At 66.6% G+C, this 57,186-nt stretch carries 48 protein-coding genes and 2 riboswitches (1 of these 50 running past the window's edge); of the genes, 25 read left to right on the forward strand and 23 right to left on the reverse strand.

Features of this window, described 5'->3' with window-relative positions; genetic code table 11:
* Positions 1-26: 26 nt before the first annotated feature.
* The 3 genes from ACTOWJ_RS19320 to ACTOWJ_RS19330 are packed head-to-tail and all read left to right on the forward strand — an operon-like array spanning position 27 to position 1,921.
* The gene (locus ACTOWJ_RS19320) at positions 27-533 is read left to right on the forward strand and encodes a hypothetical protein (RefSeq protein ID WP_441336245.1); all 507 of its coding nucleotides are present in this window, start codon (positions 27-29) and stop codon (positions 531-533) included.
* 6 nt (positions 534-539) lie between these two features.
* Positions 540-1,592 (forward strand): hypothetical protein, encoded by a 1,053-nt coding sequence (locus ACTOWJ_RS19325; protein ID WP_441336246.1) that lies wholly within the window; start codon positions 540-542, stop codon positions 1,590-1,592.
* The gene (locus ACTOWJ_RS19330) at positions 1,535-1,921 is read left to right on the forward strand and encodes an XVIPCD domain-containing protein (RefSeq protein ID WP_441336247.1); all 387 of its coding nucleotides are present in this window, start codon (positions 1,535-1,537) and stop codon (positions 1,919-1,921) included. The genes ACTOWJ_RS19325 and ACTOWJ_RS19330 overlap by 58 nt, the downstream gene beginning before the upstream one ends.
* A gap of 66 nt (positions 1,922-1,987) precedes the next feature.
* Here ACTOWJ_RS19330 and ACTOWJ_RS19335 read toward each other — a convergent pair whose 3' ends face one another.
* The 4 genes from ACTOWJ_RS19335 to ACTOWJ_RS19350 all read right to left on the reverse strand — a co-directional run bounded on the left by ACTOWJ_RS19335 (position 1,988) and on the right by ACTOWJ_RS19350 (position 6,979).
* The gene (locus ACTOWJ_RS19335; RefSeq protein WP_441336248.1) at positions 1,988-2,314 is read right to left on the reverse strand and encodes a hypothetical protein; all 327 of its coding nucleotides are present in this window, start codon (positions 2,312-2,314) and stop codon (positions 1,988-1,990) included.
* Complete coding sequence (locus ACTOWJ_RS19340) at positions 2,277-2,567, reverse strand: hypothetical protein (protein WP_441336249.1); 291 nt, start codon at positions 2,565-2,567, stop codon at positions 2,277-2,279. Before ACTOWJ_RS19340 ends, ACTOWJ_RS19335 begins: the two co-directional genes overlap by 38 nt.
* Before the next feature lie 282 nt (positions 2,568-2,849).
* Positions 2,850-4,232 (reverse strand): DUF3999 domain-containing protein, encoded by a 1,383-nt coding sequence (locus ACTOWJ_RS19345; RefSeq protein WP_441336250.1) that lies wholly within the window; start codon positions 4,230-4,232, stop codon positions 2,850-2,852.
* Positions 4,229-6,979, reverse strand: a complete 2,751-nt coding sequence (locus ACTOWJ_RS19350) for a DUF2339 domain-containing protein (protein WP_441336251.1) — start codon at positions 6,977-6,979, stop codon at positions 4,229-4,231. Before ACTOWJ_RS19350 ends, ACTOWJ_RS19345 begins: the two co-directional genes overlap by 4 nt.
* Positions 6,980-7,102: 123 nt before the next feature.
* Positions 7,103-7,396, forward strand: a riboswitch (cobalamin riboswitch).
* Positions 7,397-7,810: 414 nt separating this feature from the next.
* On the opposite strand from ACTOWJ_RS19350, the gene ACTOWJ_RS19355 reads away from it, so the two are divergent.
* The 3 genes from ACTOWJ_RS19355 to ACTOWJ_RS19365 all read left to right on the forward strand — a co-directional run bounded on the left by ACTOWJ_RS19355 (position 7,811) and on the right by ACTOWJ_RS19365 (position 11,832).
* Positions 7,811-10,162 carry a ribonucleoside-diphosphate reductase subunit alpha gene (locus tag ACTOWJ_RS19355; protein ID WP_441336337.1) on the forward strand — a complete coding sequence of 784 codons (2,352 nt, stop codon included), beginning with the start codon at positions 7,811-7,813 and terminating at the stop codon, positions 10,160-10,162.
* Positions 10,163-10,320: 158 nt separating this feature from the next.
* Positions 10,321-11,340: a ribonucleotide-diphosphate reductase subunit beta gene (locus ACTOWJ_RS19360; protein WP_441336252.1), complete on the forward strand. Its 1,020-nt coding sequence runs from the start codon at positions 10,321-10,323 to the stop codon at positions 11,338-11,340.
* Between the two features lie 120 nt (positions 11,341-11,460).
* On the forward strand, positions 11,461-11,832 hold the full coding sequence (locus ACTOWJ_RS19365; RefSeq protein ID WP_441336253.1) for an acyl-CoA thioesterase: 372 nt from the start codon (positions 11,461-11,463) through the stop codon (positions 11,830-11,832).
* 214 nt (positions 11,833-12,046) lie between these two features.
* On the opposite strand, the gene ACTOWJ_RS19370 is transcribed toward ACTOWJ_RS19365, so the two are convergent.
* Positions 12,047-12,679, reverse strand: a complete 633-nt coding sequence (locus ACTOWJ_RS19370; protein ID WP_441336254.1) for a hypothetical protein — start codon at positions 12,677-12,679, stop codon at positions 12,047-12,049.
* Between the two features lie 122 nt (positions 12,680-12,801).
* Between ACTOWJ_RS19370 and ACTOWJ_RS19375 the strand changes: the two genes are divergently transcribed.
* On the forward strand, positions 12,802-13,848 hold the full coding sequence (locus ACTOWJ_RS19375) for an aldo/keto reductase (RefSeq protein ID WP_441336255.1): 1,047 nt from the start codon (positions 12,802-12,804) through the stop codon (positions 13,846-13,848).
* A 54-nt stretch (positions 13,849-13,902) separates the two neighbouring features.
* On the opposite strand, the gene ACTOWJ_RS19380 is transcribed toward ACTOWJ_RS19375, so the two are convergent.
* Complete coding sequence (locus tag ACTOWJ_RS19380; RefSeq protein WP_441336256.1) at positions 13,903-16,023, reverse strand: TonB-dependent receptor; 2,121 nt, start codon at positions 16,021-16,023, stop codon at positions 13,903-13,905.
* A 218-nt stretch (positions 16,024-16,241) separates the two neighbouring features.
* Entirely contained in the window at positions 16,242-17,417 is a 1,176-nt protein-coding gene (locus ACTOWJ_RS19385) for a hypothetical protein (RefSeq protein WP_441336257.1), read from the reverse strand.
* A gap of 676 nt (positions 17,418-18,093) precedes the next feature.
* Here ACTOWJ_RS19385 and mdcA point away from each other — a divergent pair.
* The 10 genes from mdcA (at position 18,094) to metE (ending at position 29,653) form a co-directional block, all read left to right on the forward strand.
* The gene (mdcA, locus tag ACTOWJ_RS19390) at positions 18,094-19,737 is read left to right on the forward strand and encodes a malonate decarboxylase subunit alpha (RefSeq protein WP_441336258.1); all 1,644 of its coding nucleotides are present in this window, start codon (positions 18,094-18,096) and stop codon (positions 19,735-19,737) included.
* Between the two features lie 9 nt (positions 19,738-19,746).
* Entirely contained in the window at positions 19,747-20,064 is a 318-nt protein-coding gene (gene mdcC, locus ACTOWJ_RS19395) for a malonate decarboxylase acyl carrier protein (RefSeq protein ID WP_441336259.1), read from the forward strand.
* Entirely contained in the window at positions 20,061-20,978 is a 918-nt protein-coding gene (locus tag ACTOWJ_RS19400) for a biotin-independent malonate decarboxylase subunit beta (protein ID WP_441336260.1), read from the forward strand. The genes mdcC and ACTOWJ_RS19400 overlap by 4 nt, the downstream gene beginning before the upstream one ends.
* Positions 20,969-21,673 carry a biotin-independent malonate decarboxylase subunit gamma gene (gene mdcE, locus ACTOWJ_RS19405; protein ID WP_441336261.1) on the forward strand — a complete coding sequence of 235 codons (705 nt, stop codon included), beginning with the start codon at positions 20,969-20,971 and terminating at the stop codon, positions 21,671-21,673. The genes ACTOWJ_RS19400 and mdcE overlap by 10 nt, the downstream gene beginning before the upstream one ends.
* Position 21,674: 1 nt before the next feature.
* Positions 21,675-22,316, forward strand: a complete 642-nt coding sequence (mdcG, locus tag ACTOWJ_RS19410; RefSeq protein WP_441336262.1) for a malonate decarboxylase holo-[acyl-carrier-protein] synthase — start codon at positions 21,675-21,677, stop codon at positions 22,314-22,316.
* The gene (gene mdcB / locus ACTOWJ_RS19415) at positions 22,313-23,239 is read left to right on the forward strand and encodes a triphosphoribosyl-dephospho-CoA synthase MdcB (protein WP_441336263.1); all 927 of its coding nucleotides are present in this window, start codon (positions 22,313-22,315) and stop codon (positions 23,237-23,239) included. Before mdcG ends, mdcB begins: the two co-directional genes overlap by 4 nt.
* Positions 23,236-24,156: a malonate decarboxylase subunit epsilon gene (gene mdcH, locus ACTOWJ_RS19420; protein WP_441336264.1), complete on the forward strand. Its 921-nt coding sequence runs from the start codon at positions 23,236-23,238 to the stop codon at positions 24,154-24,156. Before mdcB ends, mdcH begins: the two co-directional genes overlap by 4 nt.
* Positions 24,157-24,272: 116 nt before the next feature.
* The gene (locus ACTOWJ_RS19425; RefSeq protein ID WP_441336265.1) at positions 24,273-25,625 is read left to right on the forward strand and encodes an SLC13 family permease; all 1,353 of its coding nucleotides are present in this window, start codon (positions 24,273-24,275) and stop codon (positions 25,623-25,625) included.
* Between the two features lie 177 nt (positions 25,626-25,802).
* Positions 25,803-26,516: a GntR family transcriptional regulator gene (locus ACTOWJ_RS19430; RefSeq protein ID WP_441336266.1), complete on the forward strand. Its 714-nt coding sequence runs from the start codon at positions 25,803-25,805 to the stop codon at positions 26,514-26,516.
* Positions 26,517-26,958: 442 nt separating this feature from the next.
* A riboswitch (cobalamin riboswitch) is annotated at positions 26,959-27,158 on the forward strand.
* Positions 27,159-27,373: 215 nt separating this feature from the next.
* Positions 27,374-29,653, forward strand: coding sequence for a 5-methyltetrahydropteroyltriglutamate--homocysteine S-methyltransferase (metE, locus tag ACTOWJ_RS19435; RefSeq protein ID WP_441336267.1), 2,280 nt, complete (start codon positions 27,374-27,376; stop codon positions 29,651-29,653).
* Positions 29,654-30,028: 375 nt separating this feature from the next.
* Here metE and gap read toward each other — a convergent pair whose 3' ends face one another.
* Entirely contained in the window at positions 30,029-31,033 is a 1,005-nt protein-coding gene (gap, locus tag ACTOWJ_RS19440) for a type I glyceraldehyde-3-phosphate dehydrogenase (protein WP_441336268.1), read from the reverse strand.
* A 248-nt stretch (positions 31,034-31,281) separates the two neighbouring features.
* Between gap and ACTOWJ_RS19445 the strand changes: the two genes are divergently transcribed.
* The 7 genes from ACTOWJ_RS19445 to ACTOWJ_RS19475 all read left to right on the forward strand — a co-directional run bounded on the left by ACTOWJ_RS19445 (position 31,282) and on the right by ACTOWJ_RS19475 (position 37,121).
* Positions 31,282-31,905 carry an OmpW/AlkL family protein gene (locus ACTOWJ_RS19445; protein WP_441336269.1) on the forward strand — a complete coding sequence of 208 codons (624 nt, stop codon included), beginning with the start codon at positions 31,282-31,284 and terminating at the stop codon, positions 31,903-31,905.
* 358 nt (positions 31,906-32,263) lie between these two features.
* Positions 32,264-33,115, forward strand: a complete 852-nt coding sequence (locus ACTOWJ_RS19450) for a S1/P1 nuclease (protein ID WP_441336270.1) — start codon at positions 32,264-32,266, stop codon at positions 33,113-33,115.
* Between the two features lie 61 nt (positions 33,116-33,176).
* On the forward strand, positions 33,177-34,106 hold the full coding sequence (locus ACTOWJ_RS19455) for an MBL fold metallo-hydrolase (RefSeq protein ID WP_441336271.1): 930 nt from the start codon (positions 33,177-33,179) through the stop codon (positions 34,104-34,106).
* 38 nt (positions 34,107-34,144) lie between these two features.
* A complete protein-coding gene (locus ACTOWJ_RS19460) occupies positions 34,145-34,645 on the forward strand; it encodes a molybdopterin-dependent oxidoreductase (RefSeq protein ID WP_441336272.1) in 501 nt (166 codons plus the stop codon).
* 304 nt (positions 34,646-34,949) lie between these two features.
* Positions 34,950-35,750, forward strand: coding sequence for a molybdate ABC transporter substrate-binding protein (gene modA, locus ACTOWJ_RS19465; protein ID WP_441336273.1), 801 nt, complete (start codon positions 34,950-34,952; stop codon positions 35,748-35,750).
* A 34-nt stretch (positions 35,751-35,784) separates the two neighbouring features.
* Positions 35,785-36,477, forward strand: a complete 693-nt coding sequence (gene modB / locus ACTOWJ_RS19470) for a molybdate ABC transporter permease subunit (RefSeq protein WP_441336274.1) — start codon at positions 35,785-35,787, stop codon at positions 36,475-36,477.
* On the forward strand, positions 36,474-37,121 hold the full coding sequence (locus tag ACTOWJ_RS19475; RefSeq protein ID WP_441336275.1) for an ATP-binding cassette domain-containing protein: 648 nt from the start codon (positions 36,474-36,476) through the stop codon (positions 37,119-37,121). Before modB ends, ACTOWJ_RS19475 begins: the two co-directional genes overlap by 4 nt.
* 37 nt (positions 37,122-37,158) lie before the next feature.
* Here the strand turns inward: ACTOWJ_RS19475 and ACTOWJ_RS19480 are convergent, their stop codons facing one another.
* Positions 37,159-38,448 carry a M56 family metallopeptidase gene (locus tag ACTOWJ_RS19480; RefSeq protein ID WP_441336276.1) on the reverse strand — a complete coding sequence of 430 codons (1,290 nt, stop codon included), beginning with the start codon at positions 38,446-38,448 and terminating at the stop codon, positions 37,159-37,161.
* Positions 38,435-38,806 carry a BlaI/MecI/CopY family transcriptional regulator gene (locus ACTOWJ_RS19485; protein ID WP_441336277.1) on the reverse strand — a complete coding sequence of 124 codons (372 nt, stop codon included), beginning with the start codon at positions 38,804-38,806 and terminating at the stop codon, positions 38,435-38,437. Before ACTOWJ_RS19485 ends, ACTOWJ_RS19480 begins: the two co-directional genes overlap by 14 nt.
* Positions 38,807-38,891: 85 nt before the next feature.
* Here ACTOWJ_RS19485 and ACTOWJ_RS19490 point away from each other — a divergent pair, with 85 nt between their 5' ends.
* A complete protein-coding gene (locus ACTOWJ_RS19490) occupies positions 38,892-40,883 on the forward strand; it encodes an acetyl-CoA hydrolase/transferase C-terminal domain-containing protein (protein ID WP_441336278.1) in 1,992 nt (663 codons plus the stop codon).
* 186 nt (positions 40,884-41,069) lie between these two features.
* Here ACTOWJ_RS19490 and ACTOWJ_RS19495 read toward each other — a convergent pair whose 3' ends face one another.
* The 13 genes from ACTOWJ_RS19495 to ACTOWJ_RS19555 all read right to left on the reverse strand — a co-directional run.
* A complete protein-coding gene (locus ACTOWJ_RS19495; RefSeq protein WP_441336279.1) occupies positions 41,070-41,558 on the reverse strand; it encodes an REP-associated tyrosine transposase in 489 nt (162 codons plus the stop codon).
* Between the two features lie 310 nt (positions 41,559-41,868).
* Positions 41,869-43,866 (reverse strand): transketolase, encoded by a 1,998-nt coding sequence (tkt, locus tag ACTOWJ_RS19500; protein WP_441336280.1) that lies wholly within the window; start codon positions 43,864-43,866, stop codon positions 41,869-41,871.
* 350 nt (positions 43,867-44,216) lie between these two features.
* Positions 44,217-45,596: a dicarboxylate/amino acid:cation symporter gene (locus tag ACTOWJ_RS19505; RefSeq protein WP_441336281.1), complete on the reverse strand. Its 1,380-nt coding sequence runs from the start codon at positions 45,594-45,596 to the stop codon at positions 44,217-44,219.
* 222 nt (positions 45,597-45,818) lie between these two features.
* Positions 45,819-47,534 (reverse strand): BatD family protein, encoded by a 1,716-nt coding sequence (locus tag ACTOWJ_RS19510; protein WP_441336282.1) that lies wholly within the window; start codon positions 47,532-47,534, stop codon positions 45,819-45,821.
* Between the two features lie 5 nt (positions 47,535-47,539).
* Complete coding sequence (locus ACTOWJ_RS19515) at positions 47,540-49,309, reverse strand: VWA domain-containing protein (protein ID WP_441336283.1); 1,770 nt, start codon at positions 49,307-49,309, stop codon at positions 47,540-47,542.
* Complete coding sequence (locus ACTOWJ_RS19520; protein WP_441336284.1) at positions 49,306-50,313, reverse strand: vWA domain-containing protein; 1,008 nt, start codon at positions 50,311-50,313, stop codon at positions 49,306-49,308. The genes ACTOWJ_RS19515 and ACTOWJ_RS19520 overlap by 4 nt, the downstream gene beginning before the upstream one ends.
* Positions 50,313-50,765: a DUF4381 domain-containing protein gene (locus ACTOWJ_RS19525; protein ID WP_441336285.1), complete on the reverse strand. Its 453-nt coding sequence runs from the start codon at positions 50,763-50,765 to the stop codon at positions 50,313-50,315. The genes ACTOWJ_RS19520 and ACTOWJ_RS19525 overlap by 1 nt, the downstream gene beginning before the upstream one ends.
* Positions 50,765-51,661 (reverse strand): DUF58 domain-containing protein, encoded by an 897-nt coding sequence (locus ACTOWJ_RS19530; RefSeq protein WP_441336286.1) that lies wholly within the window; start codon positions 51,659-51,661, stop codon positions 50,765-50,767. The genes ACTOWJ_RS19525 and ACTOWJ_RS19530 overlap by 1 nt, the downstream gene beginning before the upstream one ends.
* A gap of 127 nt (positions 51,662-51,788) precedes the next feature.
* Positions 51,789-52,811, reverse strand: a complete 1,023-nt coding sequence (locus tag ACTOWJ_RS19535; protein ID WP_441336287.1) for an AAA family ATPase — start codon at positions 52,809-52,811, stop codon at positions 51,789-51,791.
* A gap of 361 nt (positions 52,812-53,172) precedes the next feature.
* Positions 53,173-55,260: a type IV pilus secretin PilQ gene (locus ACTOWJ_RS19540; protein ID WP_441336288.1), complete on the reverse strand. Its 2,088-nt coding sequence runs from the start codon at positions 55,258-55,260 to the stop codon at positions 53,173-53,175.
* A gap of 60 nt (positions 55,261-55,320) precedes the next feature.
* Positions 55,321-55,872, reverse strand: a complete 552-nt coding sequence (locus ACTOWJ_RS19545; RefSeq protein ID WP_441336289.1) for a pilus assembly protein PilP — start codon at positions 55,870-55,872, stop codon at positions 55,321-55,323.
* Between the two features lies 1 nt (position 55,873).
* Positions 55,874-56,572, reverse strand: a complete 699-nt coding sequence (locus ACTOWJ_RS19550; RefSeq protein WP_441336290.1) for a type 4a pilus biogenesis protein PilO — start codon at positions 56,570-56,572, stop codon at positions 55,874-55,876.
* On the reverse strand, positions 56,569-57,186 hold the 3' portion of the coding sequence (locus ACTOWJ_RS19555; RefSeq protein WP_441336291.1) for a PilN domain-containing protein. The gene runs 186 nt beyond the window's last position; only the last 618 of its 804 coding nucleotides appear in the window; the start codon falls outside the window, past its right edge; the stop codon is at positions 56,569-56,571. Before ACTOWJ_RS19555 ends, ACTOWJ_RS19550 begins: the two co-directional genes overlap by 4 nt.

The raw sequence follows: 57,186 nt of genomic DNA on the forward strand, positions 1-57,186 counted from the left end.
CACTATCGGCAAAGGAGAACACCGCCATGACGGAATCGGCCGCTTCAAAACCCGCCCTCAGTGCCCAGCAGCTACACGACAAGGTTCTGGGATTAATTCTGAGCATGAGAGGTCCTCAGGACCTGTCCGCGCAGAACATCGAAGGGCGTACAGGCCTGCAAATGAAGCCCTATCCTGACGACCCCCTCAAGTTCTACAGCGTCGGGACATTGCCTGGGGATTGGTATTTCTCCCTAGTCACGCAGAAGCCCATTCCCGGCACGCCGCATAACGCGCTTTTACTGAACACGGGACACAAAGGCGACGGATACACCGACCGAACCCCGGCCTGCATCGGCCTGGAACACTATCGATCTGCGCTCAGCGCGGCGGGGTTCAAAGAATCGCAACGGGCGCCGAGGCTCGGAACGGAGTACAGGTTCTTCCGCTCGGAAAAGGTCTCGGTGCGCGTTGAACTGCAGGGCAGGACGAAGCTCTACGACGAAGACCTGTGTGTTACTCGGGTCTTCATTAGCGGCAAACCTCAGGGATGATCGAGCATGGCAACACTTCAGGAAGAGCTAGAAGCACGGCGCAAGCTGGACACAATGCTCGCCGACTTTGAGCGACAGACGAGCACCGAGACCACAAACCCCGGCGAGATTTTTCGAGGCGTCATCAATAGCACCCCGGGGCTACGCGAGCAGTACGAGCGCGCCATCAAGGACGGGCATCTGGTTGGCATTGAGGCCGAGACGGACCCCCGGTTCAACGGAAGTTATGACGGTGATAGCCGCAAAATGCGCCTATCAGTGGGACAGTTGAACGAAGCAGACCCTTCCAACGACCCGCACGATGTTCGCGACGCGGTCAACTTCATTCGCTACACCGCCGGTCACGAGATTGACCACGCACTCCACCGCGAGGAGAACGCTCGACTGACGGAACATTTCCGCACTCAGGTCGCAGCAATCGCGGCCGGTCCCTCACCTCACGACTTCACCGGCCCCGTCAAGGAGTTCAACGAGGGCGCGCGCGTAAGTGAAGCACGGGCGGAAATCGCGGGGTTCAATACTGTTGCCGCTCAACTGAAGCACGATAACCCCAAAGCAACAGTGGCTGAGCTGTACGAAGTTGACGGCGGCGTCTCCAATTACATGGATAGCGACGATAAAACGCCGCCCCATGTCACAGTGGACCCCGGTCTCCACATCAAGCCTGATTTGCAACTAGACGCGGCTAAGAGTCTAGAGGCAATGGCAAAGACGTTTTACGACGACCACAAGGGTATCCCGCGCGCAACATCGATTGGGCATTCGGGCAGATATACCGTCAAGAGGCCATTGCGCAGGCCGCAAATCCAGGTCGCGCTGTCCCGGAGATCAGGATCAACGTGGCCGCTCTCGGCGCTGAGGTCACGTTGCCGCCAGACTTCAAGGACACCAGCCCAGCGCAGCCAGATAAACCCACGCCGCCGATTGAGCGGTCAACTGCACCCGGCCCCGACGACCCTAGTCACCAAGATCACAAGCTGCTGGAAAAGATCAGAGATAGCGTGCGAGGTCTTGAGCAAGGCGTGGGCAAGCCGTGGGACGACCAGAGCGAACGCATGAGTGCTAGCGCGCTATCTATGGCGGTAGCGGGAAAGTTCGGCCCTGGCGATGACGTTAAAGTCGCGCTGAACCGTCCCACCGAGCAAAACGCAGCCGGCGAACTTCTGTTCGTGTATCGAGAGGGGCGCGGCGCCTCGCCAGACCCGGCGGCCAATTATGCGCACATGCCAGTGTCGCAAGCCCTTTTAACGCCTGCGCCGGAGCGATACGAGCAAGCACAGGCAATGCGCGAGACCCAGGCGGTCGAACAGCGGTTGGCCCAGGAGACGGCACAACAGACTCAAGGGATGGACGGCCAGTCCCAGGGCGGACCGCGAATGCAGCACTAACTTTCGCACTGAGAACACGGTTCCAACGCTGGATTGGTGTTGCTGCACCAATCCAGCGCCTTGTCTCTATAGCTCGGCGTCTGCCGTCCAATCGACGACGAACGCGCAGTTCCCGGTGGCGGTCGCGAACACGCCTACGCACAGGCTATCGACCGTGGGATTGTCTGCCGCACCATTGTTCGTGTTGAGCGTGTAGGAGAACGCGGCGGCCAAGGTGGGCGCTGCTCTCATGACGCCGCCGAACGGTATGCGCGCCGCTTGGTACGAACCGCTGCTGGTGTAGAAGTCGTCAGCGTAGCGGCCCATTGCGAAGCAGCGCCGCGCGAGCAGCATTTCGAGGAACTGCGGCCGCCACTCAAAAGCCGTCGCCGCCTTGCCCGTCTCGACTTGCACTGGCCCGATATCGAACGTGCCGGACTACCAACTGCAGGTCGGCGGGCGTGCTGTCGAGCTGCCACAGTTGGCAAGCGCGGGTAATGCCGTCGGTCAGGCTGCCGAAAGCGGCCATGTGGCGGTTCTTCCACGCGTCCGGATTCGTCAGCGCGAGGAACGTCTCGGCGTTGTCGGTCTTCCACTTTTTCAGCCAGCGCTGCCCCGACTGCCTATTGAGCAAACCATGTGACGCCGCCGGCTGACCCGGCGGCAAACCTGCTCAAATCATGTGACGGTGTGAACACGCCACCCGAGCAGGCCAGGACGCTCGCAAAGCCTTATTTCATCGGCTTTTCGTCCCATTTGTTCCGCTTCGTCTCGCTCTATTCCGGTAAAGCAATCCAGGTGTCGGGGAACAAAGTTTTAAAGCTTTAAAACCTTACGATCTGTGCGTCGTCCTCAAGTGTCCTTTGCTATCGCGAGTCAGTTGCACCGCCAAGCCGAGACTCAGAATCAAAAAACGATGCAGCGATGCTCAACCCGTGAGTTCAAGACCTCAAGGCGCAGCAGGCTTGTTCGAACGCAACAAACTGAAAGCGAACCCCGCCACGATCAACGCCCCCACCACCAACACCGCCCACAGCATCCACGTCGACCAATCGCGCTTGGGCTCGGGCGGAACCAGTGCGCTCGCGCCGGCCAATGCGCCGGGCTTGGCGAGCGTCGCCTCCGCCGGCTGCCAATCCTTGCCGCGGCTCTTGCGCAAGGCCTCGACCAGATGCGCCAACGGCGAATCGCCGCGGGCCGCGCGCGCACTGCCCGCCACCACGGCGTACGGCGGCTGGCCCTGCGCCAGAAACACCACCACTTCGGGCCGATAACCCAAACGCAACACCGGTTCGCCCGGCACCGCGCCGTTGGCGCGCAAACGCCAGCGGCGATCGCGCACGGTGTCCGACAGTTGCCGCGCCGCGGAGCGGTCGCCCTCGCCCTGCCCGGCAACCTGGTACGCCATCCATGGGCCCGCCTGCGCGCGCCAGCCCTGTTCTTCGTTGTCGCGACTTTCCAGGCGCCATTCCAGGGCGTGATTGCCCGGCAAGGCCACATCCGCCTGTTGGATCGGGAAACGCCCGTCCAGCACGTATTCGAACGCGACGCTGCCGTCGCGCTGTTCGACGCGCTGTCCCTTGAGTTCGCGCCACTGCAACGGCGCGCTGGCCGCGCCACCGGCCAATTCGGCGGACACCACGCTGATCTGCGCGGCGGATTTGGGATCCTGCGGAGTCAGGCGCAGATAACGCGCTTGCTCGCCAACTGTGTCGAACACGATCCGCCGCTGCACCAGGCGCTGGCCGCCGCGCTGCAGATCGACCAGACGGCCGCTGCCGGCGACGCTGCGCCAATCGTCCAGATCGTCGCTGGCTTCCACGTTGTACGCCGCATCCAGCGCCGCGCCGGGCTCCCACTCGAGCTCCAACGCGAGGATCGGCGAACGCAGCCGGCTGGCATCGATCAGCAGCGAGGTCTGCGGCAGCTTGGCGGTGTCGGCGGCGGTGCTGCGCGCTTCGACCCGGCGCAGGCGCCCGTCGGTTTCGACCTCGCTGATCAGTTCCCAGCCTTGCGTGGCCGAGCCCGAGGGCGAAGACGGCAAGGCGAACCACGGCAACTTCACCCGCTGCGGCGCGCGCGCCAGCGGTTGCTCAGGCGCGAACACCGAGGCGGGCACGGCCGCGCCGCTGCGATCGATCACGTCCACATCGCGCAACTGCGCGCTTTGCGCCTGCCGGTACACCGCCTCATCCAGCACCACGCGGTACGCGCCGCCGTCGTCGCGGCTGAGCTGCAGCGGCCACTGCTGCGCGTAGTCCTCGCGCGGCCCGGCCAGGGCCGACAACGGCAAGGCGACGGCCGCCACGACCCACATCGGATAACGCTTCATGCCTGAGCCTCCTGCTGATTCTGATCGGCCGGGTCGGGGCGGCTCGGCGGCGCCGGCGCGAAGAATCCGACCAAGGTGCACAACAGCCCGTAAGCGATGAACGAGGCGATACCGAGCAAATTGCCCAGATGGCCGCGATCGACCAACACCAGCTTGGCCAGCACCACCGCCATCAGCACCGCGCCGACCAACCACAGCCCACGCTGTCCGCGGCGCGAGCCGGCGATCCAGCCGGCCACGCCGAGCACGCTCCACGCCACGGTCAGACTGGCCTGCACCAGGCTGGTGGAGAACATCGTCGTATTCCAGTCGACCTGACCCCAGAAGTGCGCGCTGCGCAATACCTCGAAGGTGATCAGCGCGAAACCGGCCGCGGCCAGCGCCGGCACGCGACGCTGGCGCAAAACCGGATGGGCCAACGGCGAGGCCAGCCAGAATCCGAGCAGCAACAAGGTCGCCCATTGCAGCAGCGACATGGGATTGAGCAGCGGTATCCACATCAGCGGATGCGGATTGGCCGGCGTGAACAAGCTCAGCGCCAGCACTCCGACCAGCACCACCATGAAGCTGGTCATCGCCACCGCGCTCCATTGCGCGAAGCGTTGCTGCAGCGGCCGGCCGACGATCGACGGACGCCACAAGGTCAACGCCGCCATCGCCAGCACCGGCAGCAACAGCGCCGCGGTGCTCCAACCCGAACCGAACGCGGCGATGCCATCGTGCTTCGACAGGCGCAGCAGACGGAACAGGGTCACCCCCAGCACCAGCGCCCACGACCACAACCAGGCCAGATGGGCGAGCGCGAGTTCCGGCCCGGCGCGTTCGCGCAGATTGGCCAGGCTGCGCCAGCCCAGGCCGGCGTACAGCGCCCAGGCCACCCAGCCCCAGTGCGCGAACGGGTAGCGATGCGCATCGGCCTGCAGCACCGCCAGCGGCAGCGCGACCGCGAAGCCGACCATCGCGGTCAACGACAGCGCCTTCCAGTCGTGGCGGCGGAACACTTCCGCCGCGGCCCAGCCGGTGAACGCGGCCAGCATCAGCACCGCGTCGGCAGTGTTGCGGTCGGCCACGAAGTCGGCGATCTCGCTGCCGGTCGCCGCCAACCACCAGGCCAATCCCCACAGGTAATAGAACAGGGCCGGACTGCGTTCGTCACTGCGACGATAGCTCCAGGCGCTGGCGAAACCCGCCACCGCGATCAACACCGCGCCGACGAAGTTGGCGTTGAGCACCGCCGTCTGACCCACCCAGACCTCGTCGCTGGCGCCGACGATGAAGGCGAACGCCGCGGCCAGTTGCAGCCCCGCGCCGGTGATCTGCGGTAGCCGCCGTTGTTGACGCAGCCCCAGCCACACCAGCGCCGCGCCTTCCAGCGCGAACACGCACGCGGTGGCTTCCGCGGCCAGCGCCAGCGGCACGGCCAGGGTCGCGAAACCGACCCCGAGCAGCGCGTACGGCGTGGCCAGCTCGATAAAGCGTCGGTCGCGGCGCAACCACCACGCCAGCGCCGCATACAACGCGCCCAGGCCCAGCGCGCAGAACGCCAGCGGCATGCGATCGCCTTCCAGCAGACCGGCCTGCAGCGAGAACGCGATCAACGGCGTGCCGAACACCAGGCAGCCGTCGATGAGATCGCGGCGGCCGGCGGCGCGGCGGCGCGCGTACAACACCGGGATCAACAGATAGAAGGCGAAGAACAGCAACAGGAACGGTTCGGTGGTCGAGAAATGCTCGGGCCGGTACCTGAGCACGCCCCACACGCCGCCGATGCCCCAGGTGAAAGCGAAACCGATCAGGTTGAGCACCCGCCACGGGCGGAACCAGGCGATCGCGAAGATGCCGGCGTTGAGCACGGCGTAGTAGCCGAACAACGCGACATGGTTGCCCGAGCCGGTCGACAGCCAGATCGGCGCGAGGAAGCCGGCCAGGATCGCGAACACCGCCAAGGCCAGCGCGTTCTGCTTCACCGACAGCACGCCGACGCCGGCCACCAACACCACGCTGATCGCGAACGCCGCGCCGGCCGGGATCATGCCGTAGAGCTTGAACGCGGCGAACACCACCAGCAGCAACACGCCGATCGCGCCGCCCTGCAGGCTCAGGGCGAAGATCCGCTTGCGCTCGCGCTGGTGCCAGCCGAACACCAGACCCGCCATCGCCGCCACGGCGATACCGGCCAGGCGGAACTCCATCGGCACCTTCATCCAACCCTGGTCGCTGGCGTACTTCAGCAACGCGGCCACGCCGGCCAGCAGCACCAGCATGCCGACCTTGACCGGGACGTTGCCCTCGGTGAACCAACGCCGCACCCAGCGCGCGCCGACGGTGAAGATATCCGGCGGCGGCGGCGCGGCCGGCACGCGCGGCGGCGACGGCGTGGCCGGACGCGGTGGCGGTGGCGGTTGCGACGGCAAGGGCGGAGGCGTCGCGGCCGCGGCGGCGGGCGTCGCCGGCAGCGGTGGCGGCGACGCGACCGACGGGGGCGTCGCGGCGGCCGGTACCGCGCCGGCCTGCGGCCGCGCGGGAGCCGCCGGAGCCGGCGGCGCTTCGCGCGCGATCCGCTCAGCCAGGGTCTCCTCGGAGCGGTCATGTGCCACGGGGATGGTCGCGGCCACACGCAGTTGGGCCAGGGTGCGTTCCAGCCCGCTCACCCGGGATTTCAATCCGGAGATCTGGACCAGGGCGACGATGAGCAACACCGGCACCAGCAGCAAACCCAGTACCAGCAAGACAATCAGTGCTTCCATCACAGTTCCCCGTTCCTTATGAGCGGCACGTTACACCAAGGCGCGGCGGATGGAGGGCCCGTCTTCACCCGCTATATACATCATTCATTCACCACATATCGCGTTGACGAAATCGAACAACCCCACTATGTTGTGTGCGTCGGTGCCGATTTTGCGATCGGCTGAAAAGGGAAGCCGGTAGGGACGCGCCCGCGAGCATTCGCGGCGGGGTCCGAAGCCGGCGCTGCCCCGCAGCGGTGTGGGAAACGAACGGGTCATGGCACTGGGCGTTAAGCCTGGGAAGCGACCCCGGTAGGAGGAACGAGCAAGCGGGCAAAGAAAAGTGAGATTCGGGTCGCCACTCGTCGCTCACTTCTCTTTGCCCGTTTCTCGCTCCGAGTCCCGAGCCCGAAGACCTGCCGACAGCCGCGCGTCGCACAACCGCGCGGTACCGGCCCAAAGGAGTCTTCGGAGGAAGACGGCCGGTGTCGCAGCACGACGGAGCACCCGTCGCGCCCGTACGTTCCGGCGCCATGCGCGGAGCGGACCGTCCCGGACCTCGCGTCTCGGGCCGTGCGACACCCAGCCAGCACGCTTCCAAGCTCTGCGCCCGCGGGGGCACGGCCGTGCCATCGGTGACACCGCGCGTGCGGTTCGTCGTCGCTGGCGCGTCCGCGTTCTCCGCACCGTGCACCCACGTCCCGGAGTAATGCCATGACCACACTCGCATCCGATCCGTCCGTCGCCCCCGCCACGGACGCCGCCCCCTCTTCCGCCGCCAAGCCGGCCGCAGCCCGTACCGCGCAAGACGCGCCCGGCTTCGCCCTGACTCCGCCCGCGGCCAACCTGACCATGAGCGTGACCAAGCGCAACGGTCGCCGCGAGCCGGTCGATCTGAACAAGATCGTGCGCGCGGTGACCCGCAGCGGCGAGAACTTGTACGCGATCGATCCCATGCGAGTGGCCACCCGCACCATCTCCGGCCTGTACGACGGCGCGACCACGCAGGAACTCGACGAACTGTCGATCCGCACCGCCGCCCTGCTGACCGCGGAAGAACCCGAATACGGCCGCCTCGCCGCGCGCCTGCTCGCCGGGGTGATCGAGAAGGAAGTCGCCGGCATCGAGATCCACGCGTTCTCGCAATCGATCCAGCGCGGCCATGAGCTGGGCCTGATCAACGAGCGCCTGGTGACCTTCGTCCAGGCCAACGCGCGCAAGCTCAACGACGCCATCGACCGCAGCCTCGACGCCAAGTTCGATTACTTCGGCCTGCGCACGCTCTATGACCGCTACCTGCTGCGCCATCCGACCGCGCGCACCGTCATCGAGACCCCGCAGCAGTTCTTCCTGCGCATCGCCTGCGCGCTCAGCGAAGATGTCAGCGACGCGCTGGCGCTGTACCGGCGCATGGCCCAGCTCGACTACATCCCGTCCTCGCCGACTCTCTTCAATGCCGGCACGACGCATGAGCAGCTGTCGAGCTGCTTCCTGCTCGATTCGCCCGACGATTCGCTGGAAGCGATCTACAAGCGCTACATGGACGTGGCCAAGCTCAGCAAGTTCAGCGGCGGCATCGGCCTGAGCTATACGCGCATCCGTTCGCGCGGCTCGCTGATCCGTTCCACCAACGGCCTGAGCAACGGCATCGTGCCGTGGCTGAAGACCCTCGATGCCTCGGTCGCCGCGGTCAACCAGGGCGGCAAGCGCAAGGGCGCGGCCTGCGTGTACCTGGAGCCGTGGCACGCCGACGTCGAAGAATTCCTGGAACTGCGCGACAACACCGGCGACGAAGCGCGCCGCACCCACAACCTCAACCTGGCCAACTGGATTCCCGACGAATTCATGCGCCGGGTCGAGGCCGACGCAGACTGGTCGCTGTTCGATCCGTCCAAGGTGCCGCAGCTCACCGACCTGTGGGGCGAGGCCTTCGATCGCGCCTACCACGCCGCCGAGGCCGCGGGCCTGGCGACCAAGAAGGTCAAGGCGCGCGACATCTACGGCCGGATGATGCGCACCCTGGCGCAGACCGGCAACGGCTGGATGAACTTCAAGGACAAGTCCAACCGCGCCTCCAACCAGACCCTGCGCGAAGGCAACGTCATCCACCTGTCCAACCTGTGCACCGAGATCCTGGAAGTCACCTCGCAGGACGAGACCGCGGTGTGCAACCTGGGCTCGATCAACCTCTCGCATCACGTGGAGATGTTCGAGGATGGCAAGGGTGCGTTCGATTTCGAAAAGCTCGCCGAGACCGTGCGCCTGGCCGTGCGCCAGCTCGACCGCGTGATCGATCTGAATTTCTATCCGATCGAGACCGCGCGCCGCGCCAACCTCAAGTGGCGTCCGGTCGGCCTGGGCTCGATGGGCCTGCAGGACGTGTTCTTCAAGCTGCGCCTGCCGTTCGATTCCGAACCGGCGCGCAAGCTGGCCCAGGACATCGCCGAAGCGATCTACTTCCACGCCCTGTCGGCGTCCAACGAACTGGCGATGGAGCACGGCAAGCATCCGTCCTTCGCCGACACCCGCGCCTCGGTCGGCGAACTGCAGTTCGAAGCCTGGGGCGTGACGCCGTCGCAGCCCGAGCGTTGGGACTCGCTGCGCAAGCGCATCGCCGAACACGGCCTGCGCAATTCGCTGCTGATCGCGATCGCGCCGACCGCGACCATCGCCTCGATCGCCGGTTGCTATGAGTGCATCGAGCCGCAGATTTCCAATCTGTTCAAGCGCGAGACGCTGTCGGGCGACTTCCTCGTCGTCAATAAGTATCTGGTCGAAGAACTCAAGAAGCTCGGCCTGTGGACCGCCGAGATGCGCGACCGGATCAAGATGGCCGAAGGCTCGATCCAGTCGGTGACCGAAGTGCCCGATGCATTGCGCCAGGTCTATCGCACCGCGTGGGAACTGCCGATGCGTTCGCTGATCGACATGGCCGCCGAGCGCGGCGCGTATATCGATCAGAGCCAGTCGCTGAACCTGTTCATCGAAAGCCCGAACATCGGCCAGCTCAGCTCGATGTACATGTACGCGTGGAAGAAGGGTCTGAAGACCACGTATTACCTGCGTTCGCGTCCTGCGACCAAGATCGCCAAGAGCACGGTCAGCGCACCGGTCGCGGCGCCGGCGCCGAAGCCGGAGTACACCACCGACGAAGCCATCGCTTGCTCGCTGGAAAATCCCGAGTCCTGCGAAGCCTGTCAGTAATCCGCTTAAGTCCCTCTCCCGCAAAGCGGGAGAGGGGTTGGGGTGAGGGCACATGCACTGCCCAGCTCGCGCCGTCATCGACCATCGCGCGCCCTCATCCGCCCTCCGGGCACCTTCTCCCGCAAGCGGGAGAAGGGAAAGTCAGTCAAGGAACTCCCATGTCCACCGATTCAACCCGCCTCCTCCTCGATCCCGGTTTCGACCTCACTCTGCGGCCGATGCGCTACCCGCATTTCTACGAGATGTACCGCGACGCGATCCGCAACACCTGGACCGTGGAGGAAGTGGACTTCTCGCAGGACGTCAACGACCTCAAGCACAAGTTCGGCCCGGCCGAGCGGCACCTGGTCGAACGCCTGGTCGCGTTCTTCGCCACCGGCGACAGCATCGTGTCGAACAATCTGGTGCTGAACCTGTACCAGCACATCAACGCGCCCGAAGCGCGCATGTACCTGTCGCGGCAGCTGTACGAGGAAGCGCTGCATGTGCAGTTCTACCTCACCCTGCTCGACACCTACCTGCCCGACCCGAACGAGCGCGCCAAGGCCTTCGACGCGGTCGAGAACATCGCATCGATCCGCGCCAAGGCCGAATTCTGCTTCCGCTGGATCGATTCGATCCAGGGTCTCAAGCGCATCGAAACCCGCGATCAGCGCCGCCAGTTCCTGCTCAACCTGATCTGCTTCGCCGGCTGCATCGAAGGCCTGTTCTTCTTCGCCGCCTTCGCCTACGTGTACTACCTGCGTTCGCGCGGCCTGCTCAACGGCCTGGCCTCGGGCACCAACTGGGTGTTCCGCGACGAGAGCTGCCACATGGCGTTCGCGTTCGAAGTGATCCGCACCGCGCGCGAGGAAGAACCCGACCTGTTCGACGCCGATCTGCGCGCGCAGGTGGTGAAGATGTTCGAGGACGCGGTGGATTGCGAATTCCAATTCGCCCAGGACGTGCTGTCCGGCGGCGTGGTCGGCCTGTCGCTCAAGGACATGCGCCAGTACCTGGAGTACTGCGCCGATCAGCGCATGGCCCAGCTCGGCATGCCCAAGCATTTCGGCTCGACCAACCCGTTCGCGTTCATGGACCTGCAGGACGTGCAGGAAGTGACCAACTTCTTCGAGCGCCGCGTGTCGGCGTATCAAGTCGGCGTGCAGGGCGAAGTGGCGTTCGACGAGGCGTTTTGAGTTTCGCGGTTTCGCTGGCGCTCCCCTCTTCCAATGCTCATCAGAGCCCTGTCCCGCAAGCGGGAGAGGGAACTGTCCACCGCGACCTGAAAAATCGCATCGCCCTATTTCGAGCGTCCCATGACCGAAGCCCGCATGACCGAAATCGTGTTTCCGGATCACACCAATCACCTGGGTACGCTGTTCGGCGGCCAGGCGCTGGCGTGGATGGACAAGGCCGCTTTCATCGCCGCGTCGCGCTACGCGCGCACCGTGGTCGTCACTGCGCGCTCGGAACAGATCGATTTCCACACCGCGGTGCCCAAGGGTTCGCTGGTGGAGTTGGTCGCGCGCGTGGTCGAAACCGGCCGCACCTCGATGCAGGTCGAGGTGGAAATGCACAAGGAAGACCTGCTCTCGGGCGAATCGCAACTGGCCACGCGCGGGCGTTTCACCATGATCGCGCTCGGCGCGGACGGCAAGCCGACGCCGGTACCGTCGCTGCCGCGGTGAGCGGGCCTGACGAGGCCGCGTCAGGCTCGCGCCGCCGATTGAATGTCCGGGTCGGGGCTGAAGCCCCTCCCACAAAAGACTTCGCGCTGTCGAGCACGCCCACGACTTCGGGATCGATCGCGACTGCATCCGAGCGCTCACCGCGGATGCACGAGGTCTTTTGTGGGAGGGGCTTCAGCCCCGACGCTTTTCACGATCGCGGGAGCCCCCTGCCTCACCGAACCGCGCCACCTGCCACCGCATCGCAATCGCTCCCCGCTTGCGCGCACGGCCGCAAAGCCTCGAACGAAACGCCGGCCCAGCTGCGGCGCAGATCGGCTCGTACGCGCCGCTGTTCGGCCAGCACCGAGGCGAACGGTTGGCGGGTTTCGATACGCAACGGCGCGCGCTCGGCGCCGTTGCCGGGTGTCAAAGTGAAACGCAGGGTGATGGTCACCGCACCATCGCGGCCGCGACGCTGGCGTTGCAGCAGATCGCCCGCCTCGCCGACAACGCTCATCGCCTGTCCCCAATGCGCGTTGTAGCGCGTCATGCCCAGACCCAACGCACTCCAGGTCACCATCAGCAACACCACCGCCAACACCGCCATCGGAATGCGCCAAGCGCGTAATCGCGGCCGCGAGGTCGCGGCGTAACCGAGCGCAGCCAGCACGCCGATCACGCCGAAACTGCAGGCCCGCCAGGCCAGGCTCGGCTGCGGTATCGCCGCCTGCTCTCCCGCGAGCGAAGGCAGCCACAGCGCGATCGCGATGACCGCGGTGGTCGCTGCCAGCAACACGGCGATCAGCTTCCACACCGCGCCCTTGGACAGATCGATGCTGTAGCCGGTGGGTCCGTCGGCGGACATGCGCGAGTTCCATGAAGGGTTGCGCAGCGATCTTAGCCCCAACACGCACCAGCACAAGCTGCGGATATCCCTGGCCGAATGCACTGCCTAGACTCGCTGCAACTTCAGCACAGGCGATTGTTATGAAACTCGATCATTACCGCATGCTCGGCCGCTCCGGCCTGCGCGTCAGCCCCGTCTGTCTGGGCACGATGACCTTCGGCAACGATTGGGGCTGGGGCAGCGACGCGGACGAAGCGCGCGCCGTGTTCGACGCCTATGTCGAACAGGGCGGCAGTTACATCGACACTGCCAACTTCTACACCGGCGGCAGCTCGGAAACCCTGATCGGCCAATTCGCGCGCGGCCGCCGCGACTCGCTCGTCGTGGCCACCAAATATTCGCTATGCACCACGCCGGGCGATCCCAATGCCGGCGGCAACCACCGCAAGAATCTGCGTCAGTCGGTCGAAGCGAGCCTGCGCCGGCTCGATACCGATTACATCGACCTGCTTTATCTGCACGCCTGGGACGACACCACCCCGGGCGATGAAGTCATGCGTGGTTTCGACGATCTGATCCGCGCCGGCAAAGTGCTCTACGCCGGCGTGTCCGATATTCCCGCATGGCAGGCCGCGCGATTGCAGACGCTGGCCGAAATGCGCGGTTGGTCGCCGCTGGTGGCATTGCAGATCGAATTCAGCCTGGCCCAGCGCGAAGGCGAACGCGAGCTGCTGCCGATGGCGCGCGAGTTGGGCATGGGCGTGAGCGCCTGGTCGCCGCTGGCTTCGGGCGTGCTCAGCGGCAAGTATTCGCGCGCCGATCTGGACCCGACCACGGCGCAGGGCCGGCGCGCGGTCGCGATCGGCAACGGGGCCTTGACCGAACGCGCGCTGGACATCGCCGATACCGTCAAGGAAGTCGCGACAGAACTGCAACGGCCGGCCGCGCAAGTCGCGCTGGCGTGGCTGTTGCAGCAGCCTTACCAGATCGCGCCGGTGATCGGCGCGCGCACCGTCGCGCAGTTGCACGAAAACCTCGGCGCGCTCGAGGTCGAATTCAGCGATACGCAGCGCCGCCGCTTGGACGAAGCCAGCGCGACCGCACTGGGTTTCCCACACGACTTCCTCGCTCTGCCCGGAATTCAACAAGCGATGTTCGGCGGCGCGCATATCCAGCGCGGCGGGTAAGGCGCCGTCGTTTCGAAGCGGGCGCGACTTCGGGCGCGCCCGCTTCGGCGCCGGTCAGAAGCGGTAATCCATCGTCAGACTCAGCGTGCGCGGCGCGCCGGGCGCGTTGAATCCGTCGACCGAACCGTGCGCAGAGGCGAAATAGCGCTTGTCGAAGGCGTTTTCCAAACGCAGGCGCCAATCCCAGGGCCCGGTCTGATAGCGCACATTGAAATCGAAACGCGTGAACGCCGGCAGTGCGCTCAGATTGGTCGGCGCGGCGTATTGCATCGCCACGTGCTGAGCCAGCGCGCCGACGCTGATGCCTCGGCCCAGATCGTACTCGGCGTAAACCGACGCGCTGTGGCGCGGCGTCAACGGCGAAGTGCGGCCCTGGAACGACACACCGCTGGCGCTGTTGTTGGACTTGGTGATTTCACCGTCGAGATAGGCATAGCCGGCATACAGATCCAGGCGCTGGTCGAGCAGCGACGCCGCGAATCCGACCTCGGCGCCGCGGGTGCGCTGGGTGCCCACGCCGATCTGCTTGCGCGGGTCGACCGGATCGGTGGTCTTGATGTGTTCGCGCTCGGTCTCGAACACCGCCACATCGAAACTGAGCAGACCGTCGGCGCGCGCGAACTTGTAGCCGATTTCGCGATTGCGGGTGGTTTCCGGGCTCAGGTCGACATTGACCGTGCTCAGCGGCAGGCTCTCGGCCGACGGTTGGAACGACTCGCCCCAGCTCGCGTACAGCGATTGCTGCGCGCTCGGCATCCAGATCAGTCCAAGGCGCGGACTGAACTCGCGATCGGTGCGGTCCAGCGCGGGCGCGTTGGCATTGAGCAGATCGCGGGTCTGCTGGCGGTAATCGTCGTAACGCGCGCCGATCACCGCCTTCCATTGCGCAGCCAGCGTGATCTGGTCCTGCACGTACAAGGCGGCATTGCGCAGACGACTGCGCGCGGCGGCCTCGGCGCGCGGGTTGAAGGTCGGACGGTCGAGCACCGGGGCGAGCAGATCGATCGGCGTGGCGATGCCGCCGTAACTGGCCTGATCCTTGCGCTCGTAACTCAGTTCGTTGCCGATCAGCAAACGGTGGCGCTCGCCCTCGTAGACCAGATCGGTCTGGGCGAACCAGGCCTGCTGATCGCGCGTATTGGCGGCGTGGCGGCGGTTGGACATCCAGCGGCCGTTGCGCAGGAACGGGTTGCCGGTAATCAGGGTGTTGCGGCGTTCCAACTCGTAGTCGGTACCGCGCAAGGTCACCCGCAGATCCCATTGCGGCGTCAGCGACTTGCTGTAGGTCGCGTTGAGAATATTGACCCGGGCGATGCTGTAGTCGTCGCGACGCGCGTCGCTGGAGCCGTAGTAGGTATCGATCGGAACCTCGACCGGGCGACCGAACAGACTGGGCATTCCGAAATCGGTGACGCGTTCGTCGCGCTGCGCGCTGGCCTGCAGCAACAACTGGCCGCCGCCGAGTTCGAAGCGATACGACGGCGCGATCAGCCAGCGCTCGATGAAGCCCTGATCGCGGAAGGTGTCGGAATCCTCGACCGCGCCGACCAGGCGTCCGGCGCCGGCGCCGAGCGGACCGGTGAGGTCGAACTCGCCGCGACGGCCGCCTTCGCCATCGGCGTACAGACGCAGCTTGCCCTGCGCGGTGTCCAGCGGCTGCTTGCTGACGCGATTGACCAGGCCGCCGGAGGAACCGCGGCCGAACAACATCGCCGCCGTGCCCTTGAGCACCTCGATGCGTTCGGTGTTGGCCAGATCGCGGTAGTACATGGCGTCGTCGCGCACGCCGTCGAGGTATTGGTCGGCCAAGGCGCTGAAGCCGCGGATGGCGACCTGATCGCGCTGGCCGTCGCCGTTGTTGAGCGCCACGCCGGGCACCAGCGAGAGCATCTCGTTGAGCGAACGCCCGCCTTGCGCGTCGATCAGCGCACGCGGCAGCACGGTCACGGCCTGCGGCACTTCGATCAGGGCGGTGTCGGTCTTGGTCGCGCTGGTGCTGCGCTGCGCGCCGAACTTGGGTCCGGCGACGCCGCGGACCTGGATCTGGTCGAGCTCATGGACCTGATCGTTCGCGTCGGCCGCCTCATCGGCACAGGCGGCGAGCGGAAACAGGCAAAACGGCAACAGGGCCAGCGCGAGACGCGCCGGCACCAGCCGGGAGAGGGAGGCGGACATCGGAAAACTCCTGCAGGGGCTTTTGGCTCGAGCCCCGCAGGCGCTCTGGCTGATACAGGCGGCGATTTTCCGGGTGGGGCGGACTAACCGCAAGTGCGCAGTGGATCACAGTGCAGCGGATTGACTCGGCGCGTGACCCGGCGGCGGTGTGCACCGACTGTCCAGCGCTGGCCGCAGACTGGCCCTTGTCCGCTTGGGCTTGTCCGCTTGGGCGTTACTCACTCGGCCTGTGCTGGAGCGGATGCCTTCTTGGTCGCGGCTTTGCTCTCGCCTTTCGCATCGCCCTTCTCGGCGGTATCGGCGGACGCCGCCGCGGCATCGCTGACCGCCTCTTCTTCCGCCGGCAACAATTCCGGCAGGTCGCGCGCATACAGATCGGCGGGGCTGTCGGACGGACAGGTCTTGTCGGGGAAACCGAACTGTCCCTGCAAAGCATTCGCACATTCGGGCATGGATTCGAAATTCTTGCCGGTGGCCATACACTGCTCGTCGAAGGCGCGGCGGAAGGCATCGCGACGGCGGACGAAGTCCTCGCCGCATTTGCGGGTCAGACGGATGCGGTCGAGATCGTCCTGGGCGGCGTTGGTGCCGTCCAGACCGTATTGCTTGAGCTCGTCCGGGGTGAGGATGCGCAGATCGCGATTGGCGATGGTCATCATCAGGTCCGACACCGCGGTGGCGACGCCATTGCGTTCCAGGTAGTCGCGCACCTGCTGGTTGATCGAGCGCAGTTCGCGGCTGAGTTCGGCGCGCGAGGTCGCGGTGGAGCGGTCGCGCATCAAGCGGTGGATGCCGACCCGGCCTTCGACCGAACGCGTGTCGCCCGCCGCCAGCACCAGCACGCAGGCGCTGTGACAGACCGATTCGTCACGCACCCAGATCGCCCAACCCGCTTCGGCGATCGAGTCGCCGGCGCGGATGGCTTCTTCGACGTGGCCGCCGCTGGAGTCGATATCCAGGATGCGGGTGCGGATTTCCATGCGAGTGGCCATCGCCGCGACCCGCTGCACCAGCGCGGTGAAACCAGCGCCGATCTTGCCCTGGTAGCGCAAACGCACCACTCCGTGCGACTGGCACGGCGACAAGGCATCGACCAGGCTGAAAAAATCCAGCGAGGTCAGCCGCTCGCCTTCGCCGAAGCGCGGGTAGTCGTATTCGCAGCTGATCCGGGCGACGCCGCCGTCGAGTTTGGCCCGCGGCCAGTAGGTGCCCTTGAGGATGTCCTCCTCGCTCGGCGGCCCCGACGCGACCTTGGGCACATCGTTCTGACTGCCCATCGTGACCGCTTCAGCCGATGGCTGCGCCGGCTCGTCCTTTGCGCACGCCGTCAGGACCAGCGCGCACATCAAGGATGCGAGCAGGCCAGCCAATAGCGGGGTCCTTTCGAAAAACATGTGCCACCCACCGGATTCGGGATCGCGCGGGACCGTCCTGGCCCGCGCCGCGCGCGCAGCGCCGACGCCAACGTTAGCCGCAGCCATCGCCAAGCTCAACGGCGGCGTGCGGCGCGGCGTACGGATATCGCGCAGAGCGCCATCTTCGTCGCCGCACGATTAACCCCAGCTGCAGGAAACGGCCGATCTTGCCGTTCGGTATGCACTCAGCCCGAAACCGCAAAACCTGGCTGTGCGCAGCTTGTCCAGGTATCGCCGCTGCTCGTGCAGGGGTTCGTGTCGGCGTCGCACTGGCGCAGGCAGGCCCAGAAGCGCTGGCACAAGCCCAGGGCAGAAGCCCTCCCTAGTACTGGCACGAGCTCAATGAAGGAGCCCCGAGGTCTTTTGTGGGAGGGAGCTTAGCCCCGACGCTCTTCGGTCAGCCAGCGGTGATCCGCAAGAAACGCGTCGGGGCTAAAGCTCCCTCCCACAAAAGACCTCGTACAGGCACCGCGACCGGGGCAACAAGCACGGGCCGCGCCATGATCGTGCAGGCGCCCCCGCCTCGCCGCTGCCGCTGCCGTTTCCGATTCCCGATTCCCGATTCCCGATTCCCGGCCCCAATTGTAATTACGATATAATTATGAAATTATTCCAGGTACAACCCACCCCAGGTCCAAAGCAGGCACCTCGGCTCATGGCAAAAGACTGGAATCGATCCGCCAGTAACCGCAGCCAGCGCCTGCAACGAGCAGTCGGGCTGGTCCATGGAAAACAGGTGGCCGCTTCGGACACCGTCGCCCTGCTGGAAGCGGTCATCGAGCCCGGCGACCGGGTCTGCCTGGAGGGCAATAACCAGAAACAGGCCGACTTCCTCGCCGCCTGCCTGACCCAGGTCGACCCCGCGCGCGTGCACGACCTGCATATGGTCCAGTCGGTGCTGTCGCTGCCCTCGCATCTGGATGTGTTCGAACGCGGCATCGCCCGACGTCTGGACTTCTCCTTCTCCGGCCCGCAAGGCGCGCGTCTGGCCGGATTGGTCGCCGACGGACGCATCGAGATCGGCGCGATCCATACCTATCTGGAACTGTTCGGCCGCTACTTCGTCGACCTGACTCCGCGCGTGGCTCTGATCACCGCGCAAGCCGCCGATCGCCACGGCAATCTCTACACCGGACCGAACACCGAAGACACGCCGGTCATCGTCGAAGCGACCGCGTTCCGCGCCGGCATCGTCATCGCCCAGGTCAACGAAATCCTCGACACGCTGCCGCGCGTGGACATCCCCGGTGACTGGATCGATTTCGTCGTGCCCGCGCCGACGCCTAATTACATCGAACCACTGTTCACCCGCGATCCGGCGCAGATCTCCGAGATCCAGGTGCTGATGGCGATGATGGCGATCAAGGGCATCTACGCCGAGTACGGCGTGAACCGGCTCAACCACGGCATCGGCTTCGACACTGCCGCGATCGAGTTGCTGCTGCCCACCTACGCCGAGTCGTTGGGACTCAAGGGCAAGATCTGCCAACACTGGGCCTTGAATCCGCACCCGACGCTGATCCCGGCGATCGAATCGGGCTTCGTCGAATCGGTGCATTCCTTCGGTTCCGAACTGGGCATGGAGGCTTATCTCGCCGCGCGCCCGGATGTGTTCTTCACCGGCAGCGACGGCTCGATGCGCTCCAACCGCGCGCTGTCGCAGACCGCCGGCCTGTACGCCTGCGACATGTTCATCGGCTCGACCTTGCAGATCGATCTGCAAGGCAACAGCTCCACCGCCACGCGCGATCGCATCGCCGGCTTCGGCGGCGCGCCCAACATGGGTTCGGATGCGCGCGGCCGCCGCCACGCGAGCCCGGCCTGGTTGAAGGCGGGACGCGAAGCCGCGCGGCCGGGCGAGATGCCGCGCGGTCGCAAGCTGGTGGTGCAGATGGTCGAGACCTTCCGCGAGCACATGGCGCCCGCGTTCGTCGACAAACTCGATGCCTGGGAACTGGCCGAACGCGCGTCGATGCCGTTGCCGCCGGTGATGATCTACGGCGACGACGTCAGTCACGTGCTTACCGAAGAAGGCATCGCCAACCTGTTGCTGTGCCGCACGCCGGAAGAACGCGAGCAAGCCATCCGTGGCGTCGCCGGCTACACCGCGGTCGGTCTGGCGCGCGATAAACGCCTGGTCGAGAACCTGCGCGATCGCGGCGTGATCCGGCGCCCGGACGATCTCGGTATCCGCACCCGCGACGCCACTCGCGATCTGCTCGCCGCGCGCACGGTCAAGGATCTGGTGCGCTGGTCCGGCGGCCTTTACGACCCACCCAAACGATTCCGCAACTGGTAGGGGACACGCATGGAAACCCTTCGTTATCGCTTCGAGGGTCTGCAAGACCTGCACAGCGCGCTCGATCACGCACTGGTTGGAGTAGTCGCTTCGGGAAACCTGGAAATATTGGTCGAACGATTGTCGCTGGATGGCGCAATGGAAATCGAAATCGTAACCGCCGCGCGCGGCTTCGGCGCGATCTGGGAAGCCGTGCTGAGCGACTTCGCCGCGCATCACCCGCTGCGCGACGTGCGTATTTCGATCAACGATGTCGGCGCGACGCCGGCGGTGGTCGGCTTGCGTCTGGCTCAGGCGCTGGAAGTGCTGCGCGAGGCGCGCGCATGAACGCGCTCGTCGCTGCGCAGAGCGGCCGCAGTTTCTACGAAGCCGATGCCCGCGAACGTCTGCATGGCCTGCTCGACGCGGATTCGCTGCGCGAATTCGTCGGTCCTCGCCGGCGGATGAGCAGCCCGCATCTGGCCCAGCTCGATCAGCCCGGCGCGTTCGACGACGGGATCGTAGTCGGTGAAGGCCGCTTGCGCGGTCGCACGGTACTGGTCGCCGCGCAACAAGGCGCGTTCTTGGGCGGCGGCGTCGGCGAGGTGCATGGCGCCAAGCTCACGGGATTACTGGAACGCGCTGCGTCGACCAAACCCGATGCGGTGTTGTTGCTGCTCGACACCGGCGGTGTGCGCTTGCATGAGGCCAATGCCGGGCTGATCGCGATTTCCGAAATCATGCGCGCCACCTTGGCCGCACGCGCGGCCGGCGTGCATGTGCTGGCGCTGATCGGCAGCGGCAACGGCGCGTTCGGCGGCATGGGCATCGTCGCGCGCTGCTGCGATGCGGTGATCATGTCCGAGGAAGGGCGGCTGTCGCTGTCGGGACCGGAAGTGATCGAGACTGTGCGAGGGGTGGAAGAGTTCGACTCGCGCGATCGCGCGCTGGTGTGGCGCGTGACCGGCGGCAAGCATCGCTATCTGCTCGGCGAAGCGCGCCGTCTGGTCGCCGATCGTATCGATGCCTTCGCCGACGCGGCTTGCGCGTTGATCGACGCCCACACAGAAAACCACGATCCGCTGGCCGCGCTCGAACACGAGCACGCCGCGCTGGCCGCACGCATCAGCGACTACGGCGATTGCCGCGACGGCCTGGATATCTGGAGGCTCATGGGTTTGCGCGATCCCGAGCGTCTGCCGCTGCTCGAAGCCGATGCCTTCATCCAAGCCGTCGCCGAACGGAGTGCACCGTGTACCTGACGTCTCTGCTCGATAGTCTGTTTCCGCTCGGTCACCGCATCGATCGAAAAGACGACGTGCTGACCGGCGACGCGCGCACCGCAGTCGGTGAGGTCACCGTGATCGGCACCACGAATCAGCTCGAAGTCGGCGTCGATCACGCCCTGACCCTGGCCACCGCGGTGCTGGCCTCCACCCGCGCGCATCCGCAACGCCCCATCGTGATGCTCGCCGACACCGCCGGCCAACGCTTGGCGCGACGCGACGAATTGCTCGGCATCAACGGTTATTTCGCTCATCTGGCCAAGACCCTCGACCTCGCCCGCCGGCGCGGCGCGCGGCTCATCACGCTGGTCTACGGCGAATCGGTCAGCGGCGGATTTCTGTCGTTCGGGCTGATGGCCGATCATATCCACGCACTGCCCGAAGCGCAGGTGCGGGTGATGGACCTGCGCGCGATGGCGCGGGTCACTAAGCAACCCTTGGAAAAGTTGCAGGCGCTCAGCACGACCTCGCCGGTGTTCGCGCCGGGCGTCGAGAATTATTTGCGAATGGGCGCGGTGGAATCGCTGTGGAAGGGCGATCTGGCCGCGGCCCTGCTCGCTTCGCTGGCGTCACACAGCGAAGGCGATGCGCGGCGAGAATTGGGCGCTGCGCGGGGCGGACGCACGCTGGCGCGTGATGTGTCCGCAGCCGTGGCCGCAGGCGAAAGCTGACATGGCGCGCCGCCACGACCTGGTCTGGCTGCGGCCGCAGGCGCAGTGGCAGGCGCTGACGCCGGGAGCGCAGTCGCGATTGGGAGAATGGTTCGCTGCGGGTCTTCCAGCGGTGGTCGCGCGTCGCGATGGCAATGAGCCCACCGGAGCGCTGCGACTGGGAGTGCCCTTGCCGCCCGCCGAACATAAACAACGCTTGGCGCTATATGCGGATGCGGCCGACATCGCGCGTTTGCGCGCGCCGCTTAGCCTGAGCGAAGTGCTGCCGCACGCGCCGCAGCGTACGCACCGGGCACTGCGTGCGCTGGAGATGCACGCATCCGATATCGATATCGAGCCCGGCGTGTTCGGCAGTTTCGCGTGGCAAGCGCTGACCAACCGAAGCTACATAAATGAAACCTCGGACCTGGATCTACTGTGGTCGATCACCCATACCGCACAAGCCGAAGCGATCGTCACGAGGCTGCCGGCTTGGGAGCAATACCACGGCCTACGCGCCGACGGCGAACTGCATCTGCCCGGCGGCATCGCGGTGAACTGGCGCGAGTACGCGAGCGACGCGAAGCAGGTGCTGGTCAAACATGAAACCGGCTGTGCGCTGCAAGCGCGCGAATCCTTGTTCGCGCGGAGCGCGGCCGCATGATGTCGCAGGTCGCCCGCGCCACCGACGCTGCGCGCACGGATGAGGCGAGCGCCGATTCGACGAGCGCCGATTCGACAAGCCCGGATTCGACGCGCGCCGCCTCGCCGCTCGCCCATCGCCTTGGCCGCGCAGCAGTCGCTAGCCTGCACGCCGAACTCGCCTGTGCACCCAAACCCGGCTTGGTAACGCCGTTCGATTCGGGCAGCCACGACGATATGGACGCGGCCACCTTCATGCGCAGCCTGTTCGCGCTGCGCGGTTACTTCGTGGCGATCGCCGAAGCGGGCACGCGCGAAGTCGGGTTCGATCATCTGCGTCAGCTCGGCATCGCCGCCGAGGCCGACATGCTGCGCGCCACGCACGGCATCAACACCCACCGTGGCGCGATCTTCAGCCTCGGCCTGCTGGCCGCGCAGGCTGCGCGTCTGCACCGTCGCCACGGCCGCGCGGCTTCAGCTGAAGCGGTATGCCTGGGCGTACGCGAATGGACCGACGACTTGCTCCATGCGCCGCTCGATCACGCCAGCCACGGCCAGCGCGCACGCGCGCGCTTTCGGGTCGCCGGAGTGCGCGAGCAGGCCGCCGACGGTTATCCGGTGTTGCGCCAGATCGCCCTGCCCGCCTTGCGCGATGCCCTGGCCCGCGGCTTGCCGCGCGAAACCGCATTGGCGCAGACCTTGATCCAACTGATCGCGCAGATCGACGATCTCAACCTGTTGCATCGCGGCGGTCTCGCCGGACTGCGCCGCGCGCAGCGTCTGGCGCGCGGCTTTCTCGCCGACGGTGGCGCGACGCAACCGCAGTGGCGGCGCGAGTTGAGCCGCATCAGCGAGGCTTTCGTCGCCGACCGCCTGAGTCCTGGCGGCAGCGCCGATCTGTTGGCCTGCGCCTGGTTCCTGCATGTCCAGGAGGGGATCGCATGAGTCTGGCGATCCTGTGCTCGGGCCAAGGCGGGCAGCATCCTGCGATGTTCGACCGCGTGCGCGACGACAGTGCGGCCGCCATCGTGCTCGCCACGGCCACGCAGGTGCTCGGCAATGACCCGGCACAACTGGCCACTCAACCGCGACGCTACGACAACACTATCGCGCAACCCTTGGTCTGCGCCGCGGCGCTCGCACATTGGCAAGCGCTTCGTGCGGACCTGCCGACCCCGGCCGTGGTGCTGGGATACAGCGTCGGCGAATTGGCTGCGCATGCGGTGGCGGAGAGCTTCGACGCAACAACCTGTTTGTCGCTGGCCGCCGAACGCGCACGGCTGATGGACCGCGTCAGTCCCGAACGCTCGGGACTGTTGGCGGTGACCGGCCTGAACTTGCAAGCGATCGAAGCCTTGTGCAAAAGCCACGGCGTGGCGATCGCGATCGTCAACGGCGAAGACCACGTCGTGCTCGGTGGAATGCTCGCGGGACTGCACACGGCCGACGCCGACGCCCAAGCACGAGGCGCGCGCACACGGCTACTCCCGGTATCGGTGCCCGCACATACGCCGTGGCTGGTCGCCGCCGCGTGGGATTTTGGCGAAACCCTACGCGCCGCGGCTGTGTGCGCGCCGCGTCTGCCTGTGCTGGCCGCTATCGACGCCAGGTCGGCGACTACGCGCGATCGCGTCATCGACACGCTGAGCGCGCAGATCGCGCAACCGCTGCTCTGGCACGACGCCCTGATTCAAGCGTGGGAACGCGGTGCACGCGTATTTCTGGAATTGGGACCGGGCAACGCCCTGGCGCGAATGATCGGACCGGAATTCGAAGGCTGCCAAGCGCGGTCGGTCGAGGATTTCAAGACTTTGGACGGCGTGCGCGAGTGGGTCGCAACTGCCTGCGCACGAGCGCAATGAGCGGGCGCGCGCAGGGGAACGCGCGCCGGGTGGGCAATACGCACTAACCGCTTGAGCTTCAACCCAGAATGGCGGGCGGCCATTCGTGTAAGCGAATCAAGTGTCTGGGAGGGCGCATGACCGCAGAAATCGCAACGATCATCGGCTTGGTGCTGATGTTCATCGTCGCCACCGCGTTGCCGATCAACATGGGCGCGCTGGCCTTCGCCCTGGCCTTCATCATCGGCGGCGTGTGGGTGGGCATGGACGGCAAGGCCGTGCTCGCCGGCTTTCCCGGCGATCTGTTCCTGACCCTGGTCGGCATCACCTATCTGTTCGCCATCGCGCAGAAGAACGGCACGATCGATTTGCTCGTGCATTGGGCGGTCAGGGCCGTGCGCGGCCATCTCGGCGCGATTCCCTGGGTGATGTTCGTGATCACCGCCGTGCTGACCGCGTTCGGCGCGCTCGGTCCGGCGGCGGTCGCGATCATCGGTCCGGTGGCGCTGCGCTTCGCCAAGCACTATCGGATCAATCCGCTGATGATGGGCTTGCTGGTGATCCATGGCGCACAGGCCGGCGGCTTCTCGCCGATCAGCGTGTACGGCGGCATCACCAATAAAGTCGTGGAAAAGGCCGGGTTGCAGGTCACCGAGACAGCGGTGTTCCTGACCAGCCTGGGCTTCAACCTGATGATGGCGATCGTGTGTTTCCTCGCTTTCGGCGGCATCGCGTTGTTGCGTCGTCACGAACAGCCGCAGGACGGCGGCGATTTCCTGCAGGCCGGCGATCAGGCCTCGCACCGTTCCATTGCCATCGAAGGTCATGGCGCGCTGATGTCGGCCGGCGGCGGCAGCTTGTCCACCGATCCGGTGGCGCTGGAAGCGGTGACCTTGAATCGCGACCGGCTGATAACGCTGTTCGGCCTGCTCGGCCTGGGCGTGGCCGCGCTGATGTTCAAACTCAATGTCGGTCTGGTTTCGATCACGGTCGCGGTGCTGCTGGCGCTGATTTCGCCGAACGCGCAGAAAGGCGCGGTCGACGGCATCAGCTGGTCGACGGTGTTGCTGATCAGCGGCGTGGTGACCTATGTCGCGGTACTCGAGAAAGCCGGCGCGGTGAACTACATCGGCGACAGCGTGAGCCATATCGGCGTGCCGCTGCTCGGCGCCTTGCTGGTGTGTTACGTCGGCGGCATCGTCTCCGCGTTCGCGTCTTCGGCCGCGGTGCTGGGCGCGACCATTCCGCTGGCGGTGCCGTTCCTGATGCAGGGCCATCTGGGCGCTGCCGGAGTGATCTGCGCGCTGGCCGTGTCCTCCACCATTGTCGATGTCAGCCCGTTCTCGACCAACGGCGCGCTGGTGGTCGCCTCGGCCGCCAAGGACGAACGCGAAAGCCTGTTCCGTCGCTTCCTGATCTACAGCGGTCTGGTGGTGGCGTTCGGCCCCTTGCTGGCCTGGCTGGTGTTCGTGGTGCCGGGTTGGATGTGAGTACGCTCGCAGGCAACACGCGCAGGGGTCACGGCCGGAGGTTCGCTCCGGCCGTGATCTGTCCGGCCGTGATCTGTCCGGCCATGATCTCTCCAGCCGTGAGCTGCGCGACTGTGATGTGCGCGTCAGCGCGACGTGGACCGGGCAGGCATTAGAATGGCGCCGATGCCAACGCCGATGCCACCAGCCCCCACGCCCTCCAGGAAACGCGTGCCGCTGTACGAAGAAGTGGCCGAGCGTCTGCGCCAGAAGATATACGACTACGAATTGCCGCCGGGCGAGTGGATCGACGAACCGGCGCTGGCCGAGCAACTCGGGATCAGCCGCACGCCGTTGCGCGAAAGCCTGAAGCTGTTGGCGGCCGAGGGCCTGGTGCAACTCGACGCCGGGCGCGGCAGCCGGGTCACCCGGTTGTCGCTGGAAGATCTGAACCAGTTGTTCCCGGTCATGGCCATGCTCGAAGGCCGCTGCGCCTACGAATGCGTGCGCCGGATCGACGAAGCCGGCGTAAAGCGCCTGGAAGCGCTCCACGCCGATATGGAAGAGGCGGCCGAGCTTGGCGATATCGCGCGTTACTACGCCAATAATTATCTGATCCACGAGTTGGTGCAGAACTACGCCGGCAATCCCTGGCTGATCCGGGTCACCCACGATCTGCACCGCATCCTCAAGATGCATCGCGGACGCCAATTGCTGACGCCGGGGCGCATGACCCAGTCGCTGGCCGAACATCGCGCCCTGCTGGACTGCGTGCGCCGCCGCGACGCCGATGCCGCGGAAAAGATCATGAACGAGCATCTGCTGAGCCAAGGCCAAGCCCTCGCCGCCTACGTCGCCGCCGGCGGCATGCTCAACGTGCCGGCACCGCTGCCGACCGCGCGTCCGGATTGAACATGCCGGATTGAGCAGGGGCGCGTCTGCCGGCGTGCGCCCGCCTTGTCCGGATGTCGGGCCTGAAAGGCCCTCCCACAGAAACCTCGCGGCAACGCGGCAAGCTTGAGATCCAGACGCGAGCACGAAGTCTTTGTGGGAGGGGCTTCAACCCCGACTCCAGCGCTGGCAGCTAGTCGGCTTCGGGTGTCGGGCCTGAAAGGCCCTCCCACAACAGACCTCGCAGCGATGCAGCGCCTTACGCACTTCACCCCCCAAGCGCCGGCCCACGGTTTGCGCTCGCCTGCGTATTAGCCACAGATGGGGGTGACCACGGATCGGATTAGCCACGATTGACTTCGCCCCAAGGCGTGGGTACCTTGGCGCCGTTACGGTGACCATCGCTTCATAAAGATAAAGCGATGGGACACGCCATCGAGGGCCCCAGGCCCGAGATAGCCAGAGGGAATCCGGTGCGAATCCGGAGCTGCCCCGCAGCGGTATGGGAAACGAAACAGGTCATGGCACTGGCGTTCGCGCGCCGGGAAGCGACCTGAAGTAGGCGATGCCAACCACGAGCGAACGCATCGGCCGCGAGCGAATCCGCTCGCTTCCGACGATGCCTTCGCCAGGTCTGGCCTCACGTCCCGAGCCCGAAGACCTGCCGCGACCGGAAGGCTCGCCTTCCGCCCGACTCCGGCCCGCACGGCGCCGGCCCGCTTGCTCGCGGGCCGCGTACGGCGTGCCGGTTCGCCCGCGGGGGCGAAGGTCGAAGCCAAGGTTGTCGATGGCGTCCGACGCGCTCGCGCGTGCGGGCCCGCGCGGCCGTGGTTTCCTTCGTTGCCCTGCGTCATGCCCACGCATCGCAGGTACTCATCATGATCAGCGTCACCCCACTCGGCTTCCCGCGCATCGGCGCGCGGCGCGAGCTGAAGCAAGCCCTGGAATCGTTCTGGAAAGGCGACAGCGATGCGCAATCGCTGCAAGCCACCGCCGCGTCCCTGCGCGAACGCCATTGGCGGCTCGCGCGCGAAGCCGGCGCCGACCTGGTGCCGGTCAACGATTTCTCGCTCTACGACCACGTGCTCGACAGCGCCGTGCTGTTCGACGCGATTCCCGCCTCGCACCGCGCGGCATTCGAAGAAGATCCGCTGGGCGGCTACTTCGCCCTCGCCCGCGGCCTGCAGGACGGGCGCCGCGATCTGCGCGCGCTGGAAATGACCAAGTGGTTCGACACCAACTACCACTACCTGGTGCCGCAGTTCGACGCCAAGCAACGCTTCGCCCTGCGCGGCGACAAACCGCTGGCGGAACTGGCCCAGGCCCAGGCGCTGGGTATCCAGGCACGGCCGGTGCTGCTGGGCCCGGTGTCGCTGCTCAAGCTCGGCAAGCGCGTTGACGGCGGCGATCCGCGCGAGTTGCTCGACAACCTGCTGCCGGCCTATGCCGAACTGCTGTCCAAGCTCAAGGCCGCCGGCGCGCAGTGGGTGCAGCTCGACGAGCCGGCGCTGGTGCTGGATCTGGACGACACCGACCGCGCCGCCTATCGCCGCGCATACGCGGCGCTGGCCGAGGTCGATGCGCCGCAGCGCTTGCTGACCACCTACTTCGGTGCGCTCGGCGACAACGCCGCATTGGCCGCGCAACTGCCGGTGGAAGGCTTGCATCTGGATCTGGTGCGCGCGCCGCAACAATTGGAAAGCGTGCTGCCGTTGCTGCCGGAAGAACGCGCGCTGAGTCTGGGCGTGGTCGACGGCCGCAACATCTGGCGCGCCGATCTCGACGCCGCGCTGAGTCTAGCGCGCCGCGCCGGCGCGCGCGCCAAGTGGCTGGCGCCGTCATGCTCGCTGCTGCATGTGCCGACCGATCTGGAACTGGAACGCAAGCTGCCCACGCCGCTGAAGCATTGGATGGCGTACGCGAAGCAGAAGATCGAGGAACTGCGCCTGCTCGCCGATGCCTTGGCCGGCAACGCGGACGCCGAACGCGATCTGGCCGCCGCCGCCAGCGCGCGCGCCGCGCGCCTGGCCTCGCCGCTCTTGCGTAACACGCAAGTGCGCAAGCGCCTGGCCGCGATCGAACCGGCCATGGCCGACCGCGTATCGCCGTATCCCAAGCGCGCGCGGCTGCAGCAAGAACGCCTGAACCTGCCGCTGTTCCCGACCACCACCATCGGCTCGTTCCCGCAGACCGCGGAAGTCCGGCGCGCGCGCGCCGAGCACAAGGCCGGCAAGATCGACGACGCGGCATATCAGGCCTTCCTGGAAAACGAAACCGTGCTGTGCCTGCGCGAGCAGGAAGCGCTGGGCATCGACGTGCTGGTGCACGGCGAGTTCGAGCGCAATGACATGGTCGAGTACTTCGGCGAGCAACTCGATGGCTTCGCTTTCACCGCTCACGGTTGGGTGCAAAGCTACGGCTCGCGCTGCGTGAAGCCGCCGGTGCTGTTCGGCGACGTGTCGCGGCCGCGCCCGATGACGGTGGACTGGACGCGTTACGCGCAGTCGCAGACCTCTCGCCCGGTCAAGGGCATGCTGACCGGGCCGGTGACGATCCTGCAGTGGTCGTTCGTGCGCGACGACCAGCCGCGCGCCGACAGCTGCCGGCAGATCGCGCTGGCGCTGCGCGATGAAGTGCTGGACCTGGAAGCGGCCGATATCGCGGTGATCCAGATCGACGAACCGGCGCTGCGCGAGGGCTTGCCGCTGCGCCGCGCCGACTGGCCGGCGTATCTGGGCTGGGCCGGCGAATCCTTCCGTCTGGCCGCCAGCGGCGTGGGCGATGCGACTCAGATCCACACCCACATGTGCTACGCCGAGTTCAACGACATCATCGACGCGGTCGCCGCACTCGATGCCGACGTGATCTCGATCGAAACCTCGCGCTCTCGCATGGAACTGCTGGATGCGTTCGCCCGTTATCGCTATCCCAACGGCATCGGCCCGGGCGTGTACGACATCCACTCGCCGCGCGTGCCCAGCGAAGCGGAGATGAGCGAGCTGCTGGACAAGGCGCTGGAAGTGCTCGACCCGGCGCAGCTGTGGGTCAATCCCGATTGCGGCCTGAAGACCCGCGGCTGGCCCGAAGTGCGCGCGGCGTTGCAGGCGATGGTGCGGGCGGCCGAAGGCTTGCGCGAAGCGGCGCGGGCGACGGCCTGAGGATCCGGGGTGCGCCGCAGGGATGCGGCGCCTCCGTGTTGCCGTTGCCCTTTCGAAAAGACGCTGCGTCGCCGTGTCCGTTGCCCCTCCGAAGACGCGGGGCCACGCCCTGGCCGTTGCCAACTTTGAAAAAGGTGGCGGCGACCGCGCAGCGGGCGCGGGGGATTTGCCTTTGATTTTGCTGTTGTTGTTGAAGAAGCAGAGCAATAAGCGAATCCCCCTGCCCCCCTTTTCAAAGGAGGAACCGATCTCGGGGAACTCGGGAGCTTGAGGATCGTCGCTTCGGGAAACACGGTATCGCGGCTGCGTCCTATCCATAAAACAAAACAGCCCCGCCGAAGCGGGGCTGTCTTCTATCAGGCAACGCGCCGCGGCTTACTTGCCCGCGACCACCTTGACCATTTCCAGGCACTTGTTGGAATAGCCCCACTCGTTGTCGTACCAGCTCACCAGCTTGACGAAGGTGCTGTCGAGCGCGATGCCGGCTTCGGCGTCGAAGATCGAGGTGCGCGCGTCGCCGCGGAAGTCGGTCGCCACGACCTTGTCTTCGGTGTAGCCCAGCACGCCCTTCAGCGCGCCTTCGCTCTGCGCCTTCATTTCCGCGCAGATCTCGGCGTAGGTGGCTTCCTTGTTGAGCTCGACGGTCAGATCGACCACCGACACGTCCGAGGTCGGGACGCGGAACGACATGCCGGTGAGCTTCTTGTTGAGCTCCGGGATCACCACGCCGACGGCCTTGGCCGCGCCGGTGCTCGACGGAATGATGTTCTCCAGGATGCCGCGACCGCCGCGCCAGTCCTTGTTGCTCGGGCCGTCGACGGTCTTCTGGGTCGCGGTGGCGGCATGCACGGTGGTCATCAGGCCGCGCTTGATGCCCCACTTGTCGTTGATCACCTTGGCCAGCGGCGCCAGGCAGTTGGTGGTGCACGAAGCGTTGGAAACGATCGCCTCGCCCTTGTAGGTCTTGTCATTGACGCCGTACACGAACATCGGCGTGTCGTCCTTCGACGGCGCCGACAGCACGACCTTCTTGGCGCCCGCGTCGAGATGCTTCTGCGCGGTGACCTTGTCGAGGAACAGGCCGGTGGATTCGATGACGACTTGCGCGCCGACTTCGTCCCACTTGAGATTGGCCGGATCGCGTTCCTGGGTCAGGCGGATCTTCTTGCCGTTGATGATCAGGGTGTTGCCTTCGACCTGGATCTCGCCCTTGAAGCGGCCGTGGACCGAGTCGTACTGCAGCATGTAGGCCAGGTAATCGGGCTCGAGCAGATCGTTGATGGCGACGATTTCGATCTCGCCGTCGAAGTTCTGCACGGCCGCGCGCAGGACGTTGCGTCCGATGCGGCCGAAGCCGTTGATGCCTACCTTGATCGTCATTGAGGAAACTCCTGCGGCCGCCCGGGCGGTTCGAAGTGGGGAAACCGCCATTCTAGCAAGGCGTGGCCGGCGTCGCAGTCCGGCCGATCCGCCCGACCGGTGGTCGCAGAACGCCGGACGCCGAAACGCGGACTGGGATGGAAATCAAGGTTTGCCATTCTCCCGCGTATTTAGAGTGCCCCACAGGCGGTTCGCCTGTTCAGAAAGCATAGAAGTTCGGCACTCACCGACCACAGGGGACTCAAGGAATGAACCATCGTCTGATCGGCGGCGCTCTCGCCGCGGCCCTGGCCTGCGCGGCCCAACCGGCGCTGGCCCAGCAGGCCGGCAATTTCACCCTCGGAATCGGCGCGCACCAGGTCCAGCCCAAATCCAACAACGGCACTCTTCTGGGCGGCACGGCCCAGTTGGAAATCGGCGACAACGTCCAGCCCACCATCACCTTCGAATACTTCATCCGCGACAACATCGGCATCGAAGTGCTGGCGGCCACGCCGTTCAAGCACGACATCGACATCAAGGGCCTCGGCAAGGTCGCCACCACCAAGCACCTGCCGCCGACGTTCTCGTTGCAGTACCACTGGAACAGCCAAGGCACGGTCTCGCCCTTCGTCGGCGTGGGCGTCAACTACACGACCTTCATGAGCGAGAAGACCACCGGGCCGTTGCGCGGCTCAAAGCTCAAGCTGGAAGATTCGGTCGGCGTGGCCGCGCACTTGGGCGTGGACTTCATCCTCAACGAGCGCGGCGCGATCCGGGTGGATGCGCGCTGGATCGATATCGCCTCGGACGTGAAGCTCAACGGCACGAAGATCGGCAAGGCGCAGATCGACCCGCTGGTGTACGGGTTGGCCTACGTGATGAGGTTCTGAGCCGGGCTTGAGCGGCATGCGCCGGCCGCGCTTGCGGCCGGCGGTCGCGATTCGCCGGCCGCACGCCGCTATCGTTCCGGGGAATCGCTCGGATGTCGGGTTGCATCGAACGTTGAGCGCAAAGCGTCGGGGCTGAAGCCCCTCCCACAAAAGACCTCGTCGATGGTCGCGACTTTGCGGGACACCGGGACGGATCTCGGTCGGATAACAAACGGTAAAAGTGTCGAGGTCTTTTGTGGGAGGGGCTTCAGCCCCGACTGCTTCACTTCGGGATCGATTCAGCGGCGCGAAGAACGACAACCCGCACCGCCAGCTTCGGACATCGGCGCTGGCTGTCGGCTCCGGTAAAGTGCGCGCCATGACCGACATCCGCCCTCTCACCGCCTCCGCCCGCCGCCTATTCGGCGCCGCCGTCCTGCTCCTCGCCCTTCCGCTGCCGGCCCTGGCCTGGGGCCCGCAAGGCCACCGCCTGGTCGCCGCGCTGGCCTGGGACGGCATGACCCCGGCCGCACGCGCGCAGGCGACGCAACTGCTCGCCGGCGAGGCCGACCCAACCCTTCCGGGCATCGCCAACTGGGCCGACGATTTGCGCGCCAACGACCCCGACCTGGGCAAGCGCAGCGCCAAATGGCATTACATCAATCTCGCCGAGAGCGACTGCCGCTACGATGCTGCCCGCGACTGCCGCAACGGCGACTGCGTGGTGGCCGCGATCGACGCGCAGACCGCGATCCTGGCCGACCGCGGCCGATCGAAGGACGAGCGCCTGCAGGCGCTGAAGTTCGTCGTGCATCTGATCGGTGACGTGCACCAGCCGCTGCATGCCGGATTCGCCCACGACAAGGGCGGCAACGACTTTCAGATCTCCATCCCCGGCGAGCCGGACAAAGTCGACGGCTACGGCAGCAATCTGCATTCGCTGTGGGACAGCAAGATGCTGTCGATGCGCAAACGCAAAGACCCGGCTTATTTGGCCGAACTGGGCAAAATCCCGGTGCCGAGCGTCAATGGCGCCGGCCTGCCCGCCGATACGGCGGGCTGGGCCGAGGATTCGTGCAAACTGGCGCTGCAGCCGGGTTTCTACCCGACCACGCACAAGCTGGAACCGGAGTACGTCAGCACCTGGCGTCCGGTCGCCGAAATCCAGTTGCGGCTGGGCGGCGAACATCTGGCGCAAGTGCTCAACGCTGCGCTGGCGCCGGGCGGCTGAGCGCGGCGGACCCCGCCCTATCCGCGCCGGCACCGCCGGCCGGACATCGCCAGGAGATCGCATGCCGTCCGCCAGTTCACCGTCCGCCGACCCGCCGTTTTCCGATCCGAGCACAGGCCCCGCGCCGCGGGTGGTGCCGTTCCATCATCGCGACACCGGCACCTGGTCGTATCTGGTGATTGATCCGGCGACCCGCGCCGCCGCAATCGTCGATCCAGTGCGCGATTTCGACGCGCGTTCGGGCCGCACCTCGCTCGACAGCGCCGCCCAGTTGCTTGAGCGCGTCCGCGCCGACGGCCTGCGAGTGGAATGGCTGCTGGAAACCCACGCCCACGCCGATCACCTCAGCGCCGCGCATGCGTTGCGCGAACGGCTCGAGCGCGAACACGGCCACGCGCCGCTGCTGGCCATCGGCCGGCGCATCGGCGAGGTACGGCGCATGTTCGCGCCGGTGTTCGGTCTGTCCGACGAGACCGGCGCGGGCGCGTTCGATCGCCTGTTCGACGACGACGAGCGTTTTACAATCGGCAAGCTGCAAGCGCGGATCGTCCCGGTGCCGGGCCATACCCAGGACAGCCTGGCCTACCTGATCGGCGAGGCGCTGTTCACCGGCGACTCGCTGTTCCTGCCCGACAGCGGCACCGCGCGCTGCGATTTTCCCGGCGGCGATGCGGCGATGCTGTTCCATTCGATCCAGCGCCTGTACCGCCTGCCCGAGGCCACGCGCGTATTCGTGTGTCACGACTACGGCAAAGACGGCCGCGAGGCGGCTTGCGAAACCACCATCGGCGAACAGAAGCGCGGCAACATCCACGTCCGCGCCGATACCGGCGAAGCCGAATTCGTCGCGCTGCGCGAAGCGCGCGATGCGACTCTGGCGGTACCGGCCTTGATCCTGCAGGCCTTGCAGGTGAACCTGCAAGGCGGCGCGCTGCCGAAACCGGAAGCCAACGGCGTGCGTTATCTCAAGTTGCCGCTCGATCAATTCTGATCCCGCCCATCGAGGAATCGCTCATGAAGGAATCGCTCATGAAAGCTCGTCCGCTCGGATGGATTCTCGCGCTCGCTTTCGCGGCCGGCGCCGTACAAGCGCAAACGCCGCACCGGCACGCGACGGCGCAACCCGCCGCGCCGCTCGGTCCGGTCGAAGTCGAGCTCGATCCGGCGTTGATCGCACGCCTGCCGCAAATCCAGGCCCAGGGCGAGGCGCACGGCCGCAAGCTCAGCTGCGAAGGCGTCGCGCTGCACGAGCTGCTGCGCGCCAGCGGCGCGATGCCGGCCGAGCCCCTGCGCGGGGCGCAGTTGGCGCGGGTCGTCGTCGTGCGCGCACGCGACGGCTATCGCGCGGCGTTCTCGCTGGCCGAACTCGACCCCAGCCTCGGCAATCGCCAGGTCGTACTGACCCGTCGCTGCAACGGCGCCGCCGTGCCCGCCGAAGACGGTCCGTGGCGGCTGATCGCGCCGGGCGAGTCGCGGCCGGCGCGCTGGGTGAAGCAGGTCGAATCGATTCGGGTGGTGGATGCGACTTGAGGCTGCGATTCGCGGACAGTCGCGGGAATCCATGCGAGAGCATTCGCGCCTGCGGCGCTCATCACCCTCACCCCGACCCTCTCCCGCAAGCGGCAGAGGGAGAAATGCGGCTTTAGCTTAGTTGTCGTGTTCAACCACCACCTGCTCGAACACTCGCCTCCGTCGCCAGCTCGAAGTCTTTTGTGGGAGGGCCTTCAGGCCCGACGCCTTCCGTTCCGACGCCAGCGAAACCCACCGCAGCTTCACCGCCTCCCGCTTCGCGCTACTCTCGTCCTACCTCACCACGTCCCTATCAGGTCCCCGCATGAATCCGATCCGTCGTCGCATCCTCGGCGCCGTGTGCGCCCTCGGTCTCATCGTCACCGCCCTCGCGGCGCCCGCGCAGACACCTGCGCAAGCCACGGCCGAGCCGCTGACCGTGTTCGCCGCCGCCAGCCTCAAGGAATCGCTCGACGAAGCCTCCGCGGCCTACCAAAAGGCCACCGGCCAGACGGTGCGCGTGTCCTACGCCGCCAGCTCCGCGCTCGCCCGCCAGATCGAACAAGGCGCGCCGGCCGACGTGTTCTTCTCGGCCGACCTGGACTGGATGGACTACCTGCAAGAACGCAAGCTGATCGACGAATCCAGCCGCCGCAATCTGCTCGGCAACACCTTGGTGCTGATCGCGCCCAAGACCAGCGCCGCCAAGCCGGTCGCGCTCAAGCCCGGGGTGAAGCTGTTGCCGCTGCTCGGCGAAGGGCGCATGGCGCTGGCGCTGACCGCGAGCGTTCCGGCCGGCAAGTACGCGCGCGCAGCGTTCACTTCGTTGGGCGTGTGGGACCAACTGCAGCCCAAGGTCGCCGAAGCCGAAAACGTGCGCGCCGCGCTGATGCTGGTCGCGCGCGGCGAAGCGCCGCTGGGCGTGGTCTACGGCAGCGACGCGCAGGCCGAACCGAACGTGCGCGTGTTGGCGACGTTCCCGGCCGATACCCATCCGGCCATCGTGTATCCGGTGGCGGTGATCAAGCCGGGCAAGCATCCGGGCGCGGCCGCGTTCGCGCAGTGGCTGCATTCCAAGGACGCCAGCGCGATCTTCCGCCGCCGCGGTTTCGCGCCGCTGCCCTGACACCCTACCTCCGCAGACCCGACGCGCGCCGCCGATGCCCGACTTCAGTCCCGCCGAACTCACCGCGATCGCACTCAGCCTGAAGGTCTCCGGCGTGGCGACGCTGTGCAGCCTGCCGTTCGGCGTGGCGATGGGCTGGCTGCTGGCGCGCGTGCGTTTTCCCGGCAAGTTGCTGCTCGACACGCTGATGTATCTGCCGTTGGTGTTGCCGCCGGTGGTCACCGGTTACGCGCTGCTGATCGGGTTCGGTTCGCAAGGACCGATCGGCCGCTTCCTGTCGGAGTACCTGCACATCAGCATCGCGTTCCGCTGGACCGGTGCGGCGCTGGCCAGCGCGATCATGGGGTTCCCGCTGATGGTGCGCGCGATCCGCCTGTCGATCGAGAATGTCGACCGGCGCCTGGAACAGGCCGCGTCCACGCTGGGCGCCAATCCGTGGCGGGTGTTCTTCGGCGTGACCCTGCCGCTGGCGTGGCCGGGATTGATGGCCGGCGCGGTGCTGTGCTTCGCCAAGGCGTTGGGCGAGTTCGGCGCGACGATCACCTTCGTCTCCAACATCCCCGGCGAAACCCAAACCCTGTCTTCGGCGATCTGGGGATTGATGCAGACGCCCGGCGCCGAATCGGGCGTGCTGCGCCTGGCGCTGGTCGCGGTCGCGATCTCCTTCGCCGCAGTATTCGCCTCCGAGTGGCTGGTGCAGCGCCAGCGCGCGGGAGCGCAGCGATGACGAACGCGGTCGACGGCGCGTACGGTTTCGATATCAACATCCAACTGCGCCGCGGCGGATTCCAGCGCGGATTCTCGATCCGCAGCCGGCAACGGGTGATCGCCGTCGTCGGCGATTCCGGCGCCGGCAAGACCTCGTTGCTGCACGCCATCGCCGGTCTGCTGCGCCCGAGCCGCGGACACATCGAAATCGCCGGCCGTCGCCTGTTCGACAGCGCCGCGCGGGTGGATCTGCCCGCGCACCGGCGCCGGATCGGCTACGTGTTCCAGGACGCGCGCTTGTTCCCGCATCTGGACGTGCGCGGCAACCTGCTCTACGGCCTGCACGGCGAGGCCGCGCGCGACACCCGATTCGAACTCGGCGCGATCGTCGAACTGTTGGGCATCGGCTCGCTGCTCACGCGCGGCACCGCCGGATTGTCGGGCGGCGAAATGCAACGCATCGCGCTGGGCCGCGCGTTGCTCTCGCAGCCGCGCATCCTGCTGCTCGACGAACCCTTGTCGATGCTCGACATGAACCGCCGCGACGAACTGCTGCCGTACCTGCAACGCGTGCGCGACGAGACCTCGTTGCCGATGATCTACGTCAGCCACTACCCCGATGAAGTGCGGCGTATCGCCGACGAAGTGCACACCATCGATTGATGCGGCAACCGATGCCGCGGCATCGGCCGCAATCGCCCTATCTCGCCGCGGTGCTTTGCGCGGACAGCGCCTGCGCCGCGGTCAGCTTGATCTGCAATTCCAGATCGGCACGGCCGGCACCGGGCTTGCCGCCGTGGCTCACGCGCGCGGTGCCGCCGCTTTTCACCGCTATTTTGGGCGTACCGACCACCTCGCCGTCCTTGCGCAGCGTCATCGCCAACCAGACCGTGTCGCGAGTCGAAGCCGTATACAAGGCTTTGTCCTCGCCGACCGTGGCCACGCCGTCGATGGTCCACCGCGCGTCGCCGCCGGCATCGCGGATCGAAAACGCTTGTCCCACCGGCTCGATCTGCGTGAAACGCCGCTCGTGGCCGCCGGCCTCGGCGACGAACTCCATCATCACCGTACCCGGCGTCGCTGCGCTCGCGGGCGGTGCCGGTTGCGCGGCCCAGGCCACGGCGCCCGCAGCACACGCCAAGGCCGTCACCGCGACGATGCCGACCCTGCGGCGCAACGGCGTACTCGTATTTCGCTTCAACATTTGGATTCGCTCCTGCAAAGGATGGGGGTGACCCCAATGACAGCCCAACGGCGTGGCCTGCGCCGCGAGCTGAGTGGTGAACATGGCCTGTGCGTAGGCGCGGCGCGCGCCGGGATGCCGCGCGATCACCCGCGCATCGCAGGACAATTCCTGATCGTGGCGGAAGCGCGCGGCGGCGTAATGCAATAAGGGGTTGAACCAGAACACGCAGCGCACCACTGCGACGAGCGCGTTGAGCCGCAGATCGCCTCGCGCCAGATGCACGCGCTCGTGGGCCAGAATCAGTTCGCGTTGTTGCGAGTCGTAACGATGTTCGAAATCCGGCGGCAGGACGATCGCGGGCCGCCACAGGCCGATCACCGCGGGCAGTCCGACATCGCATTGCGATCGCAGACATCCGTCGCGATGAACAACCAGCCGTCCGAGCGAGGCGCGGAATCGCCGCTGTCGCCGGGCCATCCACGCCCCGGCCGCGACCGTGCCGAGCAGCCACATCGCTATCGTCCAGGTGCCGCCGTTCGCAGTCATCGTCGCGGCGGTATCGACGCGCGCAGCGCCGGCGATGTCCAGCGACCAGTACCCCTGCGCCAGCGGCGACACGGCGTGCGAAGACACCGGCAGATGACCCGCCAGCATCGTCGCGGGCACGATCCACCACGCCGAATAAGCCACGCCCGCGCCGAACCATCGCCGCAACGGCCGTCGCACCAGCAATACCGCCACGACGGCTGCGCTCATCGCCAAGCTGGTTTCCAGCAAAACTGCGATCCACTCAGCGCGGGTCATCGTCGAGCTCCTCCAGCAGTTTGCGCAGCTCGGCGATGTCCTTGCGGCTGAGCTTGCGGTGCTCGCTGAAATGCGCAACCAAGGGCGCCACGCGTCCGCCGAATAAGCGCTCCAGCAAGCCCTGGCTTTCGTCCAGCACCCAATCCTCGCGCTTGAGCACCGGCGCGTAGAGATAACGCCGCCCTTCCTTGTCGGCGCGAATGGCGCCTTTATTCAACAAACGGTTGAGCAAGGTCTTGACCGTCGGCTCCTGCCAGGACTGGCTGTCGGCGAGCGCGGCGACCACCTCCTCCGCGCTCAGCGGATGGCGCTGCCACAGCACATCCATCACCACCGACTCGGCTTCGCTGATCCGCATCGTTTACATCCGTAATTTTTCATCAGATTACGCGTGTAAATGAAAATTGCAAGCACCGATTTGCCCGGATTGAGATACTGGTCGCATGAACGAACCCGCCCGCTTCCAATCCCTGGCCGACGCCGTCGATTTTCTTTACCAGCGTCTCGACGGCGCCCTGCACGTCGGCGCGCCGCTCGGCCTGGGCAAGCCGCACCGCCTGCTCAACGCTTTGTACGAACGCGCCGAGCGCGATACCCAACGGCCGCTGCATCTGTACACCGCGCTGTCGCTGGATCCGCCCGGCGCGGGCAAGGGCCTGGAAGGCCGCTTCATCGGGCCGTTCGCGCAGCGCCATTTCGGTGAGGATTTCCCGCGCTTGCGCTATGTGCAGGCGCTCAAGCGCAACACGCTGCCCGCGCACATCGAGATCGAGGAGTTCTATCTGCAATCGGGTGCGCTGCTCAACGCGGTGGCGGCGCAACGCCGTTATGCCAGTCTCAACTACACCCACGTCGCGCGCGCGCTGGCCGACCGCGGAGTCAATGCGATCGTGCAGAAAGTCGCGGCCGATCCGACCGGCGGCACGCGTCTGTCGTTGTCGTGCAATACCGATCTGACCTTCGATGCGGTCGACGCGATCGTCGCGCGCGGTCTGCCGCGGCCGCTGCTGATCGCCGAAATCGATCCGCACCTGCCGTGGCTGGGCGGCAGCGCCACGGTCGAAGACACGTTCTTCGACGCGATCGTCTCGCCGCCGGGCCCGCATCCGAAGCTGTTCGGCCTGCCGCGCCAACCGGTCAGCGACGCCGATTACGCGATCGGTTTCTACGCCAGCACCTTGGTGCGCGACGGCGGCACGCTGCAGATCGGCATCGGCACGCTGGCCGACGCGCTGTGTCATGCGCTGGCGCTGCGGCATACCGACAATACGGCGTATTTGCGGGTGATCGAGGCGTTGGGGGTGAAGGTTGCGCCGGTTGGTGGCGCTTCGGGAGATGTTGACTTGCGTCGTGGCAATAACACGAAGGCGACAGTTGCGCCGCTTGGACCCTTTAGCGTTGGGCTTTTTGGCTGTTCCGAAATGATCAACGAAGGCTTCCGCCGCCTGGTCGAAGTCGGCGTGATCAAGCGCAAGGTCGTCGACGATCTGGATCTCATGCGCCGCCTGCACGAGGGCCAGGCCAGCGCGGAACACCTGCAGCGTCTGGAGCGCGATGGCGAATTCCTGCAAGGCGGCTTCTATCTGGGCTCGCCGGATTTCTACGATTGGCTGCGCGCCATGCCCGAGGAGCAACAGCGCGGCATCAGCATGCGCCGGATCAGCGAGGTCAACGAGCTGTACGGCGGCAACGAAACTTTGGAGCGTCTGCAACGGCGCGACGCGCGCTTTTTCAACAGTTGCATGATGGCCACCGCGCTCGGCGCGGCGGTATCGGACACGCTCGACGACGGCCGCGTGGTCTCCGGCGTCGGCGGCCAGTACAACTTCGTGGCGATGGCGCACGCCCTGCCCGACGCGCGCTCGGTGCTGATGCTGCGCGCGACCCGCGAAAGCGGCGGCGAAGTGCGCTCCAATGTGGTTTGGAACTACGCGCAGACCACCATTCCGCGCCATCTGCGCGATATCTACATCACCGAGTACGGCATCGCCGATCTGCGCGGCAAGACCGATGAGGATTGCATCGAGGCGATGGCCGGCATCGCCGGCGATCCGTTCCGGGCTTCGCTGCTGAGGCAGGCGATGGAGCGCGGCAAGATGCCGCGTTCAATGCTGAACGTGGCCGGTCAAAATACCGCCGAGGCCCTGAGCGCGAAGCTGGCTGCGTTCCGCGCCGAAGGGGTGTTGCCGGACTATCCGCTAGGCAGCGACTTCACCGAAGTCGAGCAACGGCTGGTCAAGGCCTTGGGATGGTTGAAGGCGAACACGGCCACGCGCGGGGCGAAGTTGCGTACAGTGATGCAGGCGCTGTTCTCGTCGGCCAGCGAGGATCGCGAAGCGCTGCAGCGCATGGGCCTGGAGCGACCGTCCAACTTGGGCGAGCGCATCGAGGCCCGGCTGGTCTCGCTGGGATTGCGTAGCAGCGCAATGGGCTGATCGAAAAGCGTCGGGGCTGAAGCCCCTCCCACAAAAGACCTCGAAACAGCCAGGGCTGTTGTGGGAGGAGCTTCCCGTCCGACGCCTTCGAGGTCTGTTTTGAAAATGGCCTTAGCACCGAGCCTTCGAGATCTTTTGTGGAAATGGCTTAGCGCTGAGCCTTCGAGGTCTTTTGTGGGAGGGGCTTCAGCCCCGACGCTTTTCCTCCAACCACACCGCGTCCCAATACGGATAATCGTTGATCCGCCGCACCAGACCGGCGCGTTTTGGATTGGCCACGATGTAACGGGCCGCATGCACCAAGTCCTCATCCTCGCGCAAAGCATGATCGTGAAAGCCCGGCATCCACACCAGGCCTTTGCGATTCGATGCCCGATTCACCGCTCGTGCGGCGCGACCTTTCATTGAGGCGATCACGCTTTCCAGACGGATATCGCTGTGCAGTTCGATCAGTCCGTGCCAGTGGTCGGGCATCAAGACCCAACACAGCAAGCGCGCGCCCAACCATTTTTCAGGGTCGGCGATCGCGGCGGCGGCGATGGATGCGAGTGCTGGATCGGCGAAGATCGGACGCCTTCGAATGCACACCGTGGTGACCAGATAGATCGGACCGCATTCGGACCAGCGGCCGCTGCGCAGGGCCCTATAGCCCGGAGTGAGATGTTCGGCTGTCATGCCGCCAGACTGCCGACTCATCCTCTTTGAGGATGTCGGCTGTTGCCTTATCGCGGCATCGGGGAATTTCGCGGGCTTGTGTAGCAGTCGGGGCTGAAGCCCCTCCCACAAAAGACCTCGAAAGCGGCGAAGTCTTTTGTGGGAGGGGCTTCAGCCCCGACTGCACCACCTACTGCGCAGCCACAAGCACGACTGCGCTGCCATGCGTACCGCAAAAGAAAACGGGGACGCGATGCGCCCCCGTTCTGTCACACCTGCGATGTCCATCCGCTCACGCCGCCGCCGACGCACCGGCGTATCCGCCAGCGGATCAACCCAACTTCTTCACCGTGGCCACCACGCGATCGACAGTGAAACCGAAGTACGGGAACAAGGCCTCCGCCGGCGCCGACGCGCCGAAGCGGTCGATGCCGACCACCTCGCCGTCCAGGCCGACGTACTTGCGCCAGAAGTCGGTGATGCCCGCTTCGATCGCCACGCGCTTGCGCACCGCGTCAGGTAGCACCGACTCGCGGTAGTCCTGCGGCTGACGGTCGAACACGTCGGTCGACGGCATCGACACCACGCGCACCTTGACGCCATCGGCGCTCAGCGCATCGGCGGCCTGGGTCGCCAGACCGACTTCCGAACCGGTCGCGATCAGGATCACCTCCGGCGCGCCTTCGCTGTCGCGCAGCACGTAACCGCCGCGCGCGATCTGCGCGACCTGTTCTTCCGAACGCGGCTGATGGGTCAGATTCTGGCGCGAGAACACCAGGCAGCTCGGGCCGTCCTTGCGCTGGATCGCCGCGCTCCAGGACACCGCCGATTCGACCGCGTCGCACGGACGCCACACGTCGTTGTGCGGGATGTAGCGCAGCGAGGCCAGATGCTCGACCGGTTGATGGGTCGGGCCGTCTTCGCCCAGGCCGATCGAATCGTGGGTGTAGACGTGGATCGCGTGCGCGCCCATCAGCGCGCTCATGCGCACGGCATTGCGCGCGTAGTCGCTGAACACCAGGAAGGTCGCGTCGTACGGGATGAAGCCGCCATGCAGTTGCAGACCGTTGCTGATCGCGGTCATGCCGAATTCGCGCACGCCGTAGTAGACATAGTTGGCGTTCGGATCGGTGCTGGCGACCGACTTGCTGCCCTTCCACAAAGTCAGGTTGGAATGGGCCAGGTCGGCCGAGCCGCCGATCAATTCCGGCAGCAGCGGGGCGAAGGTTTCGATCGCCATCTGCGAAGCCTTGCGCGAGGCGATGGTCTGGCCGTCGGCCTGCAACTTGGCGATGTAGGCGTTGGCCTGATCGACGAAGCCTTCCGGCAATTCGCCGACGATGCGGCGCAGCAGTTCGGCGGCCTCGGTCGGGAACTCCGCGGCGTAGGCATCGAACGCCTGCTGCCATTGCTGCTGGGCGGCGGCGTGGTCGCGCGCGCGCCAGCCGGCGTAGATGTCCTGCGGAATCTCGAACTCGGCGTAGGGCCATTCCAGCGCGGCGCGGGTCGCGACGATTTCGTCCTTGCCCAGCGGCGCGCCGTGCGAGGATTCCTTGCCGGCCTTGGCGGGCGAACCGAAACCGATGGTGGTGCGGCAGCAGATCAGGGTCGGTTTGTCGCCGTGCTTGAGCGCGGTGTCGATCGCGGTCTTGATCTCAACCGCGTCCTGTCCGTTGACGTTGCGGATCACCCGCCAGCCGTACGCTTCGAAACGCGCCGGCGTGTTGTCGGTGAACCAGCCGTCGGTGTTGCCGTCGATCGAGATCTTGTTGTCGTCCCAGAACGCGACCAACTTGCCCAGGCCCCAGGTGCCGGCGAGCGAAGCGGCTTCGTGCGAGATGCCTTCCATCAGGCAGCCATCGCCCATGAACACCCAGGTGCGGTGATCGACGATGTGGTGGCCTTCGCGATTGAAGCGCTGCGCCAGCAACTTCTCGGCCAGCGCCATGCCCACCGCGTTGGCGAAGCCCTGGCCGAGCGGACCGGTGGTGGTCTCGATGCCGGGCGTTTCGAAGTTCTCCGGATGCCCCGGCGTCTTGGAATGCAGCTGGCGGAAATGCTTGAGTTCCTCGATCGGCAGGTCGTAACCGGACAGGTGCAACAGCGCGTACTGCAGCATCGAGCCGTGGCCGTTGGAGAGGATGAAGCGGTCGCGGTTGAGCCACTTCGGATCGGCCGGGTTGTGGCTGAGGTAGTCGTTCCACAGCACCTCGGCGATATCGGCCATGCCCATCGGCATGCCCGGGTGACCGGAGTTGGCGGCCTGCACCGCGTCGATGGCGAGGAATCGGATGGCGTTGGCGAGGTCGCGGCGGCTGGGCGTCGTCATGGGGGTCTGCGGCTGGAGGCGGAAAGGCTGAAACGAGAGCCGGGCCCGGGAGTGAGCGGATCGGACCGGACCGGCGAAGAGCCGCCATTGTCCCATCCCGGGACGGCCGTGTCGCCCCGAAGCCATCGGGCACCAGCGGATTCAGCTTTCGGGCCCATGGGCCGTGGCCGAAACGACAGGATCGGCACGTCGTCGCAGCCGCCCCTGTAGGAGCGGCGCGAGCCGCGACTGCGCCAACGCAATTACGCCGAAACTGCCGCAGTAGCGGAGTTGTCGCAGTCGCGGCTCGCGCCGCTCCTACAGGGAAGCATCGCAGCAACAAAAAAGCCCGCCGGGTGGCGGGCTCCTCGTCAATCGGCCAACTGCTCCGCCGGCGGATCTTCCACCCCGCGAGACACCATCGCAGCGATGGCGATATCGCCGGTGACGTTGAGCGTGGTCCGGCACATGTCGAGGAAATGGTTGACGCCGAGAATCAGGCCGATGCCCTCCGGCGGCACCTTGACCATCGCGCAGATCATCGCCACCACCGGCAGCGAGCCCGAAGGCACGCCGGCGGTACCGATGCCGCCGAGGATGCAAACCAGCATCACCATCACCTGCTGGCCGAGCGTCAGATCGACACCGAAGAACTGCGCCAGGAAGATCACCGTGACGCCCTCGAACAACGCGGTGCCGTTCTGGTTGGCGGTCGCGCCGACGGTCAGCACGAAACGCGACACCCGCCGCGGCAACTTGAGTTCGTCCTCGGCCACGCGCAGCGCGGTCGGCAGAGTGGCGTTGCTCGACGCGGTGGAGAAGGCCAGCACCATCGCTTCCTGCACGCCCTTGAAGAACTCGACCGGCGAACGCCCGCCGATGAACTTGATTGCCAGCGCGTAGACCACGAACAGATGGATCGCCAGGGCCGCGACCACCACGGCCACGTACTTGGCCAGCTTGAACAGCAGATCCCAGCCGAACGCCGAGGCCAGGTTGAACATGAAGCAGAACACCGCGTACGGCGCCAGCTTGATGACCAGGCCGATCAGGGTCATCGAAATATCGAACAAGCCCTGGATGCCGTCGCGCAGCGTGTCCACGGCCTTGGACTTGGTCAACACCATGCCCACGCCGATCATCAGGGCGAAGAACATCACCGCCAGGATCGCGTCGTCGGCAGCGGCCTGGATGACGTTGCTGGGCACGATCGACACCAGCATCTGGATGCCCTTGGGCGCGTCCGCGCTGCCCTTGACGATGCTCTGCGCGCGCTCGGCGTTCTCGCTCATCATCTGCTGGGCCTGGGCCGGATCGACCCCGGCGCCGGGCTGGAACAGGTTGACCATCACCAGGCCCAGGACCACCGCCAGACCGGACATGATCACGGTCAGGCCGAGCGTGCGCCAGCCGACCCGGCCGAAGGAGCGGATATCGCCCATCTCGCTCACACCCATCACCAGCGCCGAGAACAGCAGCGGGATCACCAACATGAAGATCAGGCGCAGGAAGATTTCGCCGGCCGGGCCGGTGATCACCTCGGTGAACAGCTTCAGCAGCGGACGGCACTGCCAGCCCAGGTCGGCGCCAGCGGCGGGCGCCGCGCAGGCGTTGCCGGCCAATTGCGCCCAGCTCACGCCGCCGATGCCGGCGGCATAAACGATCAGCCCCAGGATCAGACCGGCCGCGAAGCCGATCGCCATCTTCCAGTGCAACGGCAGTTTCTTGCCCGAGGTGAGGGTTTCGCTCATGAATCCGGCCTGGCCAAAACAACCGGCAGGATACACCAGGGGGTCGGGACGGCCCGGACGATGGAGTCTCGACGCGCTGCACCGGCCGAGCCATCCGCCCTTGTACGGGCGGCCCTGTGCAGGGAGGACATTTGCTTACTTCAGCCACGACGCTCTCCACCCGGCTCTCGGCGATCCGAGCCGAAAGCGTCGAGGCTCAAGCCGCTTCCACAAAGAGCCCGATCACTGACGCGACGGATACAGCGGCGGCAACGGCGAAGCCGCTTCGCCCGACGATTGCCGCCATTGCGGCGGGGAGGTGAACGCGGCGCGCAACAGATTGCGCGCGGCCACGCCGTCGCCAGCGCCCCAACGTGCGCGACGCAGCGCTTGTACGGCTTCGCGTTGGGCCGGATCGGCCAACCGCTGAACCAACTCGTCGTCGTCGGCCGCGGGCGGACGGGCCAGACCGCGCAACACGCCAGAGATGCGTTCGAAATCGCCGGTGTCGATCAACTGGCGCAGCGCCGGCATGTTCAAGGGCAACGACGCCGGCCCGGCCGCGGCCGGCGCCGCATCGACCTGGGCGAACGCGCGTTGCGGATGGCTGCGCAGATGCAGGGCCCACACCAACGTGGCCAGCCACAGCAGCGCGAACAAGCCGGCCGCGATCGCCCAGCCGTTGCCGGAGAACGCCGCTGGAGCGCCCGTGGCCCCGTTGGCGGTACCCGCGACGGACGGATCGCCGCCGGCGGAACCGGCGCTGGCCGCGACCGCCGGATTGGGCGCGCCAGGAGCCACCACGCCGGTCGGCGAGGCGACGGTCCAGCTCAGCGGCGGCAGGCTGGCGGTGCGCGCGCTGGCGGCGTTGACGTCCCACCAGTCCAGGCGCAGGCCTTCCAGGCGCACGGTGCCCTCGCGCGAGGGCACCAGCGAGAACTTGCGGGTCAACTTCACCCGCGGCCGGCCGGCGGCGAAACTTTCGTCGGCCTGTACCGGATCGGCGAACACCTGCACTCCGTCGATCGGCGGCAGCTGCAGATCCGGCAACTGGGCCAGGCCGGCGCCGTCCACGGTGGCCTCGACCACCACGGTGGCCGCGTTGCCCATGCGCAGTTGTTGCGGCGTGGTGCGGTAACGCAGGTCCAGGCTGCGCAAGGGCAACCACGGCTGCGCCGCGTTGGCCGGCACCGGCCGCACGTCGAGCGTGCGCGCCTTGCCGCGCGCGTGCTGCGGCGCACCGCTGTCGCCGGTGAGCTGTTCGAGCAGGCCCGGCGCGCTGCGGCCGTCGAACACCGCCGCCGGCACCGACATCCGTCCGCTGCGTTCGGGCACCAGCAGATAGCGGCGCTCGACCACGGTGTAGGTGCGTCCGCCGAGGTTGCGTTCGTACTGGGCGTCGTCGCCGACCTTCATCAACGAGGCGCCGTCGGGCACCGGCTGATCGAGCTTGCCGCTGGCGATGGGCACCGCCGCGTACAGACGCACCAGCCAACCCACCGCCTGCTGCACGTAGGGGTTGTCGTCGTCGGGAATGACTTCCAGGAACACGTCGGCGCCGGTCGGCGCGGGCGGTTGTTCGACCGGCGCGGCGGGTGCGGCCTGCACGTACAGCGTCAGCGGTTGCGTGCGCCCTCCCCCCACCCGCAGCGAAGGAATCGCCAGGCGTCCGCTGCGCAACGGCCGCAAGGTCATCGTGTAACGGGTGTGCACGATCAAGCCGCCGTTGCCGGGCGCCATCCGCGTCGCGATGTCGCTGTTGCTGAGCGAGAAATCCGTGGTCAGCGGCGCATAGTCCGGCAGATCGCCGAGCATTTCGCTGGTTTCCACCCGCAACGTCACCGTTTCGTCGGCGCGGATGCTGTCGCGGTCGAGCCAGGCGCGCACTTGCGCCGACGCGCCGGCGCTGAAGCCGGCCAGCAGCACGCACAACGCGAGTTTGAGCAAATAACGCGGCATCGGCCTCAATCTCCTTTCAACTGCTGCATCTGACGCCGGGCGTACTCGATCTTGAACTTTTCGCGCAGCAACGCGCCCGGGTCGTCGGGCACGCGCTTGAGCCAGGCGTCGTTGGCCAGCTTGCGTTCGCGTTGCGCCGGAGTGCGCGCCGGTTCGCGCTCGCCCTTGGGCCCGGCCTTGCTTTCCTTGGCCTGCCGTTCCAGCTCGCGCTGCATTTGTTCGCGCTGCGCGGCATCGGCCTTGCGCTGCGCTTCGGGATCGGTCGGCGGCGGTTGGCCGGCATCGTTCGGCTCGCCATCGCCCTTGGACGGTTGCGACGGCTTGTTCGGATCGCCTTTGTCCGGATCGGGCTTGTCCGAGGCGGACTTGGATTTGGAATCGTCGGAGGGCTTCTGACTCTGCGACGGATCGTCGTTCGGCTTGGGCGATTTGTCGTTCTGCCCTTCGCCGCTCGGCGGCGGCTTGCGCTTCATCGCCTCCTCGACCGCGCGCTTGTTGGCGATCGCATCGGCCATGCCGGGCTGCAGTTTGAGCGCGCGATCGTAAGCCTGGATCGCTTCGGGGTATTGCTGCTGACGGGCCAGCGCGTTGCCCAGGTTGTACTGCGCATCGACGCCGTCGGCGCGTTGATACAGGCCGGCGGCCTGCTCGAAACGGCCCGCGCGATAGGCCTGGTTGCCCTGTTCGATACGCTCGTGCGCGGCCTGATCGGCGCGCCGCCACAACGACTGCGCGTGGCCCGGCGCCATCGGCAGCCACAAGCACAGCACGACCACCGCGGCGACGCCGCTGCGACGGCGGAACGCGAACAGCGCGAGCAACATCAACACAGGCAGCAGCCAGTAGCCGTCGTCTTCGCGTGCCAGCCCCTTCTCGCCCTGGCGCGCGCCGACCTCGGCGCTGTCGGGCGCGAGCACGCCGAGCGCGCGCAGATCGCTGTCGTCGCGGGTGATCGCTTCATAGCGTCCCTTGCCTTCGGCGGCCAACGCGCGCAAGGAGTCGACGTCCAGGCGCGCCATCACGATGCGCCCGTCGGGACGCTGGAACGGAGCGCCGGCACTGTTGCCCAGTCCCAGTACCGATACCCGGTAACCCTGGTCGGCCGCGACGTCGGCGGCGCGGCGCTCGCGTGGATCGGCGCGATCGGTGATCAGCAGAATCTGCCCGCGCGCGAATCCGCCCTGGCGCAGCAGCCGCGCCGACCACTGGATCGCGCGATCGGCGCGCTGGCCGTCGCCGGGCATGATGTCGGGCGCCAGCGAATCGAGAAACACCTGAAGATTGCGCGGGTCGTCGGTCAGCGGAGCGACCGTGTAGGCATCGTCGGCATACACCACCAGGGCGATCTGGCCGCCGCTGCGCTGGGCCAGCAGCGAGCTCAACTTGGCCTTGGCCTGGGCCAGACGGCTCGGCGGCAGATCGGCGGCCAGAGTGCGGCTGGACAGATCCAGCGCGATCACCAGCGGCGTACGCCCTTGCCACAACGGCTGCTCGCTCTGCGACCAACTGGGACCGGCCAGGGCAACCACCGCGACGACATACGCCAGCGCCGCCGCCACCGCGGCGATGCGCGAACGCCGATCGCTGCTGGACTCGAGCAAATGCGGCAACAGATGCGCGTCGACCCGACCGCGCCAGACATTGCTCAACCGGCCGCGGCGCAGCCACAACCAAGCCAGCGCGGGCAAGGCCAACAACGCCCACAACCACTGCGGCCGCAGCCAGAGCAACGGCGCCAGATGGCCGAAAAGATCCGCCGACGACGAGGGATTCATGCTTTCCTCCGGCGCGGCCACAGATAAGCGAGCAAGGCCAGCGCGAACGCGCCGCCGAGCGGCCAAGCGTAGCGCTCGATGCGAGGACGCACCGACTTGCCCGGGCGCTGCACCGGTTCCAGACGGTTGATCTCGGCGTAGATGCCGACCAGCTCACCGGTGTCGCGAGCGCGGAAGAAACGGCCGCCGGTGAGCTCGGCGATGCGGCGCAAGGCGTTTTCGTCGACCTCGGCGCCGCCGCCCGGCGTGGGAATCTTGATGCCGAACAGCGACATCGACCCATCGCCGCCGAAGGCGATGGTGTGGATGCGCACGCCTTCGTCGCGCGCGATTTCGGTGGCGCGGCTGGGATCGGGCGTGCCGGGCGTGTTGACGCCGTCGGTCAACAGAATCAGCACCCGCTCATCGCTGGGTTGCTCGCGCAGACGGCGCACGGCCAGACCGATGGCTTCGCCGATCGCGGTCTCCTGGCCGGCCAGTCCGACCAGACTGTCCTTGAGTTGGTCGCGCACGGTGTCGCGGTCCAAGGTCAACGGCGCGAGCACGTAGGCGCGATTGCCGAACACCACCAGACCGATGCGATCGCCGACACGACGGTCGAGGAAGTCGGCGAGCACGGCCTTGGCCGCCGTCAACCGATCCACCGGCTGACGGCCCAGGCTCATGTCGATCTCGCTCATGCTGCCCGATAGATCCAGCGCCAGCATCATGCCGCGGCCGACCTGCGGCGGTCGGATCGCCTCGCCCAGCTGCTGCGGCCGCGCCGCTGCCAGGCACAGCAGCGCCCAGGCGATCCACGCCAATGTACCGGCGCCGCCGCCACGCAGGCTGCGCCCGCCGGCCGCGGCGACCGCGTCCAGGCGCGCGCCGAACGGAACCTTCAACGCCGCCGAGCCGTCGCGCACGGCCGGCAACAGCCAGCGCACCAGCAGCGGCAACGGCAACGCGGCCAACAGCCACGGCCAGGCGAACAGTTCGCGCCATTCGCTCAACAACGACGCCATCAGTTCGCGCCCATCCATTGCAGGAACCGGCGCCGCGCGATCTCGCGCAGCGCCGCGGCCTGGGCCGGATCGACCCTGGGCCGGTAACCGCCGTCGAGCAACAGGCGGCCGCCGCCATCGGCGAAATCGCGGCGTTTGCTGCCGCGATCGAGAAACTCCAGCCACTGCTCGCCCTGCAGGCGGTCGGCCTGGCTGTCTCGGCGGCGCGCGGCGCGGCGCAACAGTTCCGACATCGCCGCCACTTGCGCGGCCGGCGTGTCCGCCTGCGCCAAGGCGCGATCGAACACCTGCGCGATTTCGCGCCGACGCTTCGTGCGCCGGCGATACCAGAGGTAAGCGGCCAGTGCCACGATCGCAACCGCACCGATCACCGCCCACCAACCCAGCGCCAACGGCCACCACGAAGGCGCGGCCGGCAGGTGTACGTCGCGCAGAACCAGCGGCGCGGCCATCAGGCCACCAACGGCCGCGCACGGCCCAGCAGCGGCAGCCAGGATTCGCTGGCGTCCTGCGTCGACAAGGCCTGCACGCGCACGCCGCGCACCGGCAGTTTTTCCAGCGCGACCTCGACCGGGGCGACGAAGCTGTCGTGCCAACGCTGACGTTGCGCGTCCACGCCCAGATCCAGTTCGAGCCGCTGGCCATCGCGACTGAACGGCAAGGGCCCGCGCGGCGGCTGGGTTTCGATCGGATCGGTCAGCAGCAGCACGATCACTTCGTGATGCTGGGCGAGCACCGCCCAACGCCGCTGCGGCAGCGCCGCGACGCTGGCCGGATCGGCCAGCACGACCAGGCGCGAGCCGGGCCGCAGCAGGCGCGCGGCATGATCGAGCGCGACCCCGAGTCCCGCATCTTCTGCCGGCGGCTGGCTGTACCAGCGCACCATCGCATCGAGCACGCGCAGGGCTCCGCGCGGACCGGAACCCGGCGTCACCGGCGGTTCGCGCAGGCTGCCGCGCAAGGCGGCGATGCGGTCGCCGTCGCGCGCCGCGGCCCAGGCCGCGACCGCGCCGGCGCGCGCGGCCTGCACCGACTTGAAGCGCACGCGGGTGCCGAAATACAGCGACGGCGCGGTGTCGGCGACGATCAGGCTCAAGCGCTCGCGCTCGGCCTGGAACAATTTGGTATGGGCGCGGCCGGTGCGCGCGGTCAGACGCCAGTCGATGTGGCGCGCATCGTCGCCGTGCGAATACTCGCGCGATTCGGCGTATTCCATGCCGCGTCCGCGCAACGGCGACAACGCTTGTCCGCTGACCCCATGGCGGCCCAGGCGCGCGCTGCGCCGGCCGCTGACGGCGGCGCGCAAAGCGACCAGTTCGGCCAAGCTCGGAACGATGCCGTCGCTCATCAACCCATCTCACTCCAACTCGTGCCGCTGCGGTCCATACAGCGCGCGGTTTCCGTTCCCGGCGACGCATCCGCCGCCGCGAACGCCGCTGTTACCCATCCCCAATCGCGGATTGCGAATCCCCGCCTCAAGGCAACGGCACTTTCTTGAGCAGTTCGCCGAGCAGACGGTCGCCGTCCCAACCCTCCGCGGTGGCCTCGTAGCTGGGCAGGATGCGATGGCGCAACACGTCCGGCGCGATCGCGCGGACATCGTCGGGAGTGACGAAATCGCGCCCGGCCAGCCAGGCATGCGCGCGCGCGCAACGCTCCAGCGCGATCGAGCCGCGCGGGCTGGCGCCCCAGGCGATACGACGCGCCAACGCGGCGTCGTAACGCCCGGCGTCGCGCGAAGCCAGGACGATCTCCACCAGATAACGCTCCACCGCCGGCGCCACGTGCAGATCCAGCACCGCGGTGCGCGCGGCATAGACATCGGCCAGCGGCATTCGCGCGATCGGTTCGGTCACCGCCTTGAGGGTCTGCCGCGCGCGTTCGCGCGCCAGACGCAGGATCTCGGTTTCCGCCGCCGCTTCCGGATAGCCGATGCGCACGTGCATGAGGAAACGGTCCAACTGCGCCTCGGGCAGCGGGAAGGTGCCTTCCTGTTCGATCGGGTTCTGCGTGGCCATCACCAGGAACAGCGGCGGCAAGGCGTAAGTCGCGCGGCCGACGGTGACCTGGCGTTCGCCCATCGCCTCCAGCAACGCCGACTGGACCTTGGCCGGCGCGCGGTTGATTTCATCGGCGAGCAGGATCGGATGGAAGATCGGTCCGGCCTGGAACTCGAAGCGACCTTCCTGCGGCCGCCACACTTCGGTGCCGGTCAGATCGGCGGGCAGCAGGTCCGGGGTGAACTGCACGCGGGCGAAGTCGGCCTCCAGGCGCGCGGCCAAGGCGCGCACCGCGCTGGTCTTGGCCAGGCCGGGCGCGCCTTCCACCAACAGATGGCCGTCGGCCAGCAAGGCGATGAGCAGGCGTTCGATCAGCTCGGATTGACCGACGATCTCCAGCGAAAGCGCATCGCGCAAACGCTTGAACGCATCGTGCAGGTGAGCGATTTCGGCATCGGCGAGGCGGGGTTGCTGGGCAAGTTCGGGGGCGCGGTCCATCCGGTATCCAGTGACGAGCGGGGCGAGGCGGAACGAGGTACGGGGTCGATTTTGACCGAAGTCGGCGGTCCAGGTTCAACGCCGGGGGTGTGAACGGTGCTCCGGCCGGGCAGCGACCGGCTTCATTCGGCGCTCTGACGTGCGAATGAGGCAGTGCCGAAGGTAGTGCCTGAAGGCAAAAGTCGCCACAGCAAGCTGAACAAGCTGCCGGCGTCCGTCGGGCCTGGCCTCGACAGGATGAGCTTGAAACCAGGGCCGCAACCGCGTCGGTCGGCCCACGATACGCGTCCCATGCGCAAGCGACTCCCTGAAAAATGCAAAGAGGGCCCGAAGGCCCCCTTTGCTGAAACCGGCGCCTCGATCAGCGCTGGCTCACCTTCATTATCTTCGGCGTCACGAAGATCAGCAGCTCGGCCTTGGTCTTGCTGCGGCTCTTCTTCTTGAACAGATTGCCGAGGAACGGAATGTCGGCCAGGAACGGCACCTTGGACAGATCGGTGCGATCGCGGAACTCGTACACGCCGCCGATCACCACGGTCTGACCGTCCTCGACCAACACCGCGGTGTTGATGTTGCGCTTGTTGATCTGCGGCACCTGACCGATCGAGGTATCGATGAAGCCTTCGATCTCGTCCTTCTTGACGTTCATGTTCAGGAACACGCGGCCGTCGTTGGTGATGGTCGGATTGACCTTCATCTCCATCAGCACGTCCTTGAACTGCACGTTCGGGATCGGAATGCTGTTGCCGCCCTGCTGCGGCGCGATGGTCACGTAGCCGACTTCCTGGCCCTGGCTGATGACCGCCTCGCGCTGATTGCTGGTGACCACGCGCGGATTGGAGACCACTTCGCCGCGACCCTCGGTCTGCATCGCGCTGAGCTCGAAGTCCAGGTTGACCCAGTTGCCGAGAATGGTGAACGCGAGCGCGCCGGCCGGATTGAGCACGCCGACGTTGCTGTTGAGGCTGGCCGGGAACAGGAAGGCCGGGTTGGTGAGCGTCTGCAGCAGCGAGCGGGCCTGATCGCGCAGCGCGGTGCCCTTGTTGATGTCGTTGCGTGCTTCAGCGGCAATCGCATCGTCGATCAGGCTGTCTGCCTGGCTCCGGATCGACGAGTTCTTGGCCGCGGTATTGCGATAGTTGTTGATGCTCTCCAGCGTACCGCTGGTGATATAGCGGTCCTTCGCGCCGGAGACGCCGAAACGCGCGCCCAGATCGCGAGCGAAGCTTTCGTTGGCGATGACGATGCGGGCCTCGATCAGAACCTGGTCGACCGGACGGTCGATGACCCGGATCAGTTCCTTCATCTGCGCGACTTTCTTCGGAATGTCGCTGATCATCAGGGTGTTGGTGCGCTCGTCGGCGACCAGGCGGCCGCGCGGCGACAGGAAGCCGTTCTCGCTGGCGTTCTCTCCACCACCGGTACCGCCGCCGGAGCCGCCGATGCCCTTGGCCTCGGTCAGCGCCTTATAGATCTGCGAGGCGTTGTGGTAGTTGACCTGGATGTACTCGGTGGTCAGATCGACGCGGTTGTCGAGCGCGATACGCGCGTCTTCGCGATCCTGTTCGTACTTGGCGACCTCGGCCTGCGGCGCGACCCAGACCACGTTGCCGTTGCGGCGCTTGTCCAGGCCCTTGGCCTGCAGCACCAGATCCAACGCCTGATCCCAAGGCACGTTGACCAGACGCAGGGTCACGTTGCCCTGCACGGTGTCGGCGGCGACGATGTTGAGGTTGGACTCTTCGGCGACCAACTGCAGCACCGTGCGCACCGGCACGTCCTGGAAGTTGAACGTCACCGGACGGCCCGCATAGGCGCGGCCGGCCGCGGTCGGGCCGCTGATCGTGCCCGAGGTCGGCGCGGCGCCGCCCGGCTTGGCGTTGCCGGCCGGTGCGCCCACGGCGCGATTACCGGCCTGGGCCGTGCGCGGCACGACCTCGACGATGTAGTCGCGACCGGTCTGATAGGCCATGGTGTCGAAGGCGCCGCTGGTGTTGAGCACCAGTTGCGCGCCGGTGCCGCTGGTGCGCGCATCGATGCGCTGCACCGGCGTGGCGAAGTCGGCGACGTTGAGCGGGCGCTGCAGCGAGGCCGGCAACTTCGCGTTGCCGACGTCGATCATCACCTGCGAGCCCTGGCTGCGCATGTCGGGCAGCGCGCCTTCGCCGCTGAAGCGCACGATGAGCTTGCCGGAGCCGCCGTCGCCGCGCTTGAAGTCGATGTTGTCCACCGAGATCGTGCCCGGCAACTGCTTGGACGGATCGTTGCTCGGCGTCGGAGCGACCGCGGGCACGGCCGCCAGCGTCGCCGGCGGCTGGACGGCGGGCGCCGCCGGTGCCTTCTGCGGCGCCGCGTGCACGGCGCTGATGCCGGCCAGCAGGCCGACTACCAGTCCGGCAAAGCGGGGTCCGGCAAAGCGAGGTCCGGCCATGCGGGTGCCGGATGCCATGGGGCGTCGGTCCGACGGCATGTGGTTGGCGTTGAATACGATCATCATGCTATCCCCTAATCATTGATCTTCCAGCGCCACGGAAGCCGGACGTTCCAGCCAACCGCCTGCGCCATCCGGCACCAGTTCGACCAAGTCGATGCGTTCCTCAGTTACGGCGGTCACACGACCGTCGTTCTGCCCCATGTACGCACCGGGTCGAACACGATAAGTCACTTTGTCGGGCGCCATGACCAGCGCCACGATACCGCTGCCGCGTCCGAGGGTACCGACCATGTCGAGACCATCGAGCGGGAACTGTTCCAGCGGCTGCTTGCGTCGCTCCTTCTCCGGACGCGGACCCGAACTGGTGTCCTCGTCGGTGAAGGCGGTGCTGAACGGGTCGCGCAATTCCTGCGCGGCATATTCGAAAGTTTCGAACTGCTGCATGACCGGCAGCGGATCCAGCGGCGGCGCCGGCTTGGCCTTGATCTCGGCGACCCACTTCTCGAGATTGGGCGCGTCGCCCGGCGTGCTGCTGATGCTGCGGAAGCAGCCGGTGCCCAACAGGGCCAGACCGACCGCACAGGCGGCGGCGAGCGTGGAGGGGCGAAGTGCGAGGGAACTGCGCATGTCAGGTGCCCTCCTTCTTGTCGCCGGTGGCCGCGCCGCCGTCGGTACCGTCGGCCGGTTTGCTCTGCGCGGCCATCTCTTCTTCATCCAGATAGCGGTAAGTCTTGACCGTGCCGGCCAGCTCCAGCGGGCTGTTCGGGGTGATCCCGCCCAGCGCGTCCTTGCTGTTGTTGCCCTTGGGCTTCAGCGAGATGTCGTGCATGGTCATGATGACCACGCGCGGCAGCGAGGCCACGCCGCTGACGAAGGCGCCGAACTGGTGATAGGTGCCCACCATGCGCAACGCGATCGGCTTCTCGGCGTAGAACTCCTTCGGGACTTCGGCGCCGGGCTGGAACAGTTCGTTGGAGATGCCGGTGGCGAGCGCGGTCTGGGAAATGTCGACGATCAAGTCGGGCATTTCGGTCTTGCTGGGCAACTGACGCAGCATCTGCTGCAACTGCTGCTCCATCTGGATGAGCTGCTGCTTGAGCGGTTCCAGATTGGCGGCGCGACCCTGCTTGGTTTCGAAGGTGACGCGCAGATCGGCCTCCTTACGCTCCAGGCCTTCCAGTTCGGTGCGCTTCTCGCTGACGAACAGCCACCAGGCCAGGCCGATGATCACCACGGCGACCACGGCGCAGAAGATGATCTGCGCTTGCCGCGGCCAGCCGCCGATGTTGTTGAAGTCCAAGTTCTTCATCGAAGCCTTCTTGCTCACGACGCGGCTCCTGTCTTGGTGGGGGCAGCCGGCGCGGGCTTGGCCGGAGCGGCGGCGGGCGTTGCGGCATCGCCGGGCTTGGCCGGGGCGGCGGCAGGCTGAGCGGCGCCCGGCTTGGCCGGAGCGGCCGCGGGAGCGGCGGCACCGTTGGGCGCGGCGGCGGCCGGTGCGGTACCCGCCGGAACGTCCGCCGAGGCAACCGGAGCCGCGACGGGCGCGTCCGGAATACCGTCGCCGTCCTCGTCCTTGGGCGCGTTCGGGTTGGCCAGCTTCACCGTCAGCTTGAACTCGTACGGCAGGCCCTTACCACCACCGTCCTTCGCCTCGATGATGGTCAGGTCCGGCTTGCTCATCCAGCCGGAGACCTCGAGGGTCCGCATATACGTACTGACGCGGGCGTTGGACTGAGCGCGACCTTCCAGGGTCAGCGTCTCGGCGTCCTGCTTGATCGCGGTCAGCACCGCGCCGTCGGGAATGGTGCGCACCAGCGAATCGAACAGGTGCACCATCTGCGAACGGTTGGACTGCAGTTTCTCGATCACTTCCTTGCGCGCGAGCAGCTTGGCCTTCTTCTTGTCGAGCTCCTCGATCTCCTTGATCTTCTTGTCGACCTC

Source organism: Lysobacter sp. CA199, assembly GCF_052078715.1.
Classification (GTDB): Bacteria; Pseudomonadota; Gammaproteobacteria; order Xanthomonadales; family Xanthomonadaceae; genus Lysobacter.

What these genes read in the sequence shown, in the direction of transcription:
- ACTOWJ_RS19320 (WP_441336245.1), top strand. Translation starts at nt 27, where the DNA reads ATGACGGAATCGGCCGCTTCAAAACCCGCCCTCAGTGCCCAGCAGCTA.
- ACTOWJ_RS19325 (WP_441336246.1), top strand. Translation starts at nt 540, where the DNA reads ATGGCAACACTTCAGGAAGAGCTAGAAGCACGGCGCAAGCTGGACACA.
- ACTOWJ_RS19345 (WP_441336250.1), bottom strand. Translation starts at nt 4,232, where the DNA reads ATGAAGCGTTATCCGATGTGGGTCGTGGCGGCCGTCGCCTTGCCGTTG.
- ACTOWJ_RS19350 (WP_441336251.1), bottom strand. Translation starts at nt 6,979, where the DNA reads ATGGAAGCACTGATTGTCTTGCTGGTACTGGGTTTGCTGCTGGTGCCG.
- ACTOWJ_RS19355 (WP_441336337.1), top strand. Translation starts at nt 7,811, where the DNA reads ATGAGCGTGACCAAGCGCAACGGTCGCCGCGAGCCGGTCGATCTGAAC.
- ACTOWJ_RS19360 (WP_441336252.1), top strand. Translation starts at nt 10,321, where the DNA reads ATGTCCACCGATTCAACCCGCCTCCTCCTCGATCCCGGTTTCGACCTC.
- ACTOWJ_RS19365 (WP_441336253.1), top strand. Translation starts at nt 11,461, where the DNA reads ATGACCGAAGCCCGCATGACCGAAATCGTGTTTCCGGATCACACCAAT.
- ACTOWJ_RS19370 (WP_441336254.1), bottom strand. Translation starts at nt 12,679, where the DNA reads ATGTCCGCCGACGGACCCACCGGCTACAGCATCGATCTGTCCAAGGGC.
- ACTOWJ_RS19375 (WP_441336255.1), top strand. Translation starts at nt 12,802, where the DNA reads ATGAAACTCGATCATTACCGCATGCTCGGCCGCTCCGGCCTGCGCGTC.
- ACTOWJ_RS19380 (WP_441336256.1), bottom strand. Translation starts at nt 16,023, where the DNA reads ATGTCCGCCTCCCTCTCCCGGCTGGTGCCGGCGCGTCTCGCGCTGGCC.
- ACTOWJ_RS19385 (WP_441336257.1), bottom strand. Translation starts at nt 17,417, where the DNA reads ATGTTTTTCGAAAGGACCCCGCTATTGGCTGGCCTGCTCGCATCCTTG.
- mdcA (WP_441336258.1), top strand. Translation starts at nt 18,094, where the DNA reads ATGGCAAAAGACTGGAATCGATCCGCCAGTAACCGCAGCCAGCGCCTG.
- mdcC (WP_441336259.1), top strand. Translation starts at nt 19,747, where the DNA reads ATGGAAACCCTTCGTTATCGCTTCGAGGGTCTGCAAGACCTGCACAGC.
- ACTOWJ_RS19400 (WP_441336260.1), top strand. Translation starts at nt 20,061, where the DNA reads ATGAACGCGCTCGTCGCTGCGCAGAGCGGCCGCAGTTTCTACGAAGCC.
- mdcG (WP_441336262.1), top strand. Translation starts at nt 21,675, where the DNA reads ATGGCGCGCCGCCACGACCTGGTCTGGCTGCGGCCGCAGGCGCAGTGG.
- mdcB (WP_441336263.1), top strand. Translation starts at nt 22,313, where the DNA reads ATGATGTCGCAGGTCGCCCGCGCCACCGACGCTGCGCGCACGGATGAG.
- mdcH (WP_441336264.1), top strand. Translation starts at nt 23,236, where the DNA reads ATGAGTCTGGCGATCCTGTGCTCGGGCCAAGGCGGGCAGCATCCTGCG.
- ACTOWJ_RS19425 (WP_441336265.1), top strand. Translation starts at nt 24,273, where the DNA reads ATGACCGCAGAAATCGCAACGATCATCGGCTTGGTGCTGATGTTCATC.
- ACTOWJ_RS19430 (WP_441336266.1), top strand. Translation starts at nt 25,803, where the DNA reads ATGCCACCAGCCCCCACGCCCTCCAGGAAACGCGTGCCGCTGTACGAA.
- metE (WP_441336267.1), top strand. Translation starts at nt 27,374, where the DNA reads ATGATCAGCGTCACCCCACTCGGCTTCCCGCGCATCGGCGCGCGGCGC.
- gap (WP_441336268.1), bottom strand. Translation starts at nt 31,033, where the DNA reads ATGACGATCAAGGTAGGCATCAACGGCTTCGGCCGCATCGGACGCAAC.
- ACTOWJ_RS19445 (WP_441336269.1), top strand. Translation starts at nt 31,282, where the DNA reads ATGAACCATCGTCTGATCGGCGGCGCTCTCGCCGCGGCCCTGGCCTGC.
- ACTOWJ_RS19450 (WP_441336270.1), top strand. Translation starts at nt 32,264, where the DNA reads ATGACCGACATCCGCCCTCTCACCGCCTCCGCCCGCCGCCTATTCGGC.
- ACTOWJ_RS19455 (WP_441336271.1), top strand. Translation starts at nt 33,177, where the DNA reads ATGCCGTCCGCCAGTTCACCGTCCGCCGACCCGCCGTTTTCCGATCCG.
- ACTOWJ_RS19460 (WP_441336272.1), top strand. Translation starts at nt 34,145, where the DNA reads ATGAAAGCTCGTCCGCTCGGATGGATTCTCGCGCTCGCTTTCGCGGCC.
- modA (WP_441336273.1), top strand. Translation starts at nt 34,950, where the DNA reads ATGAATCCGATCCGTCGTCGCATCCTCGGCGCCGTGTGCGCCCTCGGT.
- modB (WP_441336274.1), top strand. Translation starts at nt 35,785, where the DNA reads ATGCCCGACTTCAGTCCCGCCGAACTCACCGCGATCGCACTCAGCCTG.
- ACTOWJ_RS19475 (WP_441336275.1), top strand. Translation starts at nt 36,474, where the DNA reads ATGACGAACGCGGTCGACGGCGCGTACGGTTTCGATATCAACATCCAA.
- ACTOWJ_RS19480 (WP_441336276.1), bottom strand. Translation starts at nt 38,448, where the DNA reads ATGACCCGCGCTGAGTGGATCGCAGTTTTGCTGGAAACCAGCTTGGCG.
- ACTOWJ_RS19485 (WP_441336277.1), bottom strand. Translation starts at nt 38,806, where the DNA reads ATGCGGATCAGCGAAGCCGAGTCGGTGGTGATGGATGTGCTGTGGCAG.
- ACTOWJ_RS19490 (WP_441336278.1), top strand. Translation starts at nt 38,892, where the DNA reads ATGAACGAACCCGCCCGCTTCCAATCCCTGGCCGACGCCGTCGATTTT.
- ACTOWJ_RS19495 (WP_441336279.1), bottom strand. Translation starts at nt 41,558, where the DNA reads ATGACAGCCGAACATCTCACTCCGGGCTATAGGGCCCTGCGCAGCGGC.
- tkt (WP_441336280.1), bottom strand. Translation starts at nt 43,866, where the DNA reads ATGACGACGCCCAGCCGCCGCGACCTCGCCAACGCCATCCGATTCCTC.
- ACTOWJ_RS19505 (WP_441336281.1), bottom strand. Translation starts at nt 45,596, where the DNA reads ATGAGCGAAACCCTCACCTCGGGCAAGAAACTGCCGTTGCACTGGAAG.
- ACTOWJ_RS19510 (WP_441336282.1), bottom strand. Translation starts at nt 47,534, where the DNA reads ATGCCGCGTTATTTGCTCAAACTCGCGTTGTGCGTGCTGCTGGCCGGC.
- ACTOWJ_RS19515 (WP_441336283.1), bottom strand. Translation starts at nt 49,309, where the DNA reads ATGAATCCCTCGTCGTCGGCGGATCTTTTCGGCCATCTGGCGCCGTTG.
- ACTOWJ_RS19520 (WP_441336284.1), bottom strand. Translation starts at nt 50,313, where the DNA reads ATGGCGTCGTTGTTGAGCGAATGGCGCGAACTGTTCGCCTGGCCGTGG.
- ACTOWJ_RS19525 (WP_441336285.1), bottom strand. Translation starts at nt 50,765, where the DNA reads ATGGCCGCGCCGCTGGTTCTGCGCGACGTACACCTGCCGGCCGCGCCT.
- ACTOWJ_RS19530 (WP_441336286.1), bottom strand. Translation starts at nt 51,661, where the DNA reads ATGAGCGACGGCATCGTTCCGAGCTTGGCCGAACTGGTCGCTTTGCGC.
- ACTOWJ_RS19535 (WP_441336287.1), bottom strand. Translation starts at nt 52,811, where the DNA reads ATGGACCGCGCCCCCGAACTTGCCCAGCAACCCCGCCTCGCCGATGCC.
- ACTOWJ_RS19540 (WP_441336288.1), bottom strand. Translation starts at nt 55,260, where the DNA reads ATGGCATCCGGCACCCGCATGGCCGGACCTCGCTTTGCCGGACCCCGC.
- ACTOWJ_RS19545 (WP_441336289.1), bottom strand. Translation starts at nt 55,872, where the DNA reads ATGCGCAGTTCCCTCGCACTTCGCCCCTCCACGCTCGCCGCCGCCTGT.